57 protein-coding genes (2 of these 57 cut by a window edge) are annotated in these 57153 nt (G+C 59.7%); 21 read left to right on the top strand and 36 right to left on the bottom strand.

Annotated elements, in window-relative coordinates; translation table 11 throughout:
- The 12 genes from acsF to bchF all read right to left on the bottom strand — a co-directional run.
- Window positions 1–105: the beginning of a magnesium-protoporphyrin IX monomethyl ester (oxidative) cyclase gene (gene acsF / locus IEV82_RS03570; protein WP_188480565.1), read on the bottom strand. The gene continues 1047 nt to the left of window position 1, outside the view; 105 of the gene's 1152 nt are visible here — the first part of the coding sequence; its start codon is at window positions 103–105; its stop codon lies beyond the left edge, outside the window.
- Window positions 102–398 carry an O2-dependent cyclase accessory protein gene (locus IEV82_RS03565; protein ID WP_188480564.1) on the bottom strand — a complete coding sequence of 99 codons (297 nt, stop codon included), beginning with the start codon at window positions 396–398 and terminating at the stop codon, window positions 102–104. The genes acsF and IEV82_RS03565 overlap by 4 nt, the downstream gene beginning before the upstream one ends.
- Before the next feature lie 18 nt (window positions 399–416).
- Window positions 417–884 carry a photosynthetic complex assembly protein PuhC gene (gene puhC, locus IEV82_RS03560; protein WP_188480563.1) on the bottom strand — a complete coding sequence of 156 codons (468 nt, stop codon included), beginning with the start codon at window positions 882–884 and terminating at the stop codon, window positions 417–419.
- 12 nt (window positions 885–896) lie between these two features.
- Entirely contained in the window at window positions 897–1535 is a 639-nt protein-coding gene (gene puhB / locus IEV82_RS03555) for a photosynthetic complex putative assembly protein PuhB (protein WP_188480562.1), read from the bottom strand.
- A 53-nt stretch (window positions 1536–1588) separates the two neighbouring features.
- Window positions 1589–2368, bottom strand: coding sequence for a photosynthetic reaction center subunit H (gene puhA, locus IEV82_RS03550; RefSeq protein ID WP_188480561.1), 780 nt, complete (start codon window positions 2366–2368; stop codon window positions 1589–1591).
- Window positions 2369–2394: 26 nt separating this feature from the next.
- Window positions 2395–3834 carry a PucC family protein gene (locus tag IEV82_RS03545; RefSeq protein ID WP_188480560.1) on the bottom strand — a complete coding sequence of 480 codons (1440 nt, stop codon included), beginning with the start codon at window positions 3832–3834 and terminating at the stop codon, window positions 2395–2397.
- Window positions 3831–4502 (bottom strand): magnesium protoporphyrin IX methyltransferase, encoded by a 672-nt coding sequence (bchM, locus tag IEV82_RS03540; RefSeq protein ID WP_188480559.1) that lies wholly within the window; start codon window positions 4500–4502, stop codon window positions 3831–3833. The genes IEV82_RS03545 and bchM overlap by 4 nt, the downstream gene beginning before the upstream one ends.
- Window positions 4502–5320, bottom strand: a complete 819-nt coding sequence (gene bchL / locus IEV82_RS03535) for a ferredoxin:protochlorophyllide reductase (ATP-dependent) iron-sulfur ATP-binding protein (protein ID WP_229747669.1) — start codon at window positions 5318–5320, stop codon at window positions 4502–4504. Before bchL ends, bchM begins: the two co-directional genes overlap by 1 nt.
- A 175-nt stretch (window positions 5321–5495) precedes the next feature.
- Window positions 5496–9065 (bottom strand): magnesium chelatase subunit H, encoded by a 3570-nt coding sequence (locus IEV82_RS03530; RefSeq protein WP_188480557.1) that lies wholly within the window; start codon window positions 9063–9065, stop codon window positions 5496–5498.
- Window positions 9055–10611, bottom strand: coding sequence for a ferredoxin:protochlorophyllide reductase (ATP-dependent) subunit B (bchB, locus tag IEV82_RS03525; RefSeq protein ID WP_188480556.1), 1557 nt, complete (start codon window positions 10609–10611; stop codon window positions 9055–9057). Before bchB ends, IEV82_RS03530 begins: the two co-directional genes overlap by 11 nt.
- On the bottom strand, window positions 10608–11894 hold the full coding sequence (locus IEV82_RS03520) for a ferredoxin:protochlorophyllide reductase (ATP-dependent) subunit N (RefSeq protein ID WP_188480555.1): 1287 nt from the start codon (window positions 11892–11894) through the stop codon (window positions 10608–10610). The genes bchB and IEV82_RS03520 overlap by 4 nt, the downstream gene beginning before the upstream one ends.
- Window positions 11891–12400 (bottom strand): 2-vinyl bacteriochlorophyllide hydratase, encoded by a 510-nt coding sequence (bchF, locus tag IEV82_RS03515; protein ID WP_188480554.1) that lies wholly within the window; start codon window positions 12398–12400, stop codon window positions 11891–11893. The genes IEV82_RS03520 and bchF overlap by 4 nt, the downstream gene beginning before the upstream one ends.
- A 295-nt stretch (window positions 12401–12695) precedes the next feature.
- On the opposite strand from bchF, the gene IEV82_RS03510 reads away from it, so the two are divergent.
- From IEV82_RS03510 to IEV82_RS03480, 7 genes are all read left to right on the top strand, one after another.
- Entirely contained in the window at window positions 12696–13481 is a 786-nt protein-coding gene (locus IEV82_RS03510) for a cobalamin B12-binding domain-containing protein (protein WP_188480553.1), read from the top strand.
- Window positions 13481–14902: a transcriptional regulator PpsR gene (ppsR, locus tag IEV82_RS03505; RefSeq protein ID WP_188480552.1), complete on the top strand. Its 1422-nt coding sequence runs from the start codon at window positions 13481–13483 to the stop codon at window positions 14900–14902. The genes IEV82_RS03510 and ppsR overlap by 1 nt, the downstream gene beginning before the upstream one ends.
- A gap of 92 nt (window positions 14903–14994) precedes the next feature.
- A complete protein-coding gene (gene chlG / locus IEV82_RS03500) occupies window positions 14995–15900 on the top strand; it encodes a chlorophyll synthase ChlG (protein WP_188480551.1) in 906 nt (301 codons plus the stop codon).
- Complete coding sequence (locus IEV82_RS03495; RefSeq protein WP_188480550.1) at window positions 15900–17180, top strand: BCD family MFS transporter; 1281 nt, start codon at window positions 15900–15902, stop codon at window positions 17178–17180. The genes chlG and IEV82_RS03495 overlap by 1 nt, the downstream gene beginning before the upstream one ends.
- A gap of 2 nt (window positions 17181–17182) precedes the next feature.
- Complete coding sequence (locus IEV82_RS03490) at window positions 17183–18367, top strand: geranylgeranyl diphosphate reductase (protein ID WP_188480549.1); 1185 nt, start codon at window positions 17183–17185, stop codon at window positions 18365–18367.
- Window positions 18364–18912: an isopentenyl-diphosphate Delta-isomerase gene (gene idi, locus IEV82_RS03485; RefSeq protein ID WP_188480548.1), complete on the top strand. Its 549-nt coding sequence runs from the start codon at window positions 18364–18366 to the stop codon at window positions 18910–18912. The genes IEV82_RS03490 and idi overlap by 4 nt, the downstream gene beginning before the upstream one ends.
- Window positions 18913–19000: 88 nt before the next feature.
- Complete coding sequence (locus IEV82_RS03480) at window positions 19001–20398, top strand: DUF4214 domain-containing protein (RefSeq protein ID WP_188480547.1); 1398 nt, start codon at window positions 19001–19003, stop codon at window positions 20396–20398.
- Window positions 20399–20401: 3 nt separating this feature from the next.
- On the opposite strand, the gene dxs is transcribed toward IEV82_RS03480, so the two are convergent.
- From dxs to IEV82_RS03415, 13 genes are all read right to left on the bottom strand, one after another.
- Window positions 20402–22327, bottom strand: a complete 1926-nt coding sequence (dxs, locus tag IEV82_RS03475) for a 1-deoxy-D-xylulose-5-phosphate synthase (protein ID WP_188480546.1) — start codon at window positions 22325–22327, stop codon at window positions 20402–20404.
- 191 nt (window positions 22328–22518) lie between these two features.
- Window positions 22519–23634, bottom strand: a complete 1116-nt coding sequence (pufC, locus tag IEV82_RS03470) for a photosynthetic reaction center cytochrome PufC (RefSeq protein WP_188480545.1) — start codon at window positions 23632–23634, stop codon at window positions 22519–22521.
- 2 nt (window positions 23635–23636) lie between these two features.
- Window positions 23637–24620 (bottom strand): photosynthetic reaction center subunit M, encoded by a 984-nt coding sequence (pufM, locus tag IEV82_RS03465; RefSeq protein ID WP_188480544.1) that lies wholly within the window; start codon window positions 24618–24620, stop codon window positions 23637–23639.
- Window positions 24621–24622: 2 nt separating this feature from the next.
- Window positions 24623–25462, bottom strand: coding sequence for a photosynthetic reaction center subunit L (gene pufL / locus IEV82_RS03460; protein ID WP_188480543.1), 840 nt, complete (start codon window positions 25460–25462; stop codon window positions 24623–24625).
- Window positions 25463–25598: 136 nt separating this feature from the next.
- On the bottom strand, window positions 25599–25757 hold the full coding sequence (gene pufA / locus IEV82_RS03455; protein WP_188480542.1) for a light-harvesting antenna LH1, alpha subunit: 159 nt from the start codon (window positions 25755–25757) through the stop codon (window positions 25599–25601).
- Between the two features lie 15 nt (window positions 25758–25772).
- Window positions 25773–25922 (bottom strand): light-harvesting antenna LH1, beta subunit, encoded by a 150-nt coding sequence (gene pufB, locus IEV82_RS03450; protein ID WP_072778079.1) that lies wholly within the window; start codon window positions 25920–25922, stop codon window positions 25773–25775.
- Window positions 25923–26039: 117 nt separating this feature from the next.
- The gene (pufQ, locus tag IEV82_RS03445; RefSeq protein ID WP_188480541.1) at window positions 26040–26267 is read right to left on the bottom strand and encodes a cytochrome PufQ; all 228 of its coding nucleotides are present in this window, start codon (window positions 26265–26267) and stop codon (window positions 26040–26042) included.
- Window positions 26264–27730: a chlorophyllide a reductase subunit Z gene (gene bchZ, locus IEV82_RS03440; RefSeq protein ID WP_188480540.1), complete on the bottom strand. Its 1467-nt coding sequence runs from the start codon at window positions 27728–27730 to the stop codon at window positions 26264–26266. The genes pufQ and bchZ overlap by 4 nt, the downstream gene beginning before the upstream one ends.
- Window positions 27730–29295, bottom strand: coding sequence for a chlorophyllide a reductase subunit Y (bchY, locus tag IEV82_RS03435; protein ID WP_188480539.1), 1566 nt, complete (start codon window positions 29293–29295; stop codon window positions 27730–27732). The genes bchZ and bchY overlap by 1 nt, the downstream gene beginning before the upstream one ends.
- A 45-nt stretch (window positions 29296–29340) precedes the next feature.
- Window positions 29341–30342 (bottom strand): chlorophyllide a reductase iron protein subunit X, encoded by a 1002-nt coding sequence (locus tag IEV82_RS03430; protein ID WP_188480538.1) that lies wholly within the window; start codon window positions 30340–30342, stop codon window positions 29341–29343.
- Entirely contained in the window at window positions 30339–31280 is a 942-nt protein-coding gene (gene bchC / locus IEV82_RS03425; RefSeq protein ID WP_188480537.1) for a chlorophyll synthesis pathway protein BchC, read from the bottom strand. Before bchC ends, IEV82_RS03430 begins: the two co-directional genes overlap by 4 nt.
- A gap of 132 nt (window positions 31281–31412) precedes the next feature.
- Window positions 31413–32504 (bottom strand): methyltransferase, encoded by a 1092-nt coding sequence (locus IEV82_RS03420; RefSeq protein WP_229747644.1) that lies wholly within the window; start codon window positions 32502–32504, stop codon window positions 31413–31415.
- A 67-nt stretch (window positions 32505–32571) separates the two neighbouring features.
- The gene (locus IEV82_RS03415; RefSeq protein WP_188480535.1) at window positions 32572–33447 is read right to left on the bottom strand and encodes a polyprenyl synthetase family protein; all 876 of its coding nucleotides are present in this window, start codon (window positions 33445–33447) and stop codon (window positions 32572–32574) included.
- 91 nt (window positions 33448–33538) lie between these two features.
- On the opposite strand from IEV82_RS03415, the gene crtD reads away from it, so the two are divergent.
- Together crtD and crtC are read left to right on the top strand one after the other, a co-directional pair.
- On the top strand, window positions 33539–35113 hold the full coding sequence (gene crtD / locus IEV82_RS03410) for a 1-hydroxycarotenoid 3,4-desaturase CrtD (protein WP_308420400.1): 1575 nt from the start codon (window positions 33539–33541) through the stop codon (window positions 35111–35113).
- Window positions 35068–35940, top strand: coding sequence for a carotenoid 1,2-hydratase (crtC, locus tag IEV82_RS03405; RefSeq protein ID WP_188480802.1), 873 nt, complete (start codon window positions 35068–35070; stop codon window positions 35938–35940). The genes crtD and crtC overlap by 46 nt, the downstream gene beginning before the upstream one ends.
- On the opposite strand, the gene tspO is transcribed toward crtC, so the two are convergent.
- Genes tspO through IEV82_RS03390 form a run of 3 tightly spaced genes read right to left on the bottom strand, consistent with a single transcriptional unit; the run spans window position 35937 to window position 39012 of the window.
- Window positions 35937–36419: a tryptophan-rich sensory protein TspO gene (tspO, locus tag IEV82_RS03400; protein WP_188480534.1), complete on the bottom strand. Its 483-nt coding sequence runs from the start codon at window positions 36417–36419 to the stop codon at window positions 35937–35939. The two genes, crtC and tspO, sit on opposite strands and share 4 nt — an antisense overlap.
- A 5-nt stretch (window positions 36420–36424) precedes the next feature.
- Window positions 36425–37465, bottom strand: a complete 1041-nt coding sequence (crtB, locus tag IEV82_RS03395) for a 15-cis-phytoene synthase (RefSeq protein ID WP_188480533.1) — start codon at window positions 37463–37465, stop codon at window positions 36425–36427.
- The gene (locus IEV82_RS03390; protein ID WP_188480532.1) at window positions 37462–39012 is read right to left on the bottom strand and encodes a phytoene desaturase; all 1551 of its coding nucleotides are present in this window, start codon (window positions 39010–39012) and stop codon (window positions 37462–37464) included. Before IEV82_RS03390 ends, crtB begins: the two co-directional genes overlap by 4 nt.
- A 122-nt stretch (window positions 39013–39134) precedes the next feature.
- Here IEV82_RS03390 and crtA point away from each other — a divergent pair, with 122 nt between their 5' ends.
- The 4 genes from crtA to bchO are packed head-to-tail and all read left to right on the top strand — an operon-like array spanning window position 39135 to window position 43387.
- The gene (gene crtA, locus IEV82_RS03385; RefSeq protein ID WP_229747643.1) at window positions 39135–39842 is read left to right on the top strand and encodes a spheroidene monooxygenase; all 708 of its coding nucleotides are present in this window, start codon (window positions 39135–39137) and stop codon (window positions 39840–39842) included.
- The gene (gene bchI, locus IEV82_RS03380; RefSeq protein WP_188480530.1) at window positions 39839–40843 is read left to right on the top strand and encodes a magnesium chelatase ATPase subunit I; all 1005 of its coding nucleotides are present in this window, start codon (window positions 39839–39841) and stop codon (window positions 40841–40843) included. Before crtA ends, bchI begins: the two co-directional genes overlap by 4 nt.
- The gene (locus tag IEV82_RS03375) at window positions 40840–42528 is read left to right on the top strand and encodes a magnesium chelatase subunit D (protein WP_188480529.1); all 1689 of its coding nucleotides are present in this window, start codon (window positions 40840–40842) and stop codon (window positions 42526–42528) included. The genes bchI and IEV82_RS03375 overlap by 4 nt, the downstream gene beginning before the upstream one ends.
- A 4-nt stretch (window positions 42529–42532) precedes the next feature.
- Window positions 42533–43387, top strand: coding sequence for an alpha/beta fold hydrolase BchO (gene bchO / locus IEV82_RS03370; protein WP_188480528.1), 855 nt, complete (start codon window positions 42533–42535; stop codon window positions 43385–43387).
- Here bchO and IEV82_RS03365 read toward each other — a convergent pair.
- The 3 genes from IEV82_RS03365 to IEV82_RS03355 are packed head-to-tail and all read right to left on the bottom strand — an operon-like array spanning window position 43360 to window position 45643.
- A complete protein-coding gene (locus IEV82_RS03365) occupies window positions 43360–43944 on the bottom strand; it encodes a Smr/MutS family protein (RefSeq protein ID WP_188480527.1) in 585 nt (194 codons plus the stop codon). The two genes, bchO and IEV82_RS03365, sit on opposite strands and share 28 nt — an antisense overlap.
- Complete coding sequence (gene mltA / locus IEV82_RS03360) at window positions 43941–44984, bottom strand: murein transglycosylase A (RefSeq protein ID WP_188480526.1); 1044 nt, start codon at window positions 44982–44984, stop codon at window positions 43941–43943. Before mltA ends, IEV82_RS03365 begins: the two co-directional genes overlap by 4 nt.
- The gene (locus IEV82_RS03355) at window positions 44981–45643 is read right to left on the bottom strand and encodes a Tim44/TimA family putative adaptor protein (RefSeq protein ID WP_188480525.1); all 663 of its coding nucleotides are present in this window, start codon (window positions 45641–45643) and stop codon (window positions 44981–44983) included. The genes mltA and IEV82_RS03355 overlap by 4 nt, the downstream gene beginning before the upstream one ends.
- A gap of 104 nt (window positions 45644–45747) precedes the next feature.
- Between IEV82_RS03355 and IEV82_RS03350 the strand changes: the two genes are divergently transcribed.
- A complete protein-coding gene (locus IEV82_RS03350) occupies window positions 45748–46242 on the top strand; it encodes an FxsA family protein (protein WP_188480524.1) in 495 nt (164 codons plus the stop codon).
- A gap of 66 nt (window positions 46243–46308) precedes the next feature.
- Window positions 46309–46815, top strand: coding sequence for a protein-export chaperone SecB (gene secB / locus IEV82_RS03345; RefSeq protein WP_188480523.1), 507 nt, complete (start codon window positions 46309–46311; stop codon window positions 46813–46815).
- Between the two features lies 1 nt (window position 46816).
- Here the strand turns inward: secB and dnaQ are convergent, their stop codons facing one another.
- Genes dnaQ through IEV82_RS03325 form a run of 4 tightly spaced genes read right to left on the bottom strand, consistent with a single transcriptional unit; the run spans window position 46817 to window position 49518 of the window.
- Complete coding sequence (gene dnaQ, locus IEV82_RS03340) at window positions 46817–47506, bottom strand: DNA polymerase III subunit epsilon (protein WP_188480522.1); 690 nt, start codon at window positions 47504–47506, stop codon at window positions 46817–46819.
- The gene (gene coaE / locus IEV82_RS03335) at window positions 47499–48092 is read right to left on the bottom strand and encodes a dephospho-CoA kinase (protein WP_188480521.1); all 594 of its coding nucleotides are present in this window, start codon (window positions 48090–48092) and stop codon (window positions 47499–47501) included. The genes dnaQ and coaE overlap by 8 nt, the downstream gene beginning before the upstream one ends.
- On the bottom strand, window positions 48089–48922 hold the full coding sequence (locus tag IEV82_RS03330; protein ID WP_188480520.1) for a shikimate dehydrogenase: 834 nt from the start codon (window positions 48920–48922) through the stop codon (window positions 48089–48091). Before IEV82_RS03330 ends, coaE begins: the two co-directional genes overlap by 4 nt.
- A complete protein-coding gene (locus IEV82_RS03325) occupies window positions 48919–49518 on the bottom strand; it encodes a Maf family protein (RefSeq protein ID WP_188480519.1) in 600 nt (199 codons plus the stop codon). The genes IEV82_RS03330 and IEV82_RS03325 overlap by 4 nt, the downstream gene beginning before the upstream one ends.
- Window positions 49519–50027: 509 nt before the next feature.
- On the opposite strand from IEV82_RS03325, the gene rho reads away from it, so the two are divergent.
- From rho to IEV82_RS03295, 6 genes are read left to right on the top strand one after another with little or no spacing between them, the layout of a single operon-like run.
- A complete protein-coding gene (rho, locus tag IEV82_RS03320; protein WP_188480518.1) occupies window positions 50028–51296 on the top strand; it encodes a transcription termination factor Rho in 1269 nt (422 codons plus the stop codon).
- 21 nt (window positions 51297–51317) lie between these two features.
- Complete coding sequence (gene mnmE / locus IEV82_RS03315) at window positions 51318–52601, top strand: tRNA uridine-5-carboxymethylaminomethyl(34) synthesis GTPase MnmE (protein ID WP_188480517.1); 1284 nt, start codon at window positions 51318–51320, stop codon at window positions 52599–52601.
- Between the two features lie 3 nt (window positions 52602–52604).
- The gene (gene mnmG, locus IEV82_RS03310) at window positions 52605–54488 is read left to right on the top strand and encodes a tRNA uridine-5-carboxymethylaminomethyl(34) synthesis enzyme MnmG (RefSeq protein ID WP_188480516.1); all 1884 of its coding nucleotides are present in this window, start codon (window positions 52605–52607) and stop codon (window positions 54486–54488) included.
- Entirely contained in the window at window positions 54485–55072 is a 588-nt protein-coding gene (rsmG, locus tag IEV82_RS03305; RefSeq protein WP_188480515.1) for a 16S rRNA (guanine(527)-N(7))-methyltransferase RsmG, read from the top strand. The genes mnmG and rsmG overlap by 4 nt, the downstream gene beginning before the upstream one ends.
- Window positions 55065–55877, top strand: a complete 813-nt coding sequence (locus tag IEV82_RS03300; RefSeq protein WP_308420399.1) for a ParA family protein — start codon at window positions 55065–55067, stop codon at window positions 55875–55877. Before rsmG ends, IEV82_RS03300 begins: the two co-directional genes overlap by 8 nt.
- A 9-nt stretch (window positions 55878–55886) precedes the next feature.
- Window positions 55887–56801: a ParB/RepB/Spo0J family partition protein gene (locus IEV82_RS03295; protein ID WP_188480513.1), complete on the top strand. Its 915-nt coding sequence runs from the start codon at window positions 55887–55889 to the stop codon at window positions 56799–56801.
- On the opposite strand, the gene hemW is transcribed toward IEV82_RS03295, so the two are convergent.
- On the bottom strand, window positions 56802–57153 hold the end of the coding sequence (gene hemW, locus IEV82_RS03290) for a radical SAM family heme chaperone HemW (RefSeq protein WP_229747641.1). 794 nt of this gene lie beyond the right edge of the window; 352 of the gene's 1146 nt are visible here — the last part of the coding sequence; its start codon lies off the right edge, out of view — the gene reads right to left on this strand; its stop codon occupies window positions 56802–56804. It abuts the gene before it with no gap.

The following is a 57153-nucleotide window of genomic DNA, read 5'->3' as shown; positions in this document are numbered from 1 at the left end:
CTTCGCCTGCTCTTCCTGGATCGCAAGGCTTTCCTCGACCGTGGTGGCGTCGGCGGTGTGCGTCGCACCAGAGGTGCGCGAATTTTGGGGCACTTGCATGTTCATAGCGTCACCTCTTCCGAGAACGAGAATTCACAAAGCTCCATCACTTCGAAATCGCCCGTAAGGCGCGTCCAAAGCTGTTCGAGCTTGGAGGCGCGGACGATGATCGCTTCACGATCCTCCGACACGACCTCACCGAAGGCCGCCATGATTTCCGGCCCCTGAACCTTTACCTCGTCGCCGGGATAAATCACCGCGCCGTTGTTGAAACGCACATGTGCGTGCAGGCTTTCGAAACAGTGACTGATTTCCACTGTGCACGGTGCCCGTTCGATTTCCTTTGTCAAAAGACCCATTGTCCGATTCCCTCTCGGTTATTTCAGCAGCCTGGCGAAGGCGGCCGAGTTGTCGGCGCCGAACCCCATGAGGTCGGCCCCCCATCCCGTGCTGGGATCAAAGATCTCAATACGGTTGTTTTCACGTGCCCGAACGATCACCGGACCGTTCAGGTCGACACGTGCCTTGGTGCGTTCCCGTTGCAGGACCCGCCAGATGCCAGAGAGGAACCCACCCTCTTCCGGCGTATATTCCGCGATCAGCGTGCCATCCTCGGCAAACACCGTTGCGGCGCCGCTCATCGCTCCTTCGAGAAACAGCGTTTTCTCGATCACGATGGGAGAGTCGGGCGGTGTGTACCGCACCGGCCCATCCATCCAGCGATACACACTTACCATGATCAGACAAGTCATGACCAAAGCAAACATCGCTCGCACCAGGAAGCGTGGAACAAGCTCGTGTTCGTTCGCGTGGATGCGAGCCTTGTCGGCAGTTGGAGTTTGCATCTTGAGCTCTCCTTACTCTGCGGCAACGGCAGTGGGTGCCGCGCCTGTGGTACGTTCAACCCGTGGGGTCGAGACACGGGCCTGCGCCGCCTCGGAAATCATCGCGGCGATCTTTTCGGCCTCATGGATACAGCGCAGTGCCGGTTGTGTCGGCGAAACGCGCCACGGGCGGACATGTGGCCAGCAGACCAGGTAGCTGATCTGCGTGTTCCCCAGCAGATCGAACGCGATGGTCCCGGTGCCCGACTTGCGCAGGTCCAGATTGGCCGCGCCGATCTGCGTGTAAGGCAGGTTGAGCGTCACGGTCAGCGCCGCGCCGATTCGCATGGCAACGCGGCGATTTGTGACGGTGTAGACGGTATAGAAGGCCTGCGCCCAGGCAATGCCGATCAGCAAGGCGCAAACGATGGCACCGAGGAACAGGAAGGGCACGGAGGCCCATATCGCCTGCCCCAAAGGCATCAGATCGACCACAGCCACGAACCGCCAGCCCGCAAGGAAGACGAAATATCCTGCGACCCAAAGAAGGTTCAGGGATTCCTTGGAAAGGGCCCACCAATCCGGCTTGCCCTGCCAGAGGATCACCTCTCCCTCGGGAGGTTTCTCTGGCAGACCTTTCACCGGCTCTATCTGGAAGTCGTCGTGCGTCATGGTGGGTTCCCTTTCCTAAAGCCGTGGCTGCGGCTGTTGGCACTTGGTTTCGATCAGAGCTGTGGGTCCAGACGGGCCTGACTCGCATAGAGCGTGCCGCCACCATAGTAGGCGCTGACCTTGTCTTCCTCGAGCTTTGTGATTTGCTGCGGTGATGCGATTTGCGGCACACCGGCGAAGTGTTCTCCAAAGATCGACCGGATCTTCACCCGATTGCCCCAGATGCGGGTGAACGTGATCGGCACAAGCCGCGATCCGCCGCCATATTCGGCATCGAGTTCCAGCTCGAGGTACCGCACAAGCTGTTCAGGCTCGTCGATCCACATGTCGGTGACCTTGCCAACGATTGCTCCGTCGCCCGCAACAACCGGCAAACCGCGCGGATCACGCCCGGCGGAGACGCGGAAATGCTCGCTGCCAGACATCGGGATGATTTTCGGATGGCCATGACCGTCAAGCTCCGGCTCATCGCGGCGCGGTGCCCAGCTGCCCGGTCCAACGCCATCTGCCATCGGATCACCCACCGGATCGAAGGGGAAGCCGCCGCTTTCGAACGCCTTGGTCAGCTTGCCGTCGATATCGCTGCGCTCGGGGGTCTGGCCCGACGGAACGGTGTATTCACCGCGGCCGTGCGGCAGCAGGAATGTCTTGTCAGCAGGGTTCGGAAAGACGCTGCCCGCATCGGCCTGGCTGCCGTCTTCGTCCAGCAGCGGATAGCCTTCACGCTGGTTTTCGCGCTGAATCCAGATCACGAGTCCGACAAAGAAAATGAAAAACAACCAGAGCGAGATGCTCGCGAGGTCGAGGTTTCCAAGGATATAGTCTTCGGTCATCTTTAGTACTCCTTGATGGGCCTTGGTCAGGTTGGGAAATCGGCAAGGCCCAGCCCTGTCGGTTTCTGGTTGATGGTGAAGGTGTTTCTGTTCTGGCTCACAAGACGGCCAAGGATGATGAGCGTCGCGAACAGAAGCCCGATTTCGATATGGTAAACGACGGAATAACCGGTCGTCGGCGTGGCAAGCGCCTCTCCCCAGCTTCCGGACATGGCAAACATGTTGACCCCGTCCCGAGTGGCGCCGCCGATCAGAGTGGACAGCCCGGCTGCAGTGGCCTGCGCAGCACCCCAGGCACCCAGCGCAAGCCCGCGTCCGGCCAGACCTTCGACAGGCAGGGTCATTGCAGCGGTCAGCGTCGAGATCGCGAAATATCCACTGCCGAACCCGATCAGCCCTGCACCGAGAAAGAAGAGGAAGGCCGAATTCATCGGCGCGGCAAAGATCACGATGCTGAACGCTGCAACGCCGGCCAGCAGACCCACGGAGGCCATCCGATACGTGTTGCCCCCCTTGGCGAGCACTCGCGCGGCCAATGCGAACCCAATCAGCGCGCCCAGCGCCCATGTCGCCGTCAGCAAGGTGGTGGAGGACACACTCAACCCAAGGATTTCACCGCCATACGGCTCCAGCAGAACGTCCTGCATGTTGAACGCCATTGTCCCGACGAACACCACGGCCAGCAGGCGCCCTGCGGTTCCGCCAGATGTCAGATCCGTCCACGCATCCTTGAACGAAGGTTGCGGCGCCTCGCGGTCCTCTTTCGACATCGGGCGCACGCGCTCTTGTTTCCAAAGCGCGATCACGTTCAACACCAGCGTGACGACCGCACATCCCTGAACGACGCTGATCAGCAACAGACCCGAGAAATCCCGCAGCAGCCAACCGATCACGATGGCAGAAACACCCATGCCCACAAGGTACATCACGTAGAGCAGCGCCACGACACGCGGCCGCGTTTCGTCCGTCGCCCGGTCCGCAGCAAGGGCAAGACCAGCGGTCTGCGTCATGTGCATGCCAAAGCCGGTCATGATGAAGGCCAGCGCTGCAAGGACTTCACCCGCAAAAGGCACGTCATGGGTGACATCGCCGCCAAGCACCAACAGGCAGGCCGGCATCACGGCAAGCCCGCCGAACTGCCAGAGCGTGCCGAACCAGAGGTAGGGAATGCGCTTCCAGCCGATGGCCGAGCGGTGATTGTCAGACTTGAACCCCAAGAGCGCCCGGAACGGAGCAATCAGGACAGGAAGCGCGACCATCACCGCCACAAGCGTGGCCGCAACCGACAGCTCAACGATCATGACACGGTTCAGCGTACCCAGAAGCATGACACCCGCCATGCCGACAGAAATCTGGAACAAGGCAAGCCGCAACAGCTGACCCAAGGGCAGATCATCAGAGGCCGCGTCCGAAAACGGCAGCATCCTCATGCCCAAGGATTTCACCTGAGAGCGGCTTACGATCATGGCCGGAACTCCAAAGCCTGGCTGATGTAGAATCCGGAATTCACACGACCCAGATCGCTGATCTGGCCAATGTCAGAGACTGTTTTTCCCAGCCGACGCGGCTCGTGCGGGATCATGACAGGCGACCTGTCAGACCGAGGAAAAGCCTTGCCCGCGTACCACATCGTCATGAGCAGCGGCGTGCGCGGTGCAACGGTGAACGCAATCGACCCGCGCGTCCGCTCTCCGAGCTTGGCCAGTGCGCCGCGAATATCGGTCTCGGTGTAATAGATCAGGCTGTCCATCGCGATCACATGGTCGAACCCACCGTGATCCGCCGACAGCATGTCGCCGCTCGCAAACCTGACCTTGTGCTTCAGATGCTCGGGCAGACGGTCCTGTGCGATCTTGACCAGCGTCGGCGAGATATCGACCGCAACCACGTCGGCACCCCGCAGCGCGAGTTCCTGCGTCATCTGCCCGGCGCCACAGCCCGCATCCAGAACACGCAGGCCTGTCAGGTCGGCCGGCAGGGACGACAGCAACTTGACGCGCATCTGGTCCCGGCCCTTGCGAACGGTTTCGCGAATACGGCTGACCGGCGCGTCAGACGTCAGACGCTCCCAGACCTTTGTGGCCGTACGGTCGAAATAATGCTCGACCCGATCGCGTGTGGCGTCGTAGCTCATCAATCGAACCCCAGAAGTTCAAAAATGTCCCGGTCCTCGAGCGGTTGAGGCGCCATCGACTCGGTGCTGTTGAACAGCGTCTCGGCAAGGCGGATGTATTCCTTGCGGGCCATGACGATGTCTTCCTCGTCCGGCATTTCGAACAGCGTCTTCTTCTTGAGCCGCGACCGGCGAATGGCGTCGTAATCGGGCATGTGCGCGATGCGCTTGAAGCCGATTTCATTGCAGTAGCGATCCACCTCGTCCGTGTCCTTGGAGCGGTTCGCAACGCAGCCCGCAAGCCGCACCTTGTAGTTGGCCGACTTGGCCTGCACGGCGGCAATGATCCGGTTCATCGCGTAGATGCTGTCGAAATCGTTTGCCGTCACGATCACGGCGCGGTCTGCATGCTGCAGCGGCGCGGCAAAGCCACCGCACACAACGTCTCCCAGCACGTCGAACAGAACGACGTCGGTGTCTTCCAGCAGGTGATGCTGCTTGAGCAGTTTCACGGTCTGGCCAACGACATAACCACCACAGCCGGTCCCGGCGGGCGGGCCGCCGGCCTCGATGCATTTCACACCGTTGAACCCATCGGCCATGAAATCCTCGGGGCGCAGTTCCTCGGCATGGAAATCGACCTCCTTGAGGATGTCGATGACGGTGGGCTGCAACTTGCCGGTCAGGGTAAAGGTGCTGTCATGCTTGGGGTCGCATCCGATCTGAAGCACGCGCTTTCCCAGCATCGAAAAGGCGGCAGACAGGTTCGACGAGGTGGTCGATTTGCCGATTCCGCCCTTGCCATAGACTGCGAACACCTTGGCGCCCTCGATCTTCATCGAGTTGTCCTGATGCACCTGCACCGATCCTTCGCCGTCCTGACCTCTCAGAACGGGCGGCGTGGACAGACCGCGCGCTTCCAGACCTGCGGCTTCGCGAAGTGCGGCGCGGGCAGCGGGCGGGCTTTTTGCGTCAAGTGGGCTCATGTGGGCCTCCGGTTATGCGTGTTGGCGCTCATTCTGCGGCGATCCCCTCAAGGCGATCTTCCAGAGCGTCGGCAGCGTCTTGCAACGCGGCCAGAGTTTCGGCGTCGGGATGCCAGTAGTTGCGGTCGTGCGCTTCGAGCAGGCGGTTCGCCATGCGGCTGGATGCGGTCGGGTTCAGGTCGGCGAGGCGTGCGCGCATGTCGGCGTCCAGAACAAAGGTCTCGCTCAGGCGCTGATAGACCCAAGGCTCGACCTTGCCGGTGGTGGCGGACCACCCCATCGTGTTGGTGACCTGAGCCTCGATCTGGCGGACACCTTCGGCCCCGTGCTTGAGCATGCCTTCGAACCATTTCGGGTTCAGGCTGCGCGCGCGGGTTTCCAGCGCGACCTGATCCTGAAGCGTCCGGATCTTGCCATTGCCACGGGTGGTGTCGGAAATGTAGATTGCCGCTTCCTGACCGCCCCGCGCCCGCTTTACTGCGCGGGAGATGCCGCCAAGCGTGTCGAAGTAGTGATCGACCGTGGTCACACCCAACTCGACGGATTCGAGGTTCTGATACGCCACATCGACGGTCTTGAGCGTCTCTTGCAAAAGCGCATGATTTGACACGGCCTTGCCGTTCACCCCGTAGGCGAACGATTTGCGCGCCTCGTAGGCGTCGGCCAGCTCATCTTCGTCACCAAACGCCGAGCTGTCGACCAGCGCGTTGACGTTCGACCCATAGGCACCTTCGGCATTCGAGAAGACGCGCAGCGCGGCGGTTTCCAGATCGACACCGTTTTCCTGCGCATAGACCCAAGCATGGGCGCGGATGAAGTTCATCTCAAGTGGTTCATCCGCCTCTGCCGCCTTCTTCGCCGCTTCGGCCAACATGCGGGTCTGCAAAGGCAGAAGATCGCGGAAAATGCCCGACAGCGTCATCACAACGTCAATGCGGGGACGACCCAGTTCTTCCAGCGGGATCAGGTCTGCACCGGACAACCGGCCAAAGCTGTCAAAGCGCGGTTTCGCACCGATCAGGGCCAGGGCCTGCGCCAAGGGCGCACCATCGGATTTGATGTTGTCCGACCCCCAAAGCACGAGCGCAACCGTGCGCGGCAGGGTCTTGTGCGTTGCCAGCAACAGTTCCGCCTGCTTCGCGCCATCACGGCAGGCGAATTCGGTGGGCATGCGGAACGGATCGAAGGCATGGATGTTGCGGCCCGTGGGCAGCACATCGGCGGACCGGATCAGATCGCCACCGGGCACCGGCGGTGTGAACCGACCGCCCAGCGCCCGCAGCAGCCCCGAGAGTTCGGTTTCCTGTTGCAGCAGATGATCGACCTTGGCCTTCGTCTCGGAATCCGCTGTCTCGATCAGCCTCAGGTATTCGGCGCGGGCATCGTCGCTGAAGATCTTGCCCACGATATGAAGCCCGTCCGGGATCAGCGCGTCTTCGGTTTCCAGCAGCTTGAGCCAGAGCGCACCGGGCGCAATGCCGTGCATGTCGACCGCTTCGGCCTGTTCGGCGATCAGTGTTTCCAATTCAAGCCGTTCGTGGTCGCTCGGGCCGATTGACCGCCAGCGAGTCAGGCTGTCCTTGAGTTCCTGCAAACCCTTGTAAAGACCCGATTGCGCCAGTGGCGGTGTCAGATGTGTCACTGTTACGGCGCCAGACCGACGTTTTGCCAAAGCGGCCTCGGACGGGTTGTTGGACGCATAGAGATAGACGTTGGGCATTTCACCGATCAGGCGATCCGGCCAGTCGCGCGCGCCAAGACCCGCCTGCTTGCCCGGCATGAATTCCAACGCGCCGTGCATGCCGAAATGCAGGACAACATCCGCTTTGAACGTGTTGCGCATCCACAGGTAGAAGGTTGCAAAGGCATGGGTGGGCGCAAAGCCCTTTTCGAACAGCAGGCGCATCGGATCGCCTTCGTAGCCGAAGGTGGGCTGCACGCCGACAAAGACCTTGCCGAATTGCGCGCCCAGAACGAACACACCGCGCCCATCAGACTGGATCTTGCCCGGCGCAGGTCCCCACACCGCTTCGATGGCTTTCAGGGGCGGCGTATTGCGGACGATGTCGTCGGCGCTCACATGGGCGGCGACATTGGCTTCTTGTCCGTATTGCTTGGAATTGCCTTCCAGAACCATGGCGCGCAGGGCGGCCACCGTTTCAGGGGGCTCGAGATCATAGCCATCGGCCTTCATCGCGTGCAGCGTGTTGAAGAGCGACTCGAACACGTTGAGATAGGCGGCGGTCCCGACAGCACCGGCATTGGGCGGAAACCCGAAAAGGACGATGCCGACATTCTTGTCCGCGTTCTGCTTGCGCCGCAGGGTCGCCTGCCGCAGCGTCTTTTCCGCAAGGCTCTCGATGCGTTCACGGCAGGGTGCCATCGCCTTGCTCTGGGCGTCGCACGGGCAAAGGTGATGGCAGCCGTTGCAACCGTCAGGGCCATGACGCCCGCCGAACACCGTCGGGCAGGTCGCGCCATCCAGTTCAGGCAGAGCGATCAGCATGGTGGTCTCGATCGGGCCAAGACCCTGATCGCCATTCGCCCACTGACCCAGCGTCTGGAATTCCAGCGGATGCGCGGCGATGTAAGGCACGTTGAGCTCTGTCAGAACACTGACGGCTGCAATGCTGTCATTATAGGCCGGACCGCCGACCAGGCTGAACCCGGTCAGAGACACCATTGCATCAATCGTCGTCTGCCCATCCTTGCGGAAGAACGACGCGATGGCCGGACGGCCATCAAGCCCACCTGCGAACGCCGGAACAACGGCCAGACCCTTGGCCTCGAAGGCGCGGATCACGGCGTCGTAATGCGCGGTATCGTTGGCCAGCACGTAGGAGCGCATCATCAACAGCCCGATGGTCGCCTTGACCTCGGCAGGACGCGGCAGATCGGCCATGTCGGTTGTGATCCGATTAGGCAGATCGGGGTGATACAGAGCCACATCCGGGTATTCGATCGGTGCTTCGGCCACAGCGCCAAGCCATTCTTCACGACCCTTGGCGTACTTGCCCAGCAGGTAGCGCACCATTGCTTCGATGTTGTCGTCAGAGCCGCCCAGCCAATACTGCATGACAAGGAACCAGGACCGCAGATCCTGCGCCTTGCCGGGGATCAGCTTGAGCATCTTGGGCAGGCGGCGCAGCTGCTGCATGCGCTTTTCGCCCTTCTCGACCTCGGAATCGCTTGACTTGGGCTTGAGCGACTTGAGAATCTTCATCAGGCCGGATGCAGGCTTGCTCATGTCGAGCTTGCCCAGCTTGGTTAGCTTGATGATCTGCGCATCCGCGATCACGCCAACGATCCCGTCGACACGGTCACGCGCGGCATGCAGATCGTCGATGATCGGCGAGATATGTTCTTCGAGGAACAGAAGGTTCGCCATGATCATGTCGGCATTGGCAATCGCGGCCTTAGCCTCGGCCAGCGCTTCGGGCGTTTCCGCCCATTCGGCGGCGGCGTGGACCGTGACGGTCAGACCGGGGAAATCCTGCGCCAGTTTCAGCGATGCCCGCGCCACGGGGCCAGCCGAATGACTGTCCAGCGTAATGATGGCGATGTTATACGCCCGGGTTTCGTTGAAACTATCGCGCATAATGGGCCTTCGCCTCGTAAAGGGTGTCGACGCTGATCTCGGCCACGCCGCGTTCGCTCGCGTAGGTTTCGGTATTGCGCTTGGCCTTGCCGCGCACGAAGAACGGGATTTTCTTGAGTTCCTTTTCGGCGGCGGGCAGCCAGACAATCTCGACCGGGCCGGTATTGGCCTGCATCGGTTGAGGTGTAACAGTCTCTGTTTCAGCGCTGTCAGCAGCACCGACCTCGCGCAGCTTGGCCTTGTGGCCGTGATGGCTGGCCCCGGCATCGTCGTGGAATTCGAAATCCTCGCGGAACATTGTCAGCAGATGTTCTTCCAGCCCCATGACCAGCGGGTGCACCCAGGTGTCGAAGATCACGTTCGCGCCTTCGATTCCCATTTGCGGGCTGTAGCGGGCCGGGAAGTCCTGTACATGCACTGGCGCGGAAATCACGGCGCAGGGGATGCCCAGGCGCTTGCCGATATGCCGCTCCATCTGGGTGCCGAGGATCATCTCGGGGGCCAACTCCTCGATCCGGCGTTCAACCTCGAGGTAATCGTCGGTGATCAGAGGCTCGACACCGAAATTCTTGGCGACACCGCGCAGCATCCGGGCCTGTTCGCGGTTGTAGCAACCCATGCCCACCACCTCGAAACCCATCTCGTCGCGGGCGACGCGGGCGCAGGCGGCGACATGCGTGCCGTCGCCGAACAGGAACACGCGCTTGCCGGTCAGGTAGGTGCTGTCGACGCTGGCCGAATACCACGGCAGACGCAGGCGGCTGTCGTCCAGAACAGGCTCTACACCGGCCAGTTTCGCCACTTCGGCCACGAAATCGCGGGTCGCGCCGACGCCGATGGGAACCACCTTGGTGTAGGGCTGGCCAAATTCGCGCTCCATGTAACGGGCGGCGGTTTCGGCCGTTTCGGGATACATCAACACGTTGAAATGCGCCTGTCCCAGCTTGGCGATGTCCGAGGGCGACGCGGGCATCGGGGCCGTGACATTCACTTCGATCCCCATGTCCATCAGCAGACCGGTCACTTCGACGATGTCGTCGCGGTGCCGGAAGCCAAGGCCGGTGGGGCCGATCAGGTTGGCGGTGACGCGCGCGGTTTTTTCCATCGGCCGGGCCAGGTGGCGGACGATCTGGAAGAACGTCTCGTCCGCGCCGAAATTTTCCTTGCGCTGGTAGCTGGGCAGTTCCAGCGGGATCGCCGGGATCGGCAGGCCAAGCGTTTCCGCAAGACCACCGGGATCGTCCTGGATCAGTTCGGCGGTGCAGGACGCGCCGACGATCATCGCTTCGGGCTTGAACCGCTCATAAGCGGCCATCGCGGCGTCCTTGAACAGGTATGCGGTGTCTGCGCCCAGATCACGCGCCTGAAACGTGGTGTAGGTGACCGGCGGGCGATGGTTGCGCCGTTCGATCATTGTAAAAAGGAGGTCCGCATACGTGTCGCCTTGGGGAGCATGCAACACGTAATGCAGACCAGTCATCCCCGTTGCGACGCGCATCGCGCCGACATGCGGGGGTCCCTCGTATGTCCAGACCGTAAGCTTCATTCCGCCGCCTCCAGCTTGAGGAGGTTGCGGCGGCGCACCGGCCGCGAGAAGAGGCCCGCCAGATCACCGGCCTGTTCGTAGAAATGCACCGGCGTGAAGACCAGTTCGATGGCCCATTTCGTCGTCAGGCCCTCGGCTTCGAGAGGATTGGCAAGGCCAAGACCGCAGACCGTCAGATCGGGACGTGCGGCGCGGCAGCGGTCAAGCTGCTTGTCCACGTCCTGCCCTTCGGCAATGACTGGACCTTCGCAGAGCAGGTCGAGGTCAGGCGCCATGACTGTCTTGTGGATGAACGGGGCACCAACCTCGACGGCGTCCATGCCGCATTCGCGGGTCAGGAACCGGGCAAGCGGAATTTCCAACTGGCTGTCCGGGAAGAAGAAGACCGATTTGCCGCGCAGGGCCTCGGACGCCTGAGCGACAGCCTTGCGGGCGCGGGCGCGGGGCGCGTCGGTGACCTCGGCAAACTTGGCATCTGACACACCGAACTGATCGGCAATCGCCCGCAGCCAGTGGGTTGTCCCCTCTTCGCCAAAGGGGAAAGGTGCTGCGATGTGATTTGCACCGCGACGCTGCAGCGCTTCGTGTGTGTCGGTCAGGAACGGCTGGGTCAGTGCGTAAAGCGTGTTGGGACCAATGCCGTATTCATTGTTGACGCGCGAGGCGGGCAGGACACGGATCGGGCCGATGCCCATTGCTTCCAACAGGCCAACGGCCTGCTCTTCGACAACGTCCGGCAATGCACCGACCAGCAGCAGTTCGCGCGCATCGGTTTGCGGCAGAACCGGCACCATTGCGGCCAGACACGCGTCTTCGCCTTGTGTGAATGTCGTCTCGATCCCCGACCCCGAATAGCTCAGCACACGCACGTTCGGCGCGAATTGCGCGCTCATGCGTTCGGCTGCCTTGGCGAGATCGAGCTTGATGACCTCGGACGGGCAAGAACCGACGAGGAACAGCTGCTTGATGTCGGGACGACGCTCCAACAGCTCCGACACGACACGGTCCAGCTCTTGCTGCGCGTCGGCCATTCCGGCTAGATCAGTCTCTTCCAGGATGGCCGTCGCAAAGCGTGGTTCGGCAAAGATCATCACGCCAGCGGCGGATTGCAGAAGGTGCGCACAGGTGCGCGAACCAACAACAAGGAAGAACGCATCCTGCATCTTGCGGTGCAGCCAGATGATGCCCGTCAGACCGCAGAACACCTCGTGCTGGCCCCGTTGCTTCAGAACCGGGGTGTTGGAACAGCCGCGCGAGGGTGGGGGTGTGAACTGCTCGGTCATGCCGTCGCCTCCTCGGTGATCGAGACACTGCTTGCCTGCAAACGGGCCACGCGCAGTTTCCAGAGGAACTGACCAGCATTGACGACGTAAGCGGCATAGGCAGCAAGGGCGAGCCACATCTCTTCGACCGGGCCAAGCGCGCCGGTGAACAGCGCCCAGACATAGGCGAGGTGCAGCGCGATCACGAGAAAGGAGAACACGTCTTCCCAGAAGAACGCGGGCGCAAAGAGGTACTGACCGAAGACAACCTTTTCCCAGATCGCGCCAGTGACCATGATGGTCAGCAGGAAGACCGTCTTGATAAGGATGGAAATCGTCGCGGCATCATACCCGGAGCCAGTCAGAAGATACCGGATCACAAGCGCCAAAGAAACAAGGAAAACAAGGAATTGGATTGGCGCGAGCACGCCCTGAATGGTGGTCCAGATGCTGGTGTCACGACGTGTGCGCTGTTCCTCTGTGTAGAGGAATACTGGCTTTCCAGTGGCGCGTTGCAGTCCTGGCATAATCTACGATTCCGTTCTTGTTCTCTAAAAAGTATCTACTGCCGGGGCCAAGTGTCAACTAAAACTTACACTCATGGACTGCGACTTTTCTCAGCCACGAATCTCGGAGATGATTCTCCAAAATTCGTGATAAGTCATGTTTTTTAGGGATTTTTTTCGTCGGTATGGCCTTGAAAGCAAAGCCGAACGGGTTTTAGTGTCAATTATCTTTGACATTCTGGGCCAAGAATCAGAGACTACTGCTGTCTGATATGTCTGACATGTGTCATGGGCTATCGGCTACGAGGGTTTGACAATGGTAAGCGACCATACCGAAGATCGCATCTCCCATGAGGACGGTCGGCTCGACATCTCTGCCTTGGCATCGACCGTACTGTCCGTTCTGAGCGACAAGGGCGAAGAGGGCGCACAGACGATCCGAAGCAGTGTCGTTCAGAAACTCGTGGAAGTCTCCCTCCAGACCGAGGCCTTCAACGGCGAAAGTCTCCTGGAAGACCTCAAGGACCGCAGGATCAGCGCAGACCAGATCGTCGACATCTATATCCCGCAAGCCGCGCGGGAACTGGGTCGGATGTGGTGCGAGGATATCATCGGTTTCGCCAAGGTGACGATTGCCACCGCGCGTCTGCAGGGGCTTTTGACCATGCTCGCGCCGCCCTGGGCCGCCAAGCCTTCCGAGATGGCGAACGGTGCCAACATCTTGTTGCTGCTTCAGGGCAATGACAGCCACACGCTTGGGCCGCATGTCGCCACCGCCCAGATGCGGCGGGCCGGTGCCTCGGTTCGCATTCTGTTCGGGGCCCGCGACGACACGATCATCACGGCCCTGTCCGAAGAAAGCTATGACTTGGTCCTGTTCTCAGGGTCACGTACCGACGCGCTTGCATCGATCGCAAAGTTGGTTAAACGCATTCGAACTGGTGTCCTGGCACCCCCACCCCTTGTTCTGGGAGGAATTGTTCTCAACCTCGCGGACGGAGTCAAAGAGAAGACGGATGTCGATCTGGTGACAAACGATGTGAAGGTTGCGCTGAAGCTGTGCGAAAAGAACAAGTCCAGAAACAGGTCTTTGACGCGCTAATGAACACAAGTGGGTCCAGTTTCTGGAGTAGCGGCTCCGTTCCACTTATCGACGCCGAAGTTCTGTCGAGCATCATCCGCGTTGCGTCCGATATCGCGCTTGTTGTGTCGCGGAACGGCAAGATACTGTCCGTCCTGATCAATCCGAACGAAACATCCTTTGGCAAGCTGAACCATTGGGAGGGCCGTCCTCTCGTGGATTTCCTGACACGCGAAAGCCGTCCCAAGATCGAAGCGGTCATGGACCGGATGGCGAAGGGCGAAATACCCTCCCGGTCCGTCGAGCTGAACCATACCGACAACGCGGTCTGGGAGTTTCCGGTCAGATACAGCTTTCACCCCTTCGGGTCTGACGGATCCTTCCTGATGCTGGGGCGCGATCTGCGGCCCATTGCCGAAACGCAGCAACAGCTTGTTCAGGCCCAGATGTCACTGGAGCAGGGCTACGAGGCCCGACGCGAATTTGACGCCCGCTATCGCCTTTTGCTCAGAACCGTTCGGGACAACATCGTTTTCGTGTCGGTCAGCGATGGCAAGATCAAGGACCTGAACGACCCGGCGGCAGCGCTTCTGCAATCCAGCCGCGACGACCTGATCGGAAGCACCTTTGCGCAGGAATTCCGAGACAAGCGTCCCGAGGAATTCACCGAAGCTCTGATCAACGCGTCGATCTCGGAAAGCAATGCCAGCATCGAGGTTCAGTCCCGGCGCGGGCGTCAGCGCGTCATGATCGCGCCGCAGGTGTTCCGTGCTGGAGGCGAGCGTATCCTGATCTGCCGTCTGACCACCGCCGATGAAACCACGGCGCGCTTCGACAACCTCAGCAACAATCTTGCCTCGGTTTTTGAAAAGGGGTCCGACGCTTTTGTCTTCACGACGGCAAATGGCACGATAGAAGCCTGCAATGATGCCTTTCTCGACCTCGTCGATGCTGCGCATGCGGGCGATGTGCGGGGTCGCAGCTTTGCCGATTTTCTTGGCCGTGGCCAGATTGACATGAGCGTGCTTCTCGAAAACGCGCGCCGTACCGGCCAGATGCGGATGTATTCCACCAAGCTTCTCAATGAATTCGGTGCCAAAACGCCGGTCGAGATGTCGGTGACCTTTTTTGAGGATCGCGGCGAACCGACGATGGGCTTTGTCATTCGGGACATCAGCCGCGTCGATGTCATGCGCAAGGCCCCGATGCAGACCAGCGAGGAATCCAGCCGCAACGTGATGGAGCTGGTTGGCTCTGCCACGCTCAAGGAAATCGTGTCCGAAACCACCGACGTGGTCGAAAAGATGTGTATCGAAACGGCTGTGAGCCTCACCCGGAACAATCGGGTCGCCGCCGCCGAGATGCTGGGCCTGTCTCGTCAGAGCCTCTATGTGAAGCTGCGCAAATACGGTCTGCTCAGCAAGGATGGAGACGGCGATTAACGCGCCGATAGCATCGGAACGTCCCACTCAAAACCTGATTTGACAGCTCTGTTTCGCTTGATGTGAATCGAATTGTCGTATTTAGTTGACACATGACTGTCAGCGTAAGTTTACACCGCGATCGCTACCCTGCCCCTTCGGCCATGCTGGAGCTGATCAAACCCGTCACATGGTTCCCGCCGATGTGGGCCTATGCCTGTGGCGCTGTCGCCTCGGGTGTGGCGATTGGCGAACATCTGGGGCTGTTGATCGTGGGCGTGATCCTCGCCGGTCCGGTTGTCTGCGGCATGAGTCAGGCCGCAAACGATTGGTGCGACCGGCATGTGGATGCGATCAACGAACCCAACCGTCCGATCCCCTCTGGACGCATTCCCGGACGATGGGGACTCTGGATCGCGCTTGCAATGTCGGTCTTTTCGCTTGCGCTCGGCGCCATGTTGGGAACCTGGGGCTTTATCGCCACGGTCGTCGGCGTCATCGCTGCTTGGGCCTATTCGGTCGAACCGATCAGATTGAAGCGATCCGGTTGGTTCGGACCTGGATTGGTCGGGTTGTCCTATGAATCGCTGCCATGGTTCACCGGCGCGGCTGTTCTCAGCCAGACGCTTCCCTCCGGCCCGATTATCCTGATCGCGCTTCTCTACGGGATCGGCGCGCATGGGATCATGACCTTGAATGATTTCAAGGCGCTCGAAGGAGACGCCCAGATGGGCGTGAACTCCCTTCCGGTGACGCTCGGTCCCGAGAAGGCCGCCAAGGTTGCCTGTGTCGTGATGCTCGTGCCACAGGTCTTCGTCATTCTTGCCCTGGCATCCTGGGAACAATCCACCCATGCCGCCATCGTTCTGGCGCTGCTCCTGGGTCAACTTTGGGCAATGTCCGTCATGCTCAAGGACCCCAAGGCCAAAGCGCCATGGTACAACGCGACGGGCGTTTTGATGTATGTGTCCGGCATGATGGTGTCGGCCTTTGCACTGCGCGCGGTCGAGGTGTTCTGATGGGCCTGAGCTGGTTCTCGATCGTCCGCCTCGGACTGGTGCAGATGGCGCTTGGCGCGATCATCGTCCTGATCACATCGACGCTCAATCGCCTGATGGTCGTTGAACTTGCGCTGCCCGCCGTTCTGCCGGGCCTGCTGGTCGCGCTGCACTACGGCATTCAAATCACGCGCCCGAACTGGGGGTTCCTGTCGGACAAGGGTGGCAACCGCACGCGGTGGATTCTGCGCGGAATGGCGATCCTTGCTGCGGGTGGCGTTCTTGCTGCCTTGGGCGTCGTCGAGATGGCAACGAGCTATGCGATTGGGCTGATCATGTCGATTGCCGCCTATGCGCTGATCGGACTTGGCGCTGGCGCGGCGGGGACATCTGTGCTCGCGCTGCTTGCAACCGCAACCGCACCCCACCGTCGGGCGGCTGCCGCAACGATCACATGGCTCATGATGATCTTCGGCATCGCGATGACCGCCGGTGTTGTCGGGCAATTGCTTGATCCATACTCACCTGCTGTCCTGATCGAAGTGGTGTCTTGCGTTGTCCTGACCGCCTTGGCGATCACGGTGCTTGCCACGTGGCACATCGAACGCGGTGTCGAGGTCGCATCCGAACCCGATCCCATCCCCTTCCGAGAAGGGCTGGCCGAAATCTGGGCCGAACCCAAGGCGCGGATGTTCACGATCTTCGTGTTCCTGTCGATGACCGCCTATTTCATGCAGGAACTGATCCTGGAGCCCTATGCCGGCCTCGTCTTCGGCTTCACACCGGGGGAAAGCACAACGCTCTCCGGCATTCAGAATGGTGGGGTCTTTCTGGGCATGCTCACCGTCGGCATCGCCGCCACCGCGCTGCGTTTTGGCTGCCTGCGCAACTGGGTCATTGGCGGCTGTCTTGGATCGGCAGCAAGCCTGTGCGTGATCGCCATTCTGGGTGGCTATGCCCTGCCCCAGACCTTGCTGCCCGCCGTGTTCGCCCTCGGGTTCTTCAACGGCACCTTCGCAGTTGCGGCCATCGGGTCGATGATGGCGCTTGCCGGCGAAGGTCGGGAGAAGCGCGAAGGCACCCGCATGGGTCTCTGGGGGGCGGCGCAGGCAATTGCCGCCGGGTTCGGTGGCCTGACTGGTGCCGCTGCTGCCGACATCATGCGAACGGTGACCACCGACGCACCGGCCTTCGGGGCCGTCTTTGTATTCGAAGCCGGGTTGTTCCTGTGCGCCGCCTTTATGGCCCTGCGCATCATGGAGAGCCGCCCCGCACAAGCCGAACTGATCGCAGGAGAGTGACCATGTATGATGTCGTTGTTGTGGGTGGCGGCCCGTCGGGTGCAACCGCCGCCGAAGACCTTGCCCGTTCCGGGCACAGCGTTGCGCTTCTGGACCGTGAAGGACGGATCAAGCCCTGTGGTGGGGCCATCCCGCCACGGCTGATGCAGGATTTCGACATCGGCGAAGAGCAATTGGTCGCCAAGGTGAACACCGCGAGGATGATCTCGCCCACGGGTCGCCATGTCGACATTCCCATCGAGAACGGTTTCGTCGGCATGGTCGATCGCAAGGATTTCGACCCCTTCCTGCGCGCCCGTGCCGAAGCGGCCGGTGCCGTACGCTACACGGGGACATTCGTACGGATCGACCGCGACAAGAAGGCGAAGAAGCGCTGGGTGGTCTACCGCGACAAGGAAACCGGCGAAGAGCGCAAGCTTGAAACCCGGCTGATCATCGGAGCCGACGGTGCCAATTCCCGCGTCGCCCGTGACGAAATTCCCGGCGGCGACAAGGTTCCGCTGGTATTCGCCTATCACGAGATCATCGCCGCACCGGAAAAGAACGACCGCTACGATCCGATGCGCTGCGACGTGATCTATGATGGCGCGATCAGCCCGGATTTCTATGGCTGGGTGTTCCCGCATGGCGGCACCACCTCGGTCGGCATGGGAACCTATATTCAAAGCGTGAACCTGAAAGAGGCTACCGCCGCCCTGCGCCAGGCCTCGGGTCTGGCCGATTGTGAAACCCTGCGCAGGGAAGGCGCGCCGATTCCGCTCAAGCCGCTGCGCTTCTGGGACAATGCGCGTGACGTGGTGCTGGCCGGTGATGCGGCTGGCGTCGTGGCGCCCTCCAGTGGCGAAGGCATCTATTATGCGATGGTCTGCGGACGGGTCGCGGCAACAGCCTGCGCCGCGACGCTGAAATCGGGACGGATCACCGATCTGGCGCTGGCCCGCCGCCTGTTCATGAAAGAGCACAAGACGGTGTTCCGCGTTCTTGGCCAGATGCAGGACGCCTATTACAAAAGCGACTCGCGCCGCGAACGGTTCGTGTCCCTGTGTCACGATGTCGATGTTCAGAAGCTGACCTTCGAGGCGTATATGAACAAGAAGCTCGTGAAGGCACGGCCCCTTGCGCATCTGAAGATCGGCTTCAAGAACGCGCGTCACCTGTTAGGGCTTGTGCGGGAGACCCATGTATGACCGAGACACTGATCCCTGCATGGCGTGGCGACACGCTTGAGCCCGTCGAAAAACTTGATGCGCATATACGCGGACTGAAACACAAGGCGATCTCGGTCTTCGTGCTGCGCGGCGACGAGATCCTGATCCAGAGACGTGCGATGGGCAAATACCATACGCCCGGTCTCTGGGCGAACACCTGCTGCACCCATCCGAACTGGAAGGAAAGCAGCCTTACCTGTGCGCATCGCCGGTTGAAGGAAGAGCTGGGTCTGACCGGCCTGACCCTCGACTACCGGGACTGTGTGGAATACCGGGCCGATGTCGGTGGCGGGCTGATCGAGCACGAGGTGGTCGATATCTTCGTGGCAGAAGTGGAAAAGACCCCGCAGATGTCTCTCAATCCGGACGAAGTCATGGCGACCCGGTGGGTGCGATATGGCGATTTGGTGCAGGAAGTGGTTAAGGAGCCAAGCCGCTTTACCCCCTGGCTGCGCATTTACCTTGACACATACGCGCCGCAAATCTTCGGCGACCTTGCAATTTCTTGCACAAACCCAGCATAAAATAGCAAATTTTAGACACATTAGCTCCTGTTTCTTGCCCTAGTCTGTCCTTAGACATTTATTCGGGGCTCGAACTGGGGAGTTTGAGATGTCTGCTGCCACCGCCAGTGATCTGGAACGGTACATGTTGGATCTCGTGAACGAGGAACGGACAAGCCGTGGCTTGAACGCTCTTGTTCTCGACAAGATCTTGAACGCGTCCGCTGATGAGCATTCCTTGTGGATGCTCGAAAACAATGTCTTCAGCCATGCCGGCTTGGGTGGGTCTACACCGACTCAACGCATGACCGCCGAGGGGTTCGACCTTTCGGGATCGTGGCGTACCGCTGAAAACATCGCCGCCCAGAGCGAACGGGGGGCCGAAGGTTTGTTTGACGACGTGTACGATCTGCACATCGCGTTGATGAACAGTCCGGGCCACCGCGAAAACATCCTCATGCCCGATCTAGAAGTCGTCGGCATCGGAATTCAGACCGGCACCTATACCTATGATTCCGGCACTTATTATTCGGTGATGGTGACGCAGAATTTCGCGATGACCGGCGGCCGGACGACGCCCGACATCATCACCCAAGCCACGCCTGTGCAGAACATCAGCGACCCACAGCCCTATAGCCCCGGTGTGCTTGTGGGAACCGCAACCGCCGAGAACCTTGTCGGGACGGATCAGGATGACCGGTTCACCGGATCGGGTGGCAATGACATCCTGTCCGGTGGCGGCGGCACAGACACAGCCGTCTACATGAACGACATGTCGAACTACGGCCTGACGATCAGCAACGGTTCCATCGTGATCGAAGACCGCAGCGGCGGTGACGGAACAGATACCCTCAACGGTGTCGAGATCCTGGAATTCAACGGTACAGCCTTTGAGCTCAGCCGGTTCACCAATGTCAGCACGCTGACAGATGCCGACATGCTGGCCTTCTGCGAGCTTTATGTGGCTTATTTCAACCGGGCACCGGATTCGACTGGTCTGCTGTTCTGGGGATCGGCGCTTGCCGACGGAATGTCGATGACCGAGATCGCACGTGAATTCTACGGTCAACCCGAAACGCAGGCGCTTTATGGCAGGTCAAGCAGCACTGGCGACTTTGTCAGCGCCGTCTACTCCAACATTCTCGGGCGCGACCCGGACGCCACAGGTTTCGCCTATTGGACTGACATTCTGGACAGAGGTGTCGTGGAACGCTCCGAATTCATCCTTGCGATGATCGACGGTGCAAAGGCGGCCACGGGGAGCGCTGCCGATGCGCAATACCTTGAGACCAAGGCCGAAATCGGTGCCTATTACGCGGTGGTCAACGGTTTGAACAACGTGTCCGTCGCCAATGCGGCAATGCAGAGCTTTGACGGCTCACTCGCATCCGTGGCCGAGGCGAAAAGCCTGATAGACGATCATGCAGCGCTTGCCGACTCGGCCCAAGGGTCGGAATTCACGATCAGCGTGACCGGCCTCGTGGATGACGCACTGGATTGGGTGTGACGCTCAGGCACCTTTGCTGAGCGGCACGATCTTTCCATCTTTGGACGCAAGCGACACCGCCATCTTGTAAAGATCAAAGCGGGTCATTCCGGCATCGGCGTACATCTCGTCCGGCGACGCCTGATCGATAAACCGGTCAGGCAGCGTCACCGTGCGGATCTTCAACCCGCGGTCCAAGGCTCCGCGATCTGCCAGCTCGTGCAGCACCATCGCACCAAACCCACCGCGGGCACCCTGTTCGACGGTGATCAGGGCGTCATGCGTTCTGGCCAGCCTGAGGATCAGATCGATGTCCAACGGCTTGGCAAAGCGGGCATCGGCGATCGTCACGCTCAGCCCGTCCTTTTCCAGCAGCCGCGTCGCGGCTTCGACCTCGGCCAGATGCGCTCCGAAACTCAGGAAGGCCACATCCGTGCCTTCCTGCAACACGCGCCCTTTCCCGATCTCGAGCACCTGTCCACGCTCCGGCATCTCGACCCCGTTGCCGGAACCTCGGGGATAGCGGAATGCGATCGGTCCGCTGTCATGCGCCACAGCAGTGGCGACCATGTGGATCAACTCGGCCTCGTCGGCGGCCGCCATCACGGTCATGTTCGGCAGCGCCGCCAGGTAACCGACATCAAACGCACCGGCATGGGTCGCGCCATCGGCACCCACCAGCCCCGCGCGGTCGATCGCGAACCGCACCGGCAGGTTTTGCAACGCCACATCATGCACGACCTGATCATAGCCGCGCTGCAGGAACGTCGAATAGATCGCACAGAATGGCTTGAGACCAGACGCCGCCATCGCCGCAGAGAACGTGACCGCGTGCTGTTCCGCGATGCCCACATCAAACACGCGCGAGGGAAAGCGCTTGGCCAGAATGTCGATCCCGGTCCCGCCGGGCATGGCGGCTGTGACCCCCACGATATTCGGATCGCGCGCCGCCTCATCGGTCAGCGCATCGCCGAACACCTTGGTATAACTCGGCGCATTGGGCTTGGATTTCGCCTGTGCGCCCGAGGCGACGTCAAATTTGGACACGCCATGATACTTGTCGGCGCTGTTTTCGGCATGGGCATAGCCCTTGCCCTTGACGGTGCAGCAATGGATCAGAACCGGACCTGTGGCACGGGCGCGGGCGGCACGCAGAACCGGCAAGAGCTGGCTCATGTCATGACCGTTGATCGGGCCAATATATTCGAAACCCAGTTCCTCGAACAATGTGCCCGAGCCTTGCAGGTTGCCGGTCACAAGCTGACGCGCACGTTTTGCGCTTTCGCGCATTGGCGCGGGCAATGCCGCCTCGAACCCTTCGGCAAGGGATTTCATCTTGGCCAGCGGATCGTTGGCATACATCCGGCTGAGGTAAGACGACATCGCACCCACGGGCGGAGCAATGCTCATCTCGTTGTCGTTCAGGATGACGAAAAGCCGACGGCCATCATGGCCTGCGTTGTTCATTGCCTCATAGGCCATGCCGGCGCTGATCGACCCGTCGCCTATCACGGCAATCGCATCACCGGTCGGACGGCCCATGTCGCGGCCAACGGCAAAGCCCAGAGCAGCGGAAATCGAGGTCGAGGAATGCGCGGCACCAAAGGGATCGTATTCCGACTCGCTGCGCTTGGTGAACCCCGACAATCCGTCTTTCTGGCGCAGGGTCTTCATGCGGTCGCGGCGACCTGTCAGGATCTTGTGCGGATAGCATTGATGCCCGACATCCCAGATCAGCTTGTCCATCGGCGTGTTGAACACGGCATGAATGGCCACGGCCAATTCAACAACACCCAAACTCGATCCCAGGTGACCACCGGTCTGGGACACGGCGGAAATCACTTCGTATCGGACTTCGTTCGCAACCTTGGTCAGCGTGGCATCGTCCATGCTGCGCAGATCCGCAGGTCCGGCGACCCGATCAAGATTGGGGGTAAGGGACTGTGTCATTTGGCGGTCTCCTCGGGGACAGAAGGAATAAAGGCGTCACGTTTGCCAGGGGTGCCTAGAAACGTGACGCCAGTTCCTGTAGCCAACAGGAAGGGAACCGGGGTGTTGAGCCCCGTATCCGGTTTTGCGTTTTGGGAACCTGTCAAAACCGGATCTGGCGGATGGTAAGGGCGGCGGACCGCCCGAACCCATCATTCGTAGACAGGCGCACCTGTCGTCGCGAGTTCGGGCCAGTCAGCGATGACATTGAGCCCTTGAAGCGGTTGTTGATAACCCTTGTGGCAGGTCTTGCAGGCGGCTTTCGGCGCGTCGGCAAAGACCGGACCAAGGCGTTCCGGCGGATACACATCCTCGAGCGGCACAAGGTACTCGTTGTTCATTTCCTGAACCATGCCGATGCCCAGCTGTTCGGTCGCCCATTGCGGGGTCACCTGCTCGGGATCATAGAACGCGCGGCTGTTGTGACAGAATACGCAGTTCACACCCAGCGAATTGGACACGTAGTTCATCAGGCTGAACGTGCGTTCCGTATCCTGCCAGGTTGGGTATCCTTCTTCCGAAGGGTAAGCCGCGACATGGGCTTCCAGATCGTGAACACCGATGCGGCCGTAATCCAGCAGGAACGTCTCCAGGGCATCAGACGGGAGAGACGTGTACTGGCTTTGCACCGTCACCCGGTTCTGAACCGCCGACCAACCTGCGGTTGCCTCGTTGACCGATCCCATCTTGAACCAGATATCCGATGGTACGTTTTCGCCACGGTGGCAGGTGTAACAGGTCACACCCACTTCCTTGTTGACGTTGACGTGCCCATCCCAATTCTCGTTGATGTTCTGGGTCATCTGGATCATGCGGCGCGAGACGACCTTGGTGTACAGGTCGTCAGCGCCGTATTCCTCGATCGCCACGTCACCATGGCAATAGGCACATCCCTGATCCGGGGCAACCCAATCGGTCATGGCCAGCATGACGCGATTGAAGTTGTCCTCGGTCAGATCACCCAGAACCTGAACGTTCTGGTAGATGTCCCGCGCCAGAGGTTCCCCACCTTCAGGGATGTACGGAGCTTCGGTGTACATCACCTCGATTGAGGGATCGGGTTTGGCAAGGTCAGAAACGAACTCTGTCCGTGACATCCCCGTTCCGCGTGGACCGGTCTGGATACTGTCGGTCTTGAAGGGCTGACCGACGACCACGAGGAATGCCGCAACTGTAACGGCCACCCCCGCAGTTCCCACCAGGATCGCCGGACCGTAGATGTTGGTCGGATTGTCCCGGTTCCATTTATTGAACCAATTCGGAAGCATGATCAGTTCTCCTGTCCAATAAAGGTTTCATAGGAACCGTATGCTTCGTAGCCGTAAGAGCCGTCATACATCGGAGCGAAGTGATGCTCCTGTGCCCAGATGAACCAGTTATCCACAACAGTGCCGGTCAGAAGGATGCCGATACCCCCGGTGATCGTGGTCAGAACCGCAAACCACCATGCCCAGCGGTGAATACCTTCCATCGTGGCATTGAAGCCCATGGTCCAGCGCCAGAAGAGTGCGGCGCGTTCCGTGGCCGTACCGCGGTCGACGATCTGCTCGAGTTCGCGGTCGCCGCCGTAGCGGGTGACGGCCATGATGGTCGCACCGTGCATCGCGAAAAGCAGGACCGAACCGTAAAGGAACACAATCGAAAGCGCGTGGAACGGGTTGTAGTAGAGGTTGCCGTACCGGATCGAGAAAGCCGTGGTCCAGTCGAGGTGCGGGAAGATCCCGTAGGGCACTGCTTCGGACCATGATCCCATGAGGATCGGGCGGAACAGGCCAAGCACGAGGAACAGCCAGATCGCGGCACCGAACGCCCAGAAGACGTGTTTGCCCATCTTGTGTTCCATGGCAAGAATATAGGTTCGCGCCCACCAGCTCATCACCGACACCAGCAAAAAGAAACTGGCGATGATGTACCATCCGCCATCGTTCAGCGGCGGCATGCGCAACCCGTATTCCGGGCTTGGCGGTTCAAGCGCCAGCCAGAACAGCTGACGGATGAATTCCGGGATCGACCAGCCGACCTGGGCCAGCATGTTCAGACCGATGATGTTGAACGCGAGGATACCCGTCGCAAGCGACACCATCCCGGTCCAGCCCAGCCATATCGGGCCAAGCTGTGCGTTGCCGATCCAGCCGATCAGCGTCGAGAACCGCGCATTGCGTGACCGTTCGTAGTCGGCGTTCTCGGTTGCCATGCCCCATTCGGGTTTCCCCTGGACCTGGACCTGTGTGAAAATGTTCTGATACTCAGCCATGATTACATCCCCACATTGGCGCCCCAGATGGGCAGTTCGAGCCACCAGTTCCACCACTCGGGCCAACCCTTCGTCCAGACGGGGCCAGAGATGATGATACAGATCGCGGACCAGAAACCGGCATTCAGCGCAAGCAGCAGACCAACCCGGTGAATACCAAGTGTGCCGACCGAGTAGCCGATGAAATCACGGAAGAACGTGTCTTCGTGATCCGGTGTCTTCATTTCTTCACCCTTTTCAGGGTTGGCTGCCGACAGGATCAGACCGCCATGCAACGCAAGCGCCAGCGTCGTGGTGAAGAAGAACGTCACCGCAAGCATGTGCGCAGGGTTGTAATGGAAGTGCAGGTAGGCGTAGCCGGTGTTCGACACCCAGTCGAGGTGACTGAAGATGCCATACGGGAAGCCGTGTCCCCACGCGCCCATCAGAAGCGGGCGGAAGATGACCAATGTCACATAAGCGAAAATCGCGACGCCAAAGGCAAAGGGCACGTGGTACCCGATACCCAGCTTTCGACAGATTTCCACTTCGCGCAAAGCCCAGCTGAGAAATGCGCCGGTCGCGCAGATCGTGATGATCTGCCACAAGCCGCCTTCCATCAGCGGCGCCATGCCCAAGCCGTAGCTCAGGTCAGGTGGCGCGATGTTGATAAGCCATGGATTGAATGTGCCTTGATCGGCCGCTCCCCACAGAATGAGGATCGTGCCGAGCAGAGCGAAAAAGGCGGTCGTGACTCCGAAGAAACCTACATAGAAAGGCCCTACCCAGAAGTCGAACAGATCGCCGCCGATCAGCGTCCCTCCGCGGACGCGATACTTTTTTTCGAAGCTGAGCAGCGCCATCTTCTTTATCTCCGCGTTTGCCGGCATGTCCCGGGAAGGAACGCAGCCGTCATGTTAATGTCAGTTTTGCCGCGGGCGGTCCGGAACCGGGTTCCGCCCGCAGCGATGTTTTGAGCTCTTCCGAGCTCGCAGGCATTTACATGCCGCCAGCGGCTGCTGCGGTTTCGAACCAGTTGATGCCGTTGGACAGCACCACGAGGTGAATCATTGCAGCCAGCAGGAAGAGGAAGACACCCTGCGCGACAAACACGCGACGGGGATCAAAGATGAGCCAGATCTTGTAGAACTTTGCCATTATGTTGATCCTTCCTTAGAACCAGGGGCGCCAGATGAAGGTTGCCAGGTGGGCAACCACTGCAACCGCCGAGAACAGCCAAAGGCCGCTCATGTAGACGGAATGCAGCTCCTGGGCCTGCTCGTCAGTAAGACCTGTGAATGACAGGTCGGTATTATCAGCCATGAACTTTCCTCCGGAATGTTATGCTGACGCCGCACACCCTGCGGCTGGGTCCATTGGGGCATTGGCCCCGCAGGTCCTGTCCACCCCGCCGGGTGGCCAGTCTTGGATTCCCGACCATCAGGCCGAGAAAATGAGGGGCGTGATCCGATCCGCTTCACACCATGCGCGCGCCAGAGGGCCCCGCATGTTGAGCGTCTGTTTCTGGAACACTTCGAGCAACCAGATCACGGTGGCGAAGGGGATCGCGACGATGAAGATGATGCTGAAATAAACCAGGAACTCGGTTCCGCGTTTCGTGTGACCGTGCCGGTGAGTGCGCGTGTCAGAAGAGGTGAAATCCGTCATGTGGTCGGTCCTCCTTGGGAATTGGAAAGGGCTTGAACAGTCTCGAAGACGACACGTTCAGCACCTTGTTTCAGGGCTGCTGCCTCTGCGGCGTCGCGCAGGTTCTTGGCAGCAGAAATTCGGGTGAGCACGGGGTGCTGCGACACGATCCGGTCAAGTTCGGATTGCGCATCGGCATCCCACGGGAAGTCACGGCGCAGCGGCGTCAGGGTCGACTCCGCCTTGTCCATCTCGGTGCCCAGCGGCAGGATGTGGAACAGCGCATCGAAAAGACCGTTGCACACTTCCTGCAGCAGGTAGGTCGCGCCGGAATAGCCCATCATCGGTGTACCGGTGTGCCGCCGGATGGCAGCGCCGGGAAAGCTGGCGGGAATGAATGTCGGCTGCGGGCCATGCCCGGCCTTCATCTCGGCGAGGTACATCTTCTCGTTGATGGACCCCATCAGCACCAAGGGTTTTTTGGTGTGGATCATCGACCGGACTTCTTCGTTGTTGGTCTTTTCCCCGGCAACCCGCGCCACGGCAAAGGCACAAGGCAGGCCAAGATCGCCTTCGAGGTAATGCCGGATGCCACGGGCGTAAGTTTCATTGGCGACGATCCCGAAGGAAGCCGTTGCAAAGAAATCCTGCGTGACCGAGCGCCACAGATCCCAGATCGGCTTCAGCGTCGAATGCTTTTCCTGTTCGATGAACGGTTCCGGGTCGAGGCCCAGCATATCACCCAGCTTGCGCAGGAATTTCGTCGTGCTGTCCATGCCGATCGGGGCTTGCAGGAAAGGCTTGCCCAGCACTTCGCAAAGACCGCGACCGAATTCGCGGTACATGCAAACGTTCACATCCGCATTCACAAGGTTGCGCATCTCGGCCACATGGCTGCCCAGCGGCATCACCATGTTGACCTCGGCTCCAATCCCTTCGATCAGACGCCGGATCTCGGCCAGATCGGAAGGCATGTTGAACGTGCCGTACATCGGGCCAAGGATGTTGACGCGCGGCTTGGCGTCTTCTTCGCGCTTCTTTTCCGGCGGCATCCGACCCTTGGTCATGCCGAATTCGGTGAAGATCCAGGTCATCGCGCGATCCGCGCTTTCCCACTGGTCTTCGTCGATGGTGCGCGGCAGGAACCGCTGCAGGTTCGTGCCCATCGGTGTCACGCCGCCGCCGATCATCTCGGCAATCGATCCGGTCACAACAACCGCAGGTAGAGCTGGGTCAAGCACACCCCAGGCGCGTTTCATCGCCCCCTCGGTCCCCTCTCGACCCAGCTCCTCCTCACCGAGGCCAGTCACCACGATAGGGAGCTCGTGCGGAGGAAGCGCGTCGGTGTAGTGCAGGACGGATGTGACAGGCAGGTTTTCACAGCCCACCGGGCCATCGATAACCACCTGCAGACCCTTCACTGCGGTAAAGGCGTAAACGGCACCCCAGTAGCCACCCGCGCGATCATGATCCTGAATAAGCATCAGATCATCTCCTGCGCTTTGGCGGCACGCGCCTGCTTGTCCAGCTTCTTCTGGTGCTGGGCACGGAAGTCAGGGCGCAGGTTCGGGGATTTTTCCCAGACACCGGCTGTGTCACCGGTGCCGACACCCTCAAAGAAGGCCTTCATGTCATCCATCCGCGACTTGCCCGCGATGGCAGCATTGATGACCTCTGCCAAGGATCCGGCGCCTGCAGGACCCATCAGCGGACGGGCGGAAATCAGGTTGGTGTAGTAGAGACCGGGAATACCCATCTCTTTTGCCTTCTGGACAACCGGAGTCGTGCCGATGGCAAGGTCGGGCTTGACAGCTTCCATCGCGGCGCAATCGTCTTCGAGCGACGCGCGATAGGTGACCTTGATGCCCTTGCTTTCCAGCCATTCACGATCCGGTTCGGACCATTTCGTGCGCGGGCAGGCCGTGCCGACATAACGCAGGTCAGCGCCACTTTCGACCAGCAGGCGGGCGACCAGCAGTTCAGAGCCTTCGTAACCGGACAGGGTGATGGTGCCCTTGATCGGTGTCGCAGCGAGTGCCGCCTTGATCGCGGGGAGGAATGCGTTTTGCGCAGCGGCGATCTGATCGGCCGGGATGTTGTAGGCATCACCAATACCTGCCAACCAGGCTGCCGTGCCGTCGTGACCCACCGGCGCAGAGCCTACGATCTTTCGGCCCGCAGCCTCGAATTCACGGATGGCAGCGGTGTAGAACGGATGGATCGCAGCAACGACACCGCAATCCAGCGCGGCATATAGTTCACGCCATTCGCGGCAGGGAACCACCGGACCGGCAGCAAGACCCATCGGGGCCAGCATCGCACCGATCATCATCGGATCTGCCGGGAACATCTCGCCCAAGAGCGCAACAGCCGGGCGATCCGACTTGCCACCTGCGGGGGCTTGGACCGGGCCGGACTTGATCTCTTCGCGGGCGTAATTCAGCATCGCACCGGCCAGAACGTCTTTCGCCTCGGCATGGGTCGGGATCCCGAAGCCCGGCACGTCGATGCCGACGATGCGAACGCCGTTGATCTCTTTTGGAAGCAACCGCAGGGGCACCCCGGATGCGGTGGGCACGCACAGGTTTGTCACCACGATGGCATCGAACCGCGCGGGATCGGCCATTTCATGGACGCTTTCGCGGATGTCTTCGAAAAGCTTACCGGTCACCAGGGTTTCGGAATTGAACGGCACATATCCGACCGACCGACGCGCACCGTAGAAATGCGACACGAACGTCAGGCCGTAGACACAGCAGGCGGATCCCGACAGGACCGTGGCAACCCGTTTCATCCGCAGACCGACCCGCAGCGACCCGAAGGCGGGACACATGCTTTGCGGCTGGTCGTGCGGGCCTTTCGGATAATCCTTGGCAAACTGGTCCAGCATTTCGGAATTGCCGGCCATACGCGCCGCCTTTTCCATTTCAGAGCCGGAGTGACACCCAAGCCCATCCGCCAGCACTGGCGCATCGGGGGCGTCGACCCGTGGTTCCCCACGGATGACTTCGACCTCTGCCGTCTCGTCGTATGTTGCTTCGTTTGTCACGTGCTCTTCTTCTTTCGTTCCCAAGGGCGTTCGGGTGGCTAGCCGTCACGCGTCGTCGTAAATCACTTCGAGAGATTCCTGCGGGGCAGCGTTCTTGCCGCGCATGTCGATGTCCGTCGCCGGAACAAGCGTGTATCCCGCGCCAGTTTCCGACCCGTCGAACAGATCAAGCAGTTCATCCTGGGTCAGAGGGGCAGGACGCACGGGCGGTGCTTCTCCCACGTTCATCCCCAGCTCGGCAAAGAGCGCGCCCCACGGCGACGCATCGGTGCCGACAATCTGGTAATTCGCGGATTTCTTGCGCAGGTCGTCGTCCTGCGGGATCGAGGCAAGAACCGGGATCTTGACCGCTTCGGCAAAGGCCTGCGCCTCGCCCGACCCATCGTCCTTGTTGATGACCAGACCGGCCACGCCGACATTGCCACCCAGCTTGCGGAAGTATTCCACTGCCGAGCAGACGTTGTTCGCAACGTAGAGCGATTGCAGGTCGTTCGACGCGACAAGGATCACCTTCTGCGCCATGTCGCGTGCAATCGGCAGGCCGAAGCCGCCACAGACCACATCGCCAAGGAAGTCGAGCAGGACGTAATCGAAATCCCAGTCGTGGAAGCCCAGCTTTTCAAGCAGCTCGAACCCGTGGATGATGCCACGTCCGCCACAGCCGCGACCCACTTCGGGTCCGCCCAGTTCCATCGCAAAGACACCGCCGCGCTTGAAGCAGACATCGCCGATCTTCACCTCTTCCCCGGCCAGTTTCTTCTTGGTCGAGGTTTCGATGATCGTCGGGCAGGCCTTGCCGCCGAACAGCAGGCTGGTCGTGTCGGATTTCGGGTCACAGCCGATCAGCAGAACGCGTTTGCCCTGCTCGGCCATCATGTGGCTGAGATTGGCCAGCGTGAAGGATTTGCCGATACCGCCTTTGCCATAGATCGCGATGATCTGAGTTTTCTTCGTCGCCTCTGTGGGCAGCACATCAGCGAGGTCTTCATGAGCCTCGTCGCGAAGGCGCTGGTCGAAGTCTTTAAGATTTGGAACTTCATCTTTCACGAAGGCGTCTCCCAATTGAGGATCATTTTGAGGCAGGTCGGTTCTTCGAACGCGGTGCGATAGGCACCCGGCGCATCCGTTGCCGCGGCTTGATGTGTGATAAGGCCGTCAAGGCTCAGCGCGCCGTTTTCAACGAGCGTGCGCGTCGCGGCGAGGTCGTCGCGCGCCCATTCGGCAGCAACCCGGAACCGCGCTTCTTTCATGAAGGCGGGCGGGAACGAGAATTGCAGCGGCTGTGTGTAGAACCCCGCCAGAACGATCTCGCCGCCTTTGGCGATACGTCCGACCAGATCGTTCAGAAGCCCGCCATTGCCGCTGGCATCGTAGATCGACCGGTAATCGCGGCGGGTGTCGGTATCGGGGTGAATGACCTCGTATCCATCCGCGCCGGATGTGCGGGCAGGATCGATTTCCCAGACGGTGGGCGCAGGCGCTCCAGCGGCAAGGGTCAGGCGCGCAAGCAAGCGACCCAGAACACCGTGACCGACAATCAAATCCGGCACAGCCTTGTCGAGACCCGCCATCGCGTGGCGTGCCGTTGCGGCAAGAGCCAGCAGAGCGCCCTGGGCACCCATGGCTGGGTCAATCCGTGTCACGCGATCCTGCGCCGTGACCAAACGACGGGTGGCGCCGCCAAACAGGCCGAACACACCGTTGTAGCAGTTGGCACCAGGAACAAAGACATGATCGCCGGGCTTGTAACCGGTGTTCGAACCAGCCTCGACAACCTCGCCAGAGGCTTCGTAACCGGGGATCAGCGGATAGCCCATTCCCGGAAACGGAGGCATGTCACCCGACCAGAAAAGCTTTTCCGTGCCGGTCGAAATACCTGAATGCGTGATGTCCACGACCAGATCATCAGATCCCGGATCGCAAAGCTGAACCGTCTCCAATGCAAGGGTTTTCGGTGCATTCAGCACAACGGCATTTGTTTGCATCCCAACCTCCTGCAAATCGGCGACCAGGGATTCACAGAACCGAATCCGATGTGTCGTCAGTGATAGTCTATACTGTCAGTTTATTCTTACACACGTATCTGTCAACTATAATAGACACTTTGACATGTAAACTTATGAAGTCGGCTTATTTTTTTTCTTCATTGCCATCAGGGTCGTGGTCACGAAGGGGCGGCGCGACGGATAGGTCGTGATCGATGCAAAGCCCGCATTCCTGCACAATTCGCCTATCCGAGCGGCGCTGCGCACCGTTCCGGTCTGCATGGCGAGACAGTAAAAGCTGAAATACACATCGCCGGACACCTCGGGCCGGGCACCGCCGGACATCGGTTCGGACACAAGCAACCGGCCGTCCTCTGGCAATGTGTCAACTATTTTAGACAGTAACGACTCGACTGTCTGATCCTCATGATCATAAAGAACGCGGATCAGTGAAACGGTATCTGCGCCATCCGGCAGCGGATCATCGCGGAACGACCCTGGCACGAACTGCAGCCGATCCTTGGCCTTCGATCGCTTCAACAGGGCTTGGGCGTTCTCTTCCACCGCCGGCAGATCGAACACCGTTGCGTGCAGCTTGGGATGCCGCAGCGCGGCAGCTTCGGCAAACACGCCGTAGCCGCCCCCGACATCCAAAAGCTGGTGGGTGTGTTTCAGCTCGGCAACCGCGAGAGTATCGGCAGCAACGATCTCCTGCGACCGTGCCATCAGGTCGGAATAGCGGTTTGACGCCTCGACATCCGTGGCGTTTGCAGCACCGAAGACATAAGGCCAGAAAGCGGCCAGTTCGGTATCGACCTCCCCCCGCAGCAAGGCGACCGGATCGTTCAGATCCCGGTAGAACGCCGCATGGTGCCGAATCATGTCCCCGAGCCCCGGCACACCGACCATCGCGGCGCCCAGTCGCGCCAGACCGTAACGTCCGGAACGATCTCGACGGGTGAGCTTCATCGCGGTGGCGGCCATCATCAACCGCTCCATGCGATCGACCGGCAGCCCGGACATCCGGGCCAGCGCTTCAGAAGTTTGCGGGCCGTCCATCAGGCGGTGCAGGACACGCAATTCGACAAGCGCAAACAAGACCTGTGATTTGACGAAGCCCTGAACGAGGTCGAACAATTCAGCGCCATCCTTGGCTGCTGTTCGGCGTGTCAGGGGAAAGGCCGAAGCCCAGCGCTGAAATCCCGGTCGCGCAATCACCCGCATCAAACGCGTCCGCAATCCAGACTTGGGGCGGCGTCCGATCGGCGGGCTATCCGACGCGAGCGTCATTTTACCCGGCTCGGGCCGTGCGTGTCAGCGGGACAGGCGTCAGCCGCTCGGCCTGCATCCGAACCATTTCGGCCAATTGCGCCTCGCCCGGGCATGACGGGATTGACGAAATTGCACCGCTCAGAATGTCGCGCAGACGCGATTGGGCGCCGTCGACACCCAGAACCGCAACCGCATTGGGACGCCCATGCAGATCATCCTGCCCGACCGGCTTGCCCAGCGTTTCACTGTCATAAAGCGCATCGCGCAGATCATCGGCAACCTGAAAGGCCTCTCCGATACGGGCGCCAAGTTCGAACCACGGCTCTTCGTCCTGTCCGGCGGCAATCGCGCCCATCTGGGTGGCGGCAATGAACAAGGCTCCGGTCTTGGACTGGTGATAGGCGGACAGGTCGATCTTGGCTTCGCTCTCCCAGCCCTGACCGGCACAGATGCCATAGGGCATGCCGGACTGGCGGGTCAGGATTCGGATCAGCCGAACCGCACGATCCGGGGAATGTTCAGCGGCCATCGCCAGCACTTCGAAGGCGAGGATGATCAGGGAATCGCCTGCCAGCACGGCGAGAGGTTCCGAATAGGCGCGATGCACCGACGGCTTGCCCCGCCGGATCGCAGCATCATCGAAACAGGGCAGGTCGTCATGAACGAGACTCGCGCAATGCATCAGTTCGAGGGCGGCGGCGGCGGCATCGGCCATCTTGGGCGAATCATCCCCGCAGGCCATTGCGACCGACATCAGGATCGTGGGTCGGATTCGCGCGCCGCCCGGCGTACAGGCATAATGCAACGCGTCCGAGAGTTTGGCAGGCGGTATCCCACCCTGTCCGATGCGAATTGCCGCCTCTACAGCAGAATTGATGCGGGTCTGAAGTCCCATCGAACACTCCTAAAACAATGTGTTGTCATGTTGAGCTGACACACTAGTGTAAATCATACTGGACACTTGGCAAATGCGAGTCAACAATTCGATGATGAAAAAACCACGGCACAGCTCTGGACGTGTCATCGTGATCGGTGCCGGCATCGGCGGTTTGGCGACCGCCCTGCCCTTGGCGCATCGCGGGTTCGACGTGACCATTCTGGAACGGCACGCCGTGCCGGGTGGGAAGATGCGACAGGTCAATGGCGTCGATGCCGGGCCGACCGTGCTGACGATGCTGGACGTGTTCGAAGCGTTGTTCGACGATGTCGGCGAAGCACTGACCGATCATGTCGACCTTGTTCCGCAGGATATCCTGGCCCGTCACTGGTGGCCGGACTCGGAACCGCTGGACCTGTTCCCGGACCGGACCCGAAGCGCCGAAGCGATCAAGGCGTTTGCCGGTCCAAAGGCCAGGAGCGAATTTCTGTCCTTTGCCCAGCGCGCCGCACGCTTGTTCGAAGGATTCAGTGATCCGATGATGCGGCAAGCCGAACCATCGCTGACCGCCTTGACCACACATGTGATGAAAAATCCGTCACTGATCCGTGACATGGGAGTGGGCCAAACGCTGAAACGGCTTCTCGCAACCTCGTTCACCGACCCCCGGTTACGCCAACTTTTCGGACGATACGCCACCTATGTCGGCGGATCGCCGGACCGGTCTCCAGCTCTTCTGGCCCTGGTCTGGGATGCAGAAGCGCGTGGCGTCTGGTGTGTCAAAGGCGGGATGAGTGCACTGGCCAAGGCCATCGCATCGCTGATCCAGACAAAGGGCGGCACGATCCGCACCAATGCGACGGTGAAAAAGATCAACACGGCCTTTGGTGGCGTGTCGGGTGTCACACTGACAACTGGCGAGACGCTTTATGCCGATCAGATCGTCTTCAACGGTGATCCGCGCGCGCTGGCACTTGGCCTGCTGGGGCAAGCAACCGCGCAGACCGCGACGATCACCGCCAAACGCCCGCGCAGCCATTCCGCCAATGTCTGGAGCTTTGCGTCCAAACCGTCCGATTTGCCCTTGGTGCATCACAACGTCTTTTTCAGCGACCCCGGCAAAAACGAATTCTCCGAGATCGAACGCGGCTACATCCCGTCCAGCCCGACGCTTTATGTCTGCGCCGAAGATCGGGGCCAAAACGCTCCAAACCCCCAGACCGAGCGCTTCGAGATCATCATGAACACACCGCCCTTGACCCAGCGCGCGGCACAGCCCGAGGATTACGAGATATGTCACACACGGACCTTTCCCCATCTTCGCCGCTTCGGTCTGAGCTTCTCGCCGGAGCCGGGACCGGACTCGCTGACAACGGCCAAGAGTTTCGAAACGCTCTTCCCGGGCAGCGCCGGTTCACTCTACGGGCAGAGCCCGCATGGAATGGCAGCCGCCTTGGAGCGTCCGACGGCGCGAACTTCGATCAAGGGTCTCTACCTGGCCGGGGGCGGGACACATCCGGGGGCGGGCGTCCCGATGGCGGCGCTCTCAGGCAGGCACGCGGCCGCGGCGATCATGACGGACCGAACTTCAATCTCGAAGTCCCGGAAAACGGTTACGCCTGGTGGTATGTCGATGGGATCAGCAGCGACGGAACCCGTGCCGTTTCGGTCATCGGCTTCATAGGGTCGGTTTTTTCGCCCTGGTATCGGTGGTCGGGCCGCAAGAACCCGGAAAACCATGTCTGCATCAACGTGGCAACTTATGGTCCCGGCGGACGCTTCACCATGACCGACCGCGGCACCCCTGCCCTGCGCCAGACGCAAGACACCTTCACCGTTGGACCCTCATCGATGCGATGGCAAAACGGCAAGCTGGTGATCGACATCAACGAAATCTCCGGCCCGCCGCTGATCAGCCGCGTGCGGGGAACGATCACCGTCACGCCCAGCGCGATCACGCAGGTGGAACTTCCCCTGACGGAAGACGGCGCGCATGTCTGGCGACCCTTTGGCCCGGTTTCCGACATTTCTGTCGATCTCGAAGCTCCGGGCTGGCAATGGAAGGGTCACGGCTATTTCGACGCCAATTTTGGCACCCGCTCGCTTGAAGAGGATTTCGCGTACTGGACCTGGGGGCGCTATCCCGCAGCAGGCGGCAGTACATGTTTTTACGACGCGATCCGGCTTGACGGATCCGAGCTGGGGTCCGGGTTTCATTTCGACGCAGACGGAACCGCATCGGAAATTGACCTGCCCCCACAGCTTGAGTTCAAACGGTCGCTCTGGGCGGTGCGTCGGGAAACGCGGGGAGATTCAGGCTTTCGTCCGCGCCAGGTGATGAACATGCTCGACGCACCGTTCTATTCCCGCTCGATGGTCGAGACACAGCTTGACGGGGAAAAAACGATTGGCGTCCACGAGGCATTGGACCTGACCCGGTTCCGATCACCCTTCCTGAAGCCGATGCTTGCCGTTCGCGTCCCGCGACGCCGCAACTGGTCGTTCGATTAAGTCGCAGCCTGCGCGCGCTTGTTCGCTTCGTCGGGATTCAGTCGCCAGACACTCAGGTTCAGCGCACCGGCAACGGTGACCCACACAAGATAGGGGCTGAACAGCAGCCCGGCGATCAGATCGACCTGGAACAACGCATAGATCGTGGCGGCAACCGACAGCCAGAGACCGGCCAGCACGAACATGCCCAGTTTGATCCGCTTCAATCCAAAGAACACCGGTGTCCACAACCCGTTCAATGCAATCTGCAAGGACCAGAGCGCCATCGCCAGTGCATTGTCAGGGCTCAGCGCCGCGCGGGCACCGGCGACCGACATGCAGACATAAAGGATTGTCCAAGCCACCGGAAACAGCCAGTCGGGTGGAGTCCACGACGGTTTGTTCAGATCACGATACCACGGCCCCGGCGGAAACAAACCGCCGGTTGCGCCTGCGGCAAAGCAGGCCAGTAGAAAAATGCTGAACAAAAGCCAGAACATGTAGGTCAGGTAAGCCGACCATGCACACCATTCAAGGCATCACGGTGGTCTCTGTCACGCTGCGCGACTTGCGACAGCGCCTCGAACACCGCATCTGACCGCGATCTGCCCTTGTTTTCATGCCCTGCTGCCTGCACCAGAAATTGAGTCTCCGGCAGGCTGCGGGCATAAAGCACAGCGGATTTCGGCATCACGACAGTCATTGCCGCGCGCATCGCGGAAACCGACAGCCAGCCCAGCTTTTGCGCTTTGGACGTATGGGCCCGCGTCGAGATGGAATCGTACCCGCTCCGCTGAACCTGTCCGCCGATACCGGCATAGATGAACCGCGCCGCATAAATCCCCGGACGCGACGCGACCGGCAGCGCGGCGACGCCCGCTTCGGACCGCATGTACAGACGGTTCGCCTGCATCACGAGCCGACGCGTCATCTGACGGATGGCCTTTGTTGGCTTGGGATTTTCAAGGAACCGATCCGCGCTCAGTCCGGCTTCGTCCAGCCATTCCAGCGGCAGATAAACCCGGCCTTCCAATGCATCCTCGCCGATATCGCGCGAGATATTGGTCAGCTGCATCGCCACACCCAGATCACAGGCGCGCGCCAAAGCGTTCGGATCACGCACCCGCATCAGGACACACATCATCACGCCAACGGCAGACGCCACCCGCGCGGAATAATCGAACAGTTCCGACAGGGTGTCGTACCGACGCCCCATTGCATCCCATGCCAGACCTTCCAGCAAGGCATCCGGTAGCGCGCGGGGCATCTCGAATTCCTCAACCACACGGGCAAACGCCCGGTCGGGTGCCGAATTGTCCGGACGGCCCTGATAAATCCGTTCCAGCCGGTCCTGAAGCCTCAAAACCGCAGCGGCCTTTTCCTGCTGCAGATCGACCGCGTCATCCGCCAGACGGCAGAACGCATACAACGCAAGCGACGGGTCTCTGACGGATGTTGGCAACAGACGTGATGCAGCGTGAAAGGACAGCGATCCATGCCGGATTGCTTCGCGGCACGCGTCCATATCGCTCTCGCGGCAGGTCATCCGCGCACCAAGGCGGGATCGGGCACAAGCTGCGCCAGAACCTCGGCCGATGAAATGACGCCCGGCAAACCCGCACCGGGATGCGTTCCTGCACCGGTCAGAAACAGCCCCTTCAGCTCCTCGCTCACGTTATGCGGACGGAACCACGCGCTTTGCAGGATCCGCGGTTCGATCGAGAACCCAGATCCGTATGGCGAAAGGTACCTGTCCTGGAACGTCTCGGGCGTGAACACCTCGCTTGCGGTCACACGGCTCGAGAAGCCGGGCAACAACTGCTCCTCCAACGCCTTGGTCAGACGCACGCGGTATTGCCGCTCGATATCGGCCCACTTCTCTGAATCCGAATGCCCCAGATGCGGGACAGGGCTCAGAACGTAGAATGTGTCGTCCCCCGCGGGGGCAGCGCTCGGGTCGGTGACGGTCGGACGGTGCACATAGAGTGAGAAATCGTCAGACACTTTCCCGCGCGAGAAGATGTCGCGCACCAGACCCTTGTAGCGCGGACCGTTCAGGATCGTGTGGTGCCCCACATCTTTCCACATGTCGCGCGTGCCCTTGGTGCCGAAATACCAGACATAAAGCCCCATCGACCAGCGCCGCGACTTGAGCTTTTTCGGCGTCCACCTTTTGCGCGGCTGGTTGCGCAGCAGACGGTCATAGGTATACCCGGCATCGGCATTCGACACGACGATGTCCGCGGTCAGCATGTCGCCCGACGCCAGCTTGACGCCCCGTGCGCGCCCGTTCTTGACGAGGATTTCGTCAACTTCGGTTTCCATACGCAAGGTGCCGCCCTGATCGGTGATGATCTTGGCCATGTTCTCGGCAATCGCGGCAACGCCACCCATCGCGTAATGCACCCCGAATTCCTTTTCGAGATGCGACACGAGGATATACATCGACGTCACGTTGAACGGATCGCCACCGATGAACAGCGGATGGAACGACAACGCCATCCGCAACCGCTCATCTTTTACGCGCCGGGACGCATGCGCATAGACCGACCGGTCGGCCCGCAGCATCGCAAAGCGTGGCAACACGCGAATCAGGTCGCTCAGCTTGTGCATCGACCGGCGGCCCAGATCCTCGAACCCGAACCAGTACCGTTCCTCGCTGTCTCGCAGGAACTTGTCGTAGCCCGCCACATCGCCGGGCGACAGGCGGCGCACCTCTTCGCGCATGGCCTCGGTGTCCTGTCGCGCAGTGAATTTCGACCCATCCGGCCAGCGGATTTCATAGAACGGATCAAGCGGTCTGAGATCGACTTCCTTGTGAAAGTCGCGTCCGCACGCCGCCCATAACTCTTTGAAAATCTGCGGGACTGTCACGATGGTCGGACCAAGGTCGAACCGGTGCCCGTCTTTCCAGATGCACGACCCGCGCCCACCCGGAACATCCAGTTTGTCGATTACGGTCACGCGGTAGCCCAGCGCACCCAATCGCATGGCCGAAGCCAATCCCCCAAGCCCGGCACCGATCACCACGGCATGTGCCGAACTCAGCTTGTCGGAATGTGCCGCGAGGGCCGTATCAAGTTTTGTCATCATTCGCTCATGATATACTGTCAACTTTACTTTACAATAAATTGCCGTCGCCTGCGTCAAATTATTTAATATCTTCCCTGCATCCTGAAATTATGTCAGACTAAGTTGACACTATGGGAACCGAAATGCAGACTGTGAGCCTGAGCTTTTACCGCTTTGCCACACCGCTATCGCGGCTGTGGGCGCTGACGATGATGGGCGCTGCACGGTTGTCGCTTCCGCGAATCGACGGGCTGCAATTCTGGAAGCTTTGCGGATCTGGCACAGGCGAAGGCTTCACGCCCATTCCAAACACCTCGGTCTACGCGATCCTGACGGTCTGGCCTGACCTTGATCGCGCGAAGCAGGCGGTTGCGCAGGAATCCATCTTCCAACGCTACAGCGCCAAGGCGTCGGAACACTGGACGCTTTTCCTGACACCGTATTCCGCACGGGGCGCGTGGTCTGGCCAGTCTCCGTTTGTCGAGGAAACCCCGGCACAGACAGGCCCGATCGCCGCCCTGACCCGCGCCACCGTGCGGCCTGTCGTGGCGGCGCAATTCTGGAAACACGTGCCTGACATCAGCGGTGTCATCGGCCGGGATCAGAACGTCCTGTTCAAGATCGGCATCGGAGAAGTTCCGCTCTTCCAGCAGATCACCTTTTCCATCTGGCCCGATTCCGGGTCCATGGCCGCATTCGCCCGCAACAATGGCCCCCACGCGCAGGCCATCCGCGCCGTGCGTGACGGCAACTGGTTCCGCGAAGAACTCTATGCCCGGTTCCGGGTTGCCGACGAGACCGGCAGCTGGGAAGGTCAATCTCCCCGCATTCTCAAGGATATCGCCGCATGAGACATCAGTTTCCCTTTTCCGCCATCGTCGGCCAGGACCAGATGAAGCTCGCCATGGTTCTCACCGCAATCGATCCGGGGATCGGCGGCGTTCTGGTCTTCGGTGATCGTGGCACGGGCAAATCCACCGCCGTTCGTGCGCTTGCTGCCCTGTTGCCACAGATCTCGAAACTCCAAGGAAGCGCGACAAACGCTGCGACCCTCGAAGACATGCCCGAATGGGCGGACCCCGTGTCCGGCAACATCATCGACGTGCCGACCCCGGTGATCGACCTGCCGCTTGGCACAACCGAAGACCGGCTGGTCGGCGCGCTGGATATCGAACGCGCGCTCAGTCGCGGGGAAAAAGCGTTTGAACCCGGTCTGCTGGCCAAGGCGAACCGCGGATACCTCTACATCGACGAAGTGAACCTGCTAGAGGATCACCTTGTCGATCTGCTGCTCGACGTGGCGCAATCCGGTGAAAACGTCATCGAACGCGAAGGCCTGTCGATCCGTCACGACGCGCGCTTCGTGCTTGTCGGTTCCGGTAACCCCGAAGAAGGCGAATTGCGCCCGCAGCTGCTTGACCGCTTTGGCCTGTCTGTCGAGGTCCGGTCACCCAAGGATATCGAGGAACGGGTCGAAGTGATCCGCCGCCGCGCCGCGTTCGACACCAACCCGGATGCTTTCGTTGAAAAATGGTCGGTCGAGGACACGAAGATCCGCAATGCCATTATGGCGGCGCGAGAGGCGCTCAAGACCGTCGATGCGCCGGACGACACGCTGCGCGATTGTGCCGGGCTGTGCGTTGCCATAGGGTCGGACGGGTTGCGCGGCGAACTGACGCTTTTGCGCGCCGCCCGCGCCTTGGCCGCGTACAAGGGCAGCCCGAGTGTCACCCGCGACCACCTGCGCGCCGTGGCCTCCATGGCGCTCAGCCACCGTTTGCGCCGCGATCCGCTCGATGATGCAGGGTCCTCCACCCGCGTCGACCGCACGGTCGAGGAAGTCTTTGCATGAAAGAAGACCCAACTGCCGTAAACGTCCAAGGCCAACTGGCCCTGACGCTTCTGGCGGTCGATCCGGCAGGGTTGGGGGGTCTGCACCTGCGCGCCCGCGCCGGACCCGTCCGAGACATGTTCTGCGCTCCGATCAAGACGATCTTTCCAAAGGCGCGCCGCATTGCGCCCTCGATCTCTGACCTGCAACTTTTTGGTGGCGTCGATATCGGCGAAACCCTCACTCGCGGTGAAATCATTCGCGCCAAGGGCATTCTCGAAACGCCGACCTCGCTGGTCTTTACCATGGCCGAACGCTGCGAACCCGGTCTGGCCGCCCGTCTGGCGCAGGCGCTGGATTCCGGCATCGGTCATGCGTTGATCCTTTTGGACGAAGGCGCCGAGGATGACGAGATCGCACCGACCACCCTGACTGAACGGCTTGCCTTCCGCGTCGATCTGGACGGGATGCGCCATGTCGATCTGGTGCACATGGTGATGGAAGAAGCCGACGTCACCGCCGCACAGGCGAGATTGACCTCGGTCGCTATTCCCGACGATGCTCCCGCGGCGCTTGCCGTAACTGCCGTTCGCTTCGGCATCGACTCCTTGCGCGCACCATTGATCGCCTTGGCGGCAGCCCGCGCAAATGCGGCTCTGAACAACCGCAAAACGGTGAATGAAGACGATCTTCAAATCGCCGTTCAACTGGTCTATGCCCACCGCGCCACGCAAATGCCGGTCGAGGACGAGGCGGAAGAGCCAGAGGACAACACCCAACCCGACGACTCCCCCGAGACGCAAAGCCCGGATCAGGACGAGTCAGACCTGAATCTGCCCGACGAATTGCTGATCGACGCGGTCAAGGCGGTTCTGCCCTTCGATATACTTGCCATGCTCGAAGGGTCCGGGCGGACAAAGACTGCGTCCGGCAGCAGCGGTGCAGGACAGAAAAAACGCGGCAATCGACGCGGGCGGCCCTTACCCTCGCGTCCGGGGCGGCTGGACGGCGGCAACCGGATTGATCTGGTTGCCACTCTGCGCGCCGCCGTGCCGTGGCAGACCATCCGCCGCAAGCAAAACCCGGACCGCACTGGCGTTCTGATCCGCCCGTCCGACATCCACGTGAAGGTGTTTCAGGAGGTGTCCGACCGGCTGGTCATCTTTGCCGTTGATGCCTCCGGCTCTGCTGCTGTCGCCCGTCTGTCCGAGGCGAAAGGCGCGGTTGAGCTGATGCTGGCCGACGCTTATGCCCGCCGCGATCACGTGGCGCTGATTGCGTTCCGGGGCGAGGGCGCTGAGCTCATTCTGCCACCAACGCGATCGCTCGTGCAGACCAAACGCCGCCTGGCTGGCCTGCCCGGTGGCGGCGGCACACCGCTTGCCGCTGGTCTGAAAGCTGCGGCCGACCTTGCCCAACGCGTGCGGGCCCAAGGGCTCTCGCCGTCCATAGCGGTTCTGACCGACGGTCGCGCAAACGTGCCGCTTCCCGGCAAGACAGGCCGCGCTGCCGCAAACGAGGATGCCACGGCAATGGCGCGACATGTCCGGTCGCTGAATATTCCCAGCGCGATGATCGATACATCCGTACGACCACACCGCGATCTCCGTACGCTCTGCGATGTGATGAACGCGAAATACATCCCGCTGCCCCGCGCGGATGCCAAAGGGCTGAGCCGCGCCATCGAAACTGCGCTTGGAGAGTGACATCATGGGCGCCGTCGAAACCCTGACAGCTTGGCCCCACGCCGACCATTCGCGCTTTGTGGATGTGCGCCCGCATCGCTGGCATGTGCAGGAGATGGGGCAGGGCGAGACCGTTCTCTTGCTGCACGGCGCCAGCGGATCGACCCATTCCTGGCGCGACGTGATGACGGATCTGGCCAAGGATCATCATGTCGTCGCAATTGACCTGCCGGGTCACGGCCAAACCAAACTCGGATCGCGCCACAGATCGTCATTGCCCCTGATGGCACAGGACGCGCAGGCTTTGATCGACCACGAAGGCTGGAATATCAAGGCGATCATCGCCCATTCCGCCGGTGCCGCTTTGGGTCTGCGCCTGTTGCAAACGTCAGGTGGCACGTCACCACTTGTCGCGGTCAACCCGGCCCTGTCGCCGTTCAAGGGGATGGCGGGCGTTCTTTTTCCGATCGCCGCCCGCGTTGTTGCGCTCAGCCCCATCGTGGCCAAGATGATAAAGCGCAGGATGTCCGGACCGGGGCAGGTGGTGTCGCTGATGGAAACCACGGGGTCAAAGATCTCTCCCGAAGGCCTGAACCTTTACGCCAAGCTGTTCCGAAGTGACGCACATCTGGATGGGACCCTGTTGATGATGGCGCAATGGAAACTCGATGGGCTGGTGGCGGATCTGCCCAGGATCACAGTCCCGTGCACCTTCCTGATCGGGGAAAACGACAAGGCTGTGCCACCTTCGTCTGTGAAGGAAAGCGCAAAACGGATGCCCGATGCAACGGTTCTGAGCTATCCGGGCTACGGCCATCTTCTGCATGAAGAGGCGCCCGGACTTGTCGCTGATCAGCTGCGCGCGGTTCTGCGCAAGTAAACGTAATACGCCCCGCCACCGCCATGGCGGATATGCGCCTCTGACACATCCAACACAGCGGTGTTCAACGGGGCCATGCGCAGCCACATCGGCACCTGACGTTTCAACACACCCCGTTGGCGGGGCATCGGATCATGCGGATCGTCGCGCTGCCCCTTGCCGGTGATCACCAGAACAAGACGGGATCCGCGCGAATAGGATGTGAGGATGAACCGTGTCAGCGCTGGATGCGCCTGATCGAGGGTCATGCCATGCAGATCGATGCGCCCTTCGGGCACCAGCTTGCCGCGGCGCATCTTGCCGTAGGTCTTGGTATCCATGACCGGCTTGGCCTGCGACGCGGTCTGCGGCTTGGACACCGATGGCCCATTGGTGTTCACTTTTGTCCCGATCCCGAACGCCTCGGGCAGATCCATCGTCTCTGGTTCCGCCTTGCGCCGGACAGTCGGCTTGACCGGCTCAGCAGCGCGGCGCAGGGCCTGGGGCAGGGGCGTCGCGGAATGCGCGACCTTCTGCCAAAGCTCCTTCTCCTCGGGACGAAGCTTGCGCCGGCTCATTGGTACGCCTCGGGCAGGAACGCATAGGCCCGCTGAATTGGCATAAGCACAACCATACGCCCCGGATCCTTGATCCGACCGGCCTGACGACCCGCGTCATCCCCCGTTCCATAAAACACATCGGCCCGCTGTGCGCCCTTGATCGCAGACCCTGTATCCTGCGCAATCATCAAACGGCGCAACGGATCCGCGCCCTCCTTTTCAATCCAGACAGGAGCACCCAAGGGCGTAAAGGCCGGATCAACCGCAATCGACCGCAGGGGCGTGATCGACCGGTTCATTGCACCAAGTGGACCCCTGTCCGCCGGAACCTGACTGACTTCGCGGAAAAACACGTAGGAGTCGTTGTGATACAGCAGGTCTTCGCCTTCGACCGGGTTGCGCCGCACCCAGTTCTTGATGACATCGGCCGACACCTGGTGCGGCTGGTAGACGCCACGACGCACCAGTTCTTGCCCGATGGATCGGTAATTGTGCCCGTTCGCGCCGCCATACCCGACCCGGATCATACGCCCATCGGGATAGCGAATGCGGCCCGATCCCTGCACCTGCAGGAAAAACAGCTCAACAGGGTCATCAACCCAGGCAATCTCGAGCCCACGCCCCTCCATCACACCACCGGTCAGGATGTCACGGCGACTGAGCCAAGGGCGACTGTCGTTCGCCTCGGGCGGCATCTTGTAGATCGGATGCCTGTACCGGGCGGTTCGTACGGGTGAGCCGGACAGTTCCGGTTCAAAATACCCGGTGAACAAAGGCTCCTTGTCGTCAGTGACCAACATGGGTCGAAAGAACAGCTCGAAAAACTGCCGTGCATCCGTGGCGTCGAAGGCCAACGCGCAAAGCGAGGCCCAATCGGGTTCGTCAAGATCGGCACAGGTGTTCTTGAACACGGTCAGGGCCGACGCATGATCATCGTCGGCCCAACCATTCAGATCCTCGAAACCAAGGATCGCATAATTCGTTATCGGCTCATTGGGCACAACAGGTCCTGCCATCAGAACACCAAGAGTTATGGCTGCGCCCAGCCGTCGGATCATTCGCCCGTGGCGACAAGCTGCCAGTTCGGATCATCCACACCCATACGGCGGGCATAGGTCCAAACGTCTTTTTGCCGCTTAACCTGGGTCGGCGACCCTTCAATGACCTCACCGGAACTGTCCCGCACGGTCGATGTCAGTTCACCGATATACTTGACGCTGATTTCCGCCATTGCGGTCTTTTCATCGAATGTCGCAGCGACCAGCGTCATTTCTCGAACTCCAACGAATTCGGCGTCGATGGTCAGACCCTGCTCTTTTCGCGCCTCGACCACCTCGGCAAAGGTTTCGTATACATCATCCGCAAGGAACGGCTTGATCTCTGCCAGGTCCCCGCGTTCAAAACCCATCAGGATCATCTCGTAGGCACCGCGCGCGCCGCCAAGGAAATCGCCAACGCCAAAGGATGGTTCGGCCCGCTTCATGCGGGCAAGCGCATCAGCGGCATCGCTGCCTGCATCGACATGGTCGATGATGTCATGGTCTGGCCCCCCTTCGATCACTTCAAAATCGCGGCGGGACGAAGAATGAGGCTCCTGCTGCCGCGGGACCGGCTGCTTTTCGAAACCTTCCCGTGTGCCAAGAACGCTTTTCAAGCGCAGGATCAGAAACACGGCGATGCCGGCAAGCACCAAAAGCTGTATCAGCGGAGAATTCATCAGGACCTCGCCCAGACCAAAGTGGAAACGTCGTTGTTGAATTCTTATGTAGGTGTTGGGCGTTGCATAGTCCACCGCACGTCCGGCGAAAGGAGTCCCCCGCTATGTGGCTATTTGTGGCTTTTTTGCTCGTTCCGCTGATCGAGATCGGTTTGTTCATCCAGATCGGGGGTCTGATCGGGCTTTGGCCGACCCTCGGCGTTGTCGTTCTAACCGCGATCATCGGCACGTATTTGGTGCGCTCACAGGGTCTGATGGCGATGAACAACCTGCGCGGTTCCTTCTCGCGCCTCGAGGACCCGTCCCAGGCGCTTGCGCATGGTGCGATGATCCTGCTTGCAGGCGCTTTGCTGCTCACACCGGGGTTTTTCACCGATGCGGTCGGGTTCGCCCTGCTCGCCCCACCGATCCGGTCGGCGCTCATCACTTACATGCGCAAGCGGATCAAGGTTCAGCGCTTTGACATGGGTCCGCAATCCGACCCATACGCCGATCAGGCGCGCCCTAGGCCGCGCGATACCGTGATTGACGGCGAGTATCACGAGATCTCCGATCCGAAAAAACCCACACATCAGGGTTCTGGGTGGACAAAGCATTGAGGCTGCGCAGATCGGCTGTTAAGCAACAGGCAACTTTGGCAACCGCTCGATCCGAGGGAGATAGACATGGCTGACACGCCGGAAACCACTGGCAACGGGGCCGCACCGCAAGCTGCACCCGTCAAGATGAACGTTCTTGCGCAATTCGTGCGCGACATGTCGTTCGAAAACATCCTCGCCCAGAAGGGTGTTCAGGGAGAAGTGCAGCCCGACGTTCAGCTTCAGGTCAACCTGGATGCGAAAAAGCGCACCGCCGAGGGCCAGTACGAAGTGATCCTGAAGCTGCAGGTCACATCAAAGGCCAAGGAAAGCGGGGACACGCTGTTCGTGCTCGAACTGGAATATGCCGGTGTCTTCCACGTGGAAAACGTGCCGGACGAACAGCTTCACCCGTTCCTTCTGATCGAATGCCCGCGGATGCTCTTCCCGTTTGTGCGTCGGATCGTCAGCGACGTGACCCGCGACGGTGGCTTCCCGCCGCTGAACTTGGAAACGATTGATTTCCTGCAGCTTTACCGTTCGGAACTGGCCCGTCGCGCGAGCGCGAAGTCATCGGAAACGGCGAACGCCTGAGTTACAGCCGCTTCCACAGGGCGGTATCCCCAAGCTTGTCGACAAAGGCGGCATGTGCCGCCTTTTCGCTGTCTGACAGGCGCGACGGCAACGGGGCAGGGCGCGGCTTAGGCCGCCAAGCCGCAGCTTCTTGTCCGGGTGCCGACCTGTCCTGCGACACGTTCAATGCAAAGTCCGGCTGTTTGCCGCCAATCAGCTCAAGGTACACTTCGGCGAGGATCTCGGAATCGAGCAACGCGCCGTGCAAGGTCCGTGACGCATTGTCGATCCCGAACCGACGACACAGCGCGTCAAGCGAGGCTGGCGAGCCCGGAAATTTCCGACGCGCAATGGCAAGCGTATCGACCGCACGATCATTCGGAATCGGCGCGCGTTTGACCCAGGACAGTTCCGCGTTGAGAAACTTCATGTCGAACGCGGCGTTGTGGATCACAAGTTTTGAATCTCCGATGAAATCGACAAAGGCCTGCGCAATCGTCGCAAAGACCGGCTTGTCCCGGAGAAAGTCATCGCCCAGACCATGCACCGCAAACGCTTCTGGAGGCATGGCGCGCTCGGGGTTGATGTATTGGTGATACGTCTTGCCCGTCGGCACGTGATTGAACAGCTCGACCGCGCCGATCTCGACGATCCGGTCGCCTTGATCCGGCTCAAAACCTGTTGTTTCCGTATCGAGAACAATCTCACGCATGGGTCATCTGTTTCCTGATCTGTGCCAATATATCCTGGACCTGCTGGCGCGCATGATCAAGCGTATCGGTCTCGATCACGAAATCCGACCGCGCACATTTTTCGTCATTCGGCATTTGCTTGTCGCGGATCGCGCGGAACTGATCGACCGTCATGGTCCCCCTCTCCAGCACGCGTTTTTCCTGCTCTTGCGGTGAAACAGTGACACATACCACCGCATCCATCGCGGCATCCGCGCCGGTTTCGAACAGCAGCGGAATGTCGAACACCAGAACATCGGCATCGGAACTCGTCGCGAACTGCGCTCGATCTGCCTGCACCAAAGGGTGCACAATGGCTTCGATCCGTTTCAACGCGTCAGGCTCCTTGCCGATGATCACGCGCAAGGCCGCCCGGTCAACGATGCCGCCGGAAATCGCATCGGGGAACAAGGCCTGCATCGGTGACACCGCAGCACCATCCTTGGCATAAAGCCGGTGCACCGCGACATCCGCGTCCCACACATCACAGCCGGCCTCGGCGAACAATCGGGCGGTGGTGGATTTGCCCATGCCGATGGATCCGGTGAGGCCCAGCTTGAAGGTCACCGCAAAACTGCCGCGCGCACGTTTTCGTCGACAACGGGCCGCTTTCCGAACCAGCGTTCAAAACCGGGCACCGCCTGGTGCAGCAACATGCCCAACCCATCGACGACGCGACAGCCGCGATCCTCGGCCGTGGCCAGCAAACGAGTCTGAAGCGGCGTGTAGACCAGATCATTGACGATGGCGCCTGGGCGCAACCCATCCAGCGGCACGCGCATCTCGGGCTTGCCGGTCATGCCCAGCGACGTCGTGTTGACCACGAGATCCGCTTCTTCCAGAACATTACCCGCCTGCACCCATTCCACGACCTGAACACGGTTGCCAAAATCCTCGCGCAGCTTTTCGGCGCGGATGCGGGTCCGGTTGCTCAGGATGATGCGCGGGACACCAACATCGAGCAGCGATGCCAGAACAGCGCGGCAGGCACCGCCGGCCCCGAACACCACGGCAGGACCGGATTTCGGGTTCCAGTCGGGGATCGCCTGGCGGATATTCTCGATAAAACCATAACCGTCTGTATTGTCGGCATGAATCCGGCCATCCTTGCGGAAGATCAACGTGTTCGCAGCACCGATCAGCGTGGCACGGTCGGTGATCAGATCAGCAATCTCCATCACGCGTTCCTTGTGCGGAATGGTGACATTCGCCCCGACAAACCCAAGGTCTGCCAGACGTGGCAACAGATCCGCCAGCTTGTCAGGTTCGATATCCATCGGGATATAGTGACCCTTGAGTCCATATTTCCGAAGCCAGTAGCCATGCACATTCGGGCTTTTGGAATGCGCCACGGGATGGCCGATAACCGCGGCCAAGGGTATTTTACTGTCACTCATCCGTCGATCCGTCCGGTCAAAACAAGGTGGTTCAGAAGTTCCAGTAACGGAAGTCCAAGCACCGTGAAATAGTCGCCTTGCACCTGCGTGAACAGCCGCGCGCCTTCTTCCTCGAGCTTGTAGCCGCCGACAGAGTGGCGAACGCTGTCCCAGTTCCGTTCTATGTAATCATCCAGATAGCTGTCCGAGACATCGCGCATCCGCAACCGGACAACTCCGACATGCCGCCATTTCGGTTCTCCGTTCTCGTAGAGCACCGCCGCCGACAAAAGCGTATGGGACTGGTTGCGCAACGCTTTCAGTTGCTCGCGCGCCTCATCTGGGCTGTTCGGTTTCGCGAAGACGGTGTTGCCCAGTGCCAGAACCTGGTCGCACCCCAGCACCAGCGCGCCGGGCGTCTTGTCCGATACCTTGCGCGCCTTCATCTCGGCCAGAGTGTCGGCGATGTCGCGTGGCGACGCACCCTCGGCCTCGAGCGCGCTCCGAATGGCCTCTTCATCGATTCGAGCCACCTGCACATCGAATCGAATGCCCGCATTGCGCAGCAGATCGGCGCGGATCTGGGAGCCGGAGGCGAGGACGAGGTCGAGATTCATGTGGACAACTCTTCGGACAAGGTCGGTTTCTTTACATGAGTGTTTTGGGGAAATCCGGGCGCGTCAGCAAGCCTGTAGAGATCTCGGCAAGTTACTCTTGATGGGCGGACAGGTTTTACGGGCTGTGCAAGGGATAAGTCGGGTGTGGGTATAATCACCCTTGTCGGCAGGTCGCCACCATTGCATACCGGAGTTATCCCCATGATCACTGTATTTTAATTAATACTAAACAATGACTTATAGATCATGGATAGGGTTATTCACATTCATACCCACATCTACCCACAGATCAACGGCTTGGGGGTTAATCCTGTACAATCCAATAATCCACAGCAGACAGACCACACCACAACATCGAAATCCTTTCTAAATTTCTTATTTTATTAAGAATTAGGAGGTGTTTGACAGGCTAGCTCCCCTCGGCTAAGAGCAAAACAGTCCTGTTCTGGGCGATACTTTCCTGACACATAGAAAAAATGACTGCGAACATCCGTGGTCCGGGATTTTTCATGACTGAAAAGCTGAACCTTGCCGATCTGAAGGCAAAAAGCCCCAAAGACCTTCTGGCGATGGCCGAAGAGCTCGAAATCGAAAACGCATCGACGATGCGCAAAGGCGAGATCATGTTCCAGATCCTGCGCGAGCGTGCGGACGAGGGCTGGACAGTCTTCGGTGACGGCGTTCTCGAAGTGCTTCAGGACGGGTTCGGTTTCCTGCGCTCCCCCGAAGCGAACTACCTGCCCGGTCCCGATGACATTTACGTCTCACCCGAGATGATCCGGAAGTTCTCGCTGCGTACAGGCGACACGATCGACGGGGAAATGAGGGCACCGGAAGACAACGAACGCTATTTTGCCTTGATGGATTGCACACAGATCAACTTCCAGGATCCGGAACGTGCCCGTCACAAGATCGCCTTCGACAACCTGACGCCGCTTTATCCCGACGAGCGTCTGACGATGGAATTCGAAGATCCCACCGCCAAGGATCGGTCCGCGCGCATCATCGACCTCGTAGCACCCATCGGCAAAGGCCAGCGCTCCTTGATTGTCGCGCCACCGCGTACCGGTAAAACCGTTCTCCTGCAGAACATCGCGCATTCCATCGAACGCAATCACCCGGAATGCTACCTTATCGTCCTGCTGATCGACGAACGCCCGGAAGAAGTCACCGACATGCAGCGTTCGGTTAAAGGCGAAGTCGTGTCGTCCACCTTTGATGAACCTGCGACGCGTCACGTTGCTGTGTCTGAAATGGTCATCGAAAAGGCCAAGCGCCTTGTCGAACACAAGAGAGATGTCGTTATCCTTCTCGATTCGATCACAAGACTTGGTAGAGCCTTCAACACAGTTGTCCCGTCGTCGGGCAAAGTTCTGACCGGTGGTGTGGACGCAAACGCGCTCCAGCGGCCCAAGCGGTTCTTTGGTGCGGCTCGCAACATCGAAGAGGGCGGATCGCTGACCATCATCGCAACCGCGCTGATCGACACCGGAAGCCGCATGGACGAAGTGATCTTTGAAGAATTCAAAGGCACGGGTAACTCGGAAATCGTTCTGGATCGCAAGGTCGCGGACAAGCGCGTATTCCCGGCAATGGACATTCTCAAGTCCGGCACCCGCAAAGAAGAGCTGCTGGTCGACAAGATTGACCTGCAAAAGACATTCGTGCTGCGCCGTATCCTCAACCCGATGGGCACCACGGACGCGATCGAATTCCTGATCTCCAAGCTGAAGCAAACAAAGAACAATTCGGAGTTCTTCGACTCGATGAATTCGTAAACCTGGCGGGCGTGCAATGTCATGGACACGATCTTTGCCCTGGCCACCGTGCCAGGAAAATCAGGCGTTGCTGTCATCCGGGTGTCTGGGCCAGATGCCTTTACCAGTTGCACGTCCTTTGGGTTTGAACCTCCGCAACCGAGGAAAACCGCGCTTCGGAAACTCGTCCACGAAGAACGCGGCTTTCTCGATGAAGCGCTGGTTCTGACCTTCGAGGATGGCGCGAGTTTTACTGGCGAACCTGTTGTCGAATTTCATGTCCACGGCAGCATTGCCATCATCAACAGCATACTGGATTGCCTGAAATCCATCCCCGGCTACCGTTTTGCAGAGGCTGGTGAATTCACACGGCGTGCGTTGAACAACGGTCGGCTCGACCTCACTCAGGTTGAAGCGTTGGCAGATCTGATCGACGCGGAAACCGAAATGCAGCGCAAGCAGGCGCTCAAGGGATTTACCGGTCGTCTGCGGGAAAAGTCGGAAACCTGGCGGGCTGACCTTATCCATGCGCTGTCACTTCTAGAGGCGACCATCGACTTTGCCGATGAAGAGGTGCCTGTCGATGTCTCGGCCGATGTCGAACGTCTGCTGACGGGAGTCATCCAGACCATGGATCTGGAAATCAGCGGTTTTGGCGTCGCGGAACGTGTCAGAACGGGTTTTGAAGTGGCGATTGTCGGTCCGCCCAATGCGGGCAAGTCCACGCTTCTCAACATGTTGGCCGGGCGCGATGCCGCGATTACCTCTGAAATCGCTGGGACAACACGGGATGTCATCGAAGTACGGATGGATCTCGACTCCTTGCCGGTGACTTTTCTCGATACAGCCGGTCTTCGTGAAAGCAGTGACGTGATTGAAACGATCGGCATCCAACGTGCAATGGACCGAGCCGAAGCGGCGGACCTTCGGATATTTCTCAAAGGCTCCGGCGGTTTTGGCGACTTGATTCCGCTGGGTCATGACATCGTCATCGAGGGAAAATCCGATCTTCGGAATGACGGGCAGGGGGTGTCCGGAGTCACTGGGGCAGGCGTCCAGAAATTGATGGATGACGTAAAAACCTATCTGTTGTCACATGCGATGTCTGCTGGTCTCGTTTCCCACGAACGCCAAAAGCTGGTTCTGGATCAAGGTCGGGCCGCGTTGCACAAAGCGCTTGGTTTCGCTCAGTCCGGACCCATTCAGTATGAGCTTGCATCTGAAGAACTCCGCTCAGCAATCTTCACTCTTGAAAGACTGGTGGGTCGTGTCGATGTTGAAGATGTGCTAGACAAAGTCTTCTCAAGTTTCTGCATCGGAAAGTAAGGAGTGTTTCACGTGAAACAATTTGATTTCGATGTCATTGTTGTCGGTGGCGGACACGCAGGATGCGAAGCTGCCCATGCGGCAGCCCGCCTTGGCGCGCGCACAGCTTTGGTTACACTGACCGAGGCTGGTATCGGAGTGATGTCCTGCAATCCAGCTATCGGTGGTCTTGGGAAAGGGCACCTTGTTCGCGAGATTGACGCCTTCGACGGTGTGATGGGTCGCGTTGCTGACAAGGCGGGTATCCAGTTCCGCTTGCTGAACCGACGCAAGGGCCCGGCCGTTCAAGGGCCGCGCACGCAGGCGGACCGCAAGATTTACCAAAACGAGATGTTGGAGATCACCAAGTCTCAACCGAATCTTGATATTGTCATAGGTGAGGTGACCGATCTTGTCCTGGACGGGACGTCTGTAACTGGTGTCATGATTGACGGGGACCGCAAGGTGACCGCTCCCTGTGTTGTTCTGACAACGGGGACTTTTCTACGCGGGATTATTCACATTGGGGACCGCCAGATTTCCGGGGGTCGGATGGGCGAACGTCCGTCCAATGACCTCGCAAAGACGTTGGATTCATTTGACCTTCCGCTTGGCCGTCTGAAAACTGGAACGCCACCTCGGCTGGACGGGCGAACCATCAATTGGGATGGGTTGGACGAACAGCCCGGCGATGATGACCCGGTGATGTTTTCATTCCTTTCCGAGGCACCAACTGCGCGTCAAGTCTCCTGCGCGATTACGCATACCAACGAAAAGACACATCAGATCATTCGGGACAATCTCTCTCGGTCTGCCATGTACGGTGGTCACATCGAAGGTGTCGGTCCGCGATATTGCCCATCGATCGAAGACAAGGTTGTGCGCTTCGCGGACAAAACCTCGCATCAGATTTTCCTTGAGCCCGAGGGGCTGGATGATCACACGATCTATCCGAACGGAATTTCCACCTCGCTGCCCGAAGATGTGCAACTAGACTACGTGCGATCCATCAAGGGGTTAGAGCAGGCCGAAATCCTGCAACCAGGCTACGCTATCGAATATGATTACGTCGATCCTCGGGCACTTAATCTCGACCTGTCATTGAAGTCCCGTAGCGGGCTTTTCCTCGCGGGTCAGATCAACGGTACGACGGGGTATGAAGAAGCGGCAGCTCAGGGGCTCGTTGCCGGGGTGAACGCGGCACATCGCGCTTTTGGGCGGGATCCGTTCACCTTCAGCCGGTCGGACAGTTATATTGGCGTCATGATCGACGATCTGACTTCGCGTGGCGTTGCGGAGCCCTACCGCATGTTCACCTCCCGCGCCGAGTATCGTCTGTCGCTCAGGGCGGATAACGCAGACCAGCGACTGACTCCCAAAGCGATCTTGCTTGGGTGCGTCAGTGGTGAACGACAGGAAGCCTTCGAACAGAAAGTGGTCCGGTTGAAAAAAGGCCGTGCTCTTCTGGATGGCTTGATCATTTCAGCGCGTCAGCTTGTCGATGCCGGTGTGCCGATTTCTCAGGATGGCTCAAAACGGACTGGCTTTGAAGCGCTGGCAATCGAGGCTGTGACTTGGGAAGCTCTTCTGGATGTCGCGCCAGATATTGCGATCATCGATGAGAAAACGCGAGAACAGCTTGGTAAAGATGCGCTTTACGCCAATTACATCGAACGGCAGCAGAAAGACATTGAAGTACTCCGCCGCGATGAAGCGCAGGTTATCCCGGCGGATTTTGCGTTCGCAAATATTGAAGGGCTTTCAAACGAGTTGAAAACGAAGCTGACCGCGTCGAAGCCGGCGAATATCGCTCAGGCCTCCCGAATTGATGGAATGACACCGTCCGCTTTGCTTTTGATCTTGTCGCGCCTCAAATCGTTTGGTTCTCGGGAACGCGCAGCAGGATGAATGTTTCACGTGAAACAAAAGAGCGCTTGGAAATTTACCTTGAATTGCTGCGTAAGTGGTCGCCCAAGATAAACCTCGTCTCGCAGGACTCTTTGAAGGACGCTGGTAATCGGCATTTCGGTGATTCCCTGCAGGTTGCCTCGCTGTGCCCAAAGGATGCGAAATCCTGGGTCGATCTTGGTTCTGGTGGGGGTTTCCCAGGCGCAGTTGTCGCGATTGCTCTGGGGGATCGCGACATTGATATCACGCTGATTGAAAGCGATCAGCGGAAAGCCACGTTCTTGCGCACTGTTTCACGTGAAACAAAAACGCCGTTTGCCGTAATTGCCGAGAGGATTGAAAACGTTCCGCCCATGAAATCAGATGTCATCAGTGCCCGTGCGCTTGCGCCTTTGGAAGAACTGCTTGGATTTGCCGAACAACACCTCGCTCCGACAGGCGTTGCTTTTTTCATGAAGGGTGAATCGTGGCGTGCCGAGGTGGATGCTGCGCAAAAGAAGTGGCGATTCGCCTGTGAAGCGCATACAAGTGTGACACATCCTGATGCTGCCATCTTGGAGATTGGAGGTCTTTCCCGTGTTTGATCCCACGCGCCCGGTTGGCCCGAAAATCATCGCGATCGCAAATCAGAAGGGCGGTGTTGGCAAGACAACGACTGCCATCAATTTTGCATCCGCCTTGGCTGAGATTGGTCAGAAAGTTCTCATCGTGGATCTCGATCCGCAGGGAAACGCATCAACCGGCCTGGGCGTCATGCCGGAGGATCGGCGCGCGACGACCTATGATCTTCTTCTGGATGATTTTCCTTTGTCGGACATCATCTGCACGACCGGGCAGGACAATCTGTTTCTGGTGCCATCCACGACGGACCTCAGTTCTGCCGATATCGAATTGATCGCCAATGAAAAACGGATCTACCTGCTGCATGACGCGTTGCGGCAGACGGATATGGATCAGTTTGCCTTCGATTTCATTCTGATTGATTGTCCACCCTCGCTGAACTTGCTCACCGTGAACGCTATGGTCGCGGCACATTCCGTGCTTGTTCCGTTGCAGAGCGAGTTCTTTGCCCTGGAAGGTCTGAGCCAGCTCATGCTGACCATCCGCGAAGTTCGGCAATCTGCGAACCCGAATTTGCGGATCGAGGGTGTGGTCCTGACGATGTACGATGCCCGGAACAATCTGTCTCAGCAGGTTGAAACGGATGCACGCGACAATCTCGGCGATCTTGTTTTCAAGACGGTCATTCCACGGAATGTCAGGGTCAGCGAGGCGCCCTCATACGCGATGCCGGTTCTGGAGTATGACACCAATTCCAAAGGGGCCATTGCCTATCGCGCCTTGGCGCGGGAATTCCTGGGTAAAAATGAAACGATGACAGCAGCGTAGGTAGGGAACATGTCCGAAAAAAGGGAACAACGGCGTGGCTTGGGGCGTGGTTTGTCCGCGCTGATGGCGGATATCGAGCCCACGACTGCAGCTGACTCACCAACACAGCAACGCGCGACACGCATGCTTCCTGTTGATCAGCTTTTCCCTAATCCGAACCAGCCGCGGCGTCAGTTCGATGCCGAAGCAATGGAAGAACTGAAAAATTCGATCAAGAGCAAGGGTGTGATCCAGCCATTGATCGTTCGTCGGCGGGGAGATGCCGAAAACCAGTACGAAATTGTTGCCGGCGAACGACGGTGGCGCGCAGCACAGGCGGCGGCCGTTCACGAGGTGCCCGTTGTCATTCGGGAATTCTCGGACGAGGACGTTCTTGAAATTGCGATCATCGAAAACATTCAGCGGGCCGACCTGAACGCGATTGAAGAAGCGGCTGGCTATGAGCAGCTCATGACGCGCTTTGGTCACACGCAGGAAAAGCTGGCACAGGCCTTGGGCAAAAGCCGCAGCCATATAGCCAATCTGCTGCGGTTGTTGAATCTGCCCGACGTGGTCAAGAAGGCGGTCACGGATGGTAAGCTGTCGGCTGGCCATGCACGCGCCTTGGTCACTGCGCCCGATCCTGTCCTTTTGGCCGGTCAGATTGTGCGGAATGGGCTGTCTGTGCGGGACACGGAGCGCCTTGTCCGGGAAGCGCAGGACCCCGACGGTCAGAAAAAGACAAAGACCACATCGAAATCCTCCGGCAGTTCTGGCGAAAAGGATGCGGACACAAAGGCGCTGGAAGGCGATCTTTCTGCGGCTCTGGGTATGAAAGTGTCGATCAATCACAGCGCTGGTGGGGAAGACGGGACTGTCACGATCAACTACGACACTCTTGAAGACCTCGATGCGTTGTGCATGGTTCTCAGCTCTGGGCGCTGATCAGCTTTTGGCAAGTTGGGCGATGATGTAGTTCAACACGGGGCGGCCGGTTGCTGTGGCTCCAATTCGCCCACTCTCAATCCAAACCAAATCTTGGCTCTTGAGGTTTGCAAATCGGTCCCAATCAATGACGTTGGACACGTCGTCAATTTGTAGACCTTCAAGCAGCCGCAACCCCATGATAAGGCGTTCGTCCTCTATATCTTGTGGGGGCAGAGGCGTTTCTTCCCGTATGCCGCTGCCGGAGGCGACAGCCTTGAGCCAAGCTTCGGGTTGTTTCCAGCATTCCGTCGCGCGGCGCTGACCGTTGATCGTCAGACGACCATGCGCGCCCGGGCCGATGCCGGCGTAA

The organism is Marivita lacus, from assembly GCF_014637725.1.
GTDB classification, from domain to species: domain Bacteria; phylum Pseudomonadota; class Alphaproteobacteria; order Rhodobacterales; family Rhodobacteraceae; genus Marivita; species Marivita lacus.
The sequence above is the reverse complement of the archived record's forward strand: the minus strand, read 5'-3'. Positions and strand labels throughout refer to the sequence as shown.

Bases quoted from the DNA above. Each gene is read 5' to 3' on its own strand.
- bchO (WP_188480528.1), top strand. From the start codon at position 42,533: ATGGGCGCCGTCGAAACCCTGACAGCTTGGCCCCACGCCGACCATTCG.
- IEV82_RS03350 (WP_188480524.1), top strand. From the start codon at position 45,748: ATGTGGCTATTTGTGGCTTTTTTGCTCGTTCCGCTGATCGAGATCGGT.
- crtA (WP_229747643.1), top strand. From the start codon at position 39,135: ATGCAGACTGTGAGCCTGAGCTTTTACCGCTTTGCCACACCGCTATCG.
- IEV82_RS03420 (WP_229747644.1), bottom strand. From the start codon at position 32,504: ATGCGGGTGATTGCGCGACCGGGATTTCAGCGCTGGGCTTCGGCCTTT.
- ppsR (WP_188480552.1), top strand. From the start codon at position 13,481: ATGAACACAAGTGGGTCCAGTTTCTGGAGTAGCGGCTCCGTTCCACTT.
- IEV82_RS03510 (WP_188480553.1), top strand. From the start codon at position 12,696: ATGGTAAGCGACCATACCGAAGATCGCATCTCCCATGAGGACGGTCGG.
- chlG (WP_188480551.1), top strand. From the start codon at position 14,995: ATGACTGTCAGCGTAAGTTTACACCGCGATCGCTACCCTGCCCCTTCG.
- bchC (WP_188480537.1), bottom strand. From the start codon at position 31,280: ATGCAAACAAATGCCGTTGTGCTGAATGCACCGAAAACCCTTGCATTG.
- secB (WP_188480523.1), top strand. From the start codon at position 46,309: ATGGCTGACACGCCGGAAACCACTGGCAACGGGGCCGCACCGCAAGCT.
- mnmE (WP_188480517.1), top strand. From the start codon at position 51,318: ATGGACACGATCTTTGCCCTGGCCACCGTGCCAGGAAAATCAGGCGTT.
- IEV82_RS03480 (WP_188480547.1), top strand. From the start codon at position 19,001: ATGTCTGCTGCCACCGCCAGTGATCTGGAACGGTACATGTTGGATCTC.
- rho (WP_188480518.1), top strand. From the start codon at position 50,028: ATGACTGAAAAGCTGAACCTTGCCGATCTGAAGGCAAAAAGCCCCAAA.
- puhA (WP_188480561.1), bottom strand. From the start codon at position 2,368: ATGACCGAAGACTATATCCTTGGAAACCTCGACCTCGCGAGCATCTCG.
- IEV82_RS03355 (WP_188480525.1), bottom strand. From the start codon at position 45,643: ATGAATTCTCCGCTGATACAGCTTTTGGTGCTTGCCGGCATCGCCGTG.
- mltA (WP_188480526.1), bottom strand. From the start codon at position 44,984: ATGATCCGACGGCTGGGCGCAGCCATAACTCTTGGTGTTCTGATGGCA.
- puhC (WP_188480563.1), bottom strand. From the start codon at position 884: ATGCAAACTCCAACTGCCGACAAGGCTCGCATCCACGCGAACGAACAC.
- bchM (WP_188480559.1), bottom strand. From the start codon at position 4,502: ATGAGCTACGACGCCACACGCGATCGGGTCGAGCATTATTTCGACCGT.
- IEV82_RS03415 (WP_188480535.1), bottom strand. From the start codon at position 33,447: ATGGGACTTCAGACCCGCATCAATTCTGCTGTAGAGGCGGCAATTCGC.
- idi (WP_188480548.1), top strand. From the start codon at position 18,364: ATGACCGAGACACTGATCCCTGCATGGCGTGGCGACACGCTTGAGCCC.
- IEV82_RS03375 (WP_188480529.1), top strand. From the start codon at position 40,840: ATGAAAGAAGACCCAACTGCCGTAAACGTCCAAGGCCAACTGGCCCTG.
- dnaQ (WP_188480522.1), bottom strand. From the start codon at position 47,506: ATGCGTGAGATTGTTCTCGATACGGAAACAACAGGTTTTGAGCCGGAT.
- IEV82_RS03325 (WP_188480519.1), bottom strand. From the start codon at position 49,518: ATGAATCTCGACCTCGTCCTCGCCTCCGGCTCCCAGATCCGCGCCGAT.
- pufA (WP_188480542.1), bottom strand. From the start codon at position 25,757: ATGGCAAAGTTCTACAAGATCTGGCTCATCTTTGATCCCCGTCGCGTG.
- bchZ (WP_188480540.1), bottom strand. From the start codon at position 27,730: ATGCTTATTCAGGATCATGATCGCGCGGGTGGCTACTGGGGTGCCGTT.
- bchB (WP_188480556.1), bottom strand. From the start codon at position 10,611: ATGAAGCTTACGGTCTGGACATACGAGGGACCCCCGCATGTCGGCGCG.
- IEV82_RS03330 (WP_188480520.1), bottom strand. From the start codon at position 48,922: ATGAGTGACAGTAAAATACCCTTGGCCGCGGTTATCGGCCATCCCGTG.
- pufC (WP_188480545.1), bottom strand. From the start codon at position 23,634: ATGCTTCCGAATTGGTTCAATAAATGGAACCGGGACAATCCGACCAAC.
- pufL (WP_188480543.1), bottom strand. From the start codon at position 25,462: ATGGCGCTGCTCAGCTTCGAAAAAAAGTATCGCGTCCGCGGAGGGACG.
- IEV82_RS03490 (WP_188480549.1), top strand. From the start codon at position 17,183: ATGTATGATGTCGTTGTTGTGGGTGGCGGCCCGTCGGGTGCAACCGCC.
- IEV82_RS03545 (WP_188480560.1), bottom strand. From the start codon at position 3,834: ATGATCGTAAGCCGCTCTCAGGTGAAATCCTTGGGCATGAGGATGCTG.
- pufB (WP_072778079.1), bottom strand. From the start codon at position 25,922: ATGGCTGATAATACCGACCTGTCATTCACAGGTCTTACTGACGAGCAG.
- bchI (WP_188480530.1), top strand. From the start codon at position 39,839: ATGAGACATCAGTTTCCCTTTTCCGCCATCGTCGGCCAGGACCAGATG.
- crtB (WP_188480533.1), bottom strand. From the start codon at position 37,465: ATGACCTGCCGCGAGAGCGATATGGACGCGTGCCGCGAAGCAATCCGG.
- bchL (WP_229747669.1), bottom strand. From the start codon at position 5,320: ATGAAGATCGAGGGCGCCAAGGTGTTCGCAGTCTATGGCAAGGGCGGA.
- IEV82_RS03530 (WP_188480557.1), bottom strand. From the start codon at position 9,065: ATGCGCGATAGTTTCAACGAAACCCGGGCGTATAACATCGCCATCATT.
- bchF (WP_188480554.1), bottom strand. From the start codon at position 12,400: ATGCCAGGACTGCAACGCGCCACTGGAAAGCCAGTATTCCTCTACACA.
- IEV82_RS03565 (WP_188480564.1), bottom strand. From the start codon at position 398: ATGGGTCTTTTGACAAAGGAAATCGAACGGGCACCGTGCACAGTGGAA.
- IEV82_RS03520 (WP_188480555.1), bottom strand. From the start codon at position 11,894: ATGACCGAGCAGTTCACACCCCCACCCTCGCGCGGCTGTTCCAACACC.
- crtD (WP_308420400.1), top strand. From the start codon at position 33,539: ATGATGAAAAAACCACGGCACAGCTCTGGACGTGTCATCGTGATCGGT.
- pufM (WP_188480544.1), bottom strand. From the start codon at position 24,620: ATGGCTGAGTATCAGAACATTTTCACACAGGTCCAGGTCCAGGGGAAA.
- IEV82_RS03295 (WP_188480513.1), top strand. From the start codon at position 55,887: ATGTCCGAAAAAAGGGAACAACGGCGTGGCTTGGGGCGTGGTTTGTCC.
- pufQ (WP_188480541.1), bottom strand. From the start codon at position 26,267: ATGACGGATTTCACCTCTTCTGACACGCGCACTCACCGGCACGGTCAC.
- IEV82_RS03390 (WP_188480532.1), bottom strand. From the start codon at position 39,012: ATGATGACAAAACTTGATACGGCCCTCGCGGCACATTCCGACAAGCTG.
- IEV82_RS03495 (WP_188480550.1), top strand. From the start codon at position 15,900: ATGGGCCTGAGCTGGTTCTCGATCGTCCGCCTCGGACTGGTGCAGATG.
- puhB (WP_188480562.1), bottom strand. From the start codon at position 1,535: ATGACGCACGACGACTTCCAGATAGAGCCGGTGAAAGGTCTGCCAGAG.
- dxs (WP_188480546.1), bottom strand. From the start codon at position 22,327: ATGACACAGTCCCTTACCCCCAATCTTGATCGGGTCGCCGGACCTGCG.
- rsmG (WP_188480515.1), top strand. From the start codon at position 54,485: ATGAATGTTTCACGTGAAACAAAAGAGCGCTTGGAAATTTACCTTGAA.
- IEV82_RS03365 (WP_188480527.1), bottom strand. From the start codon at position 43,944: ATGAGCCGGCGCAAGCTTCGTCCCGAGGAGAAGGAGCTTTGGCAGAAG.
- tspO (WP_188480534.1), bottom strand. From the start codon at position 36,419: ATGTTCTGGCTTTTGTTCAGCATTTTTCTACTGGCCTGCTTTGCCGCA.